The sequence below is a fragment of the Lentzea sp. NPDC058450 genome, assembly GCF_042721395.1.
Classification (GTDB): domain Bacteria; phylum Actinomycetota; class Actinomycetes; order Mycobacteriales; family Pseudonocardiaceae; genus Lentzea.
Genome location: NZ_JBHXLO010000027.1, coordinates 55727 through 110006, shown reverse-complemented (window position 1 = coordinate 110006; position 54280 = coordinate 55727). Strand labels below are relative to the sequence as shown.

Here is a 54280-nt window from a genome sequence, read left to right as displayed (position 1 = left end):
GCCCGTACGCCGACGACACCGGCGCGATGATCGTCTACGAGGCGGCGGACGAGGCCTCGCTGAAGGAGATCATCGCCGCCGACCCGTACACGCCCGCGAACGTCGCCGAGTGGCGCATCCGCGAGTGGAACGTCCTGCTGGGGTCCTGGCTCACCGACTAGCAGCCTGCCCGCCGGGCCCGACCAGGCCTGATGTGTCGCTCGCGGCCATCTGCCGGTCGGCGTCCGCGATCTCCGCGACCGCCTGGCGGTCCACGACCACCGGCGTGAACGCGCGGAAGTACTTCAGAGCGCCGACCCAGCCGGGGACGTGGACCGCCTTCGAGCGCTTCTCGATGCCCCTGACCACGGCTTTTCCGACGTTGCGGACCGGGTACTTCTTGCTCGCGAGCCCCGGCATGCCCTGGCGCAGCTTCCCGAACACCGGGTGCTCGTCGGCGCTGTTGACCATGTCCGTGGAGATCCACGAGAAGTACGCGGTGCCGACGCCGACGCCCAGGTGCCTGACCTCGGCGCGCAGGCTGTCCGCAAACGCTTCGCTGCCCGCCTTGGCCGCCGAGTAGGCCGCGTTGCCGGGGATGTGGACGATCGCCGCGAGCGACGACACGACCAGGCAGTAGCCGCGGCTCCTGATCAGGTGCGGCAGCGCCGTGCGGACCGTGCGCCACACGCCGAGCAGGTTGACCTCGATGACCCGTTCGAACGCCTTGGGGTCCATCGACCGCACGAACCCGGTGGCCGCGATGCCCGCGTTCGCCACCACGACGTCGATGCCGCCGAAGTGGGCCGCGGCCTCGTTCATCACGCGGTCGAGCGCGTCCCAGTCCGTGACATCGGCTTCCCACGCCTTGCCGCCGGTCTGCCGCGCCACCTCTTCGAGCCGGGCTTTCTCCAGCCCGACGAGCGCGAGGCGAGCCCCGCGCGCGGCCAGTTGCCTCGCCACCTCGGCGCCGATGCCCCTGGCCGCGCCGGTGATCAGTACCACCTTGCCCGTGACGTCCATGCCGTCACGGTAACGCAACCTACTCCTGGTAAGCTACTGGCAAGTTAAATTGCGCTGAGGCGGTCGACCTCGGCCTGGGAGAGCTCCAGCGAGAGCAGTGGCGTGAGGTCGCTGAGCTGCTCCAACGTGCGGGCGGACGCGATCGGCGCGGCGATCGTCGGCTGCTGGGCGAGCCACGCCAGCGCCACCGCGGCGACGGTCGTCGAGTGCGTCTCGGCCAGCTCGTCGAGGACTTCGAGGATCTGCAGGCCGTGCTCGTCGAGGTACTTCGACGCGGCACCGGCCCGTGCGCTCTGGACCTCGACGCCCGGCCGGTACTTGCCGGTCAGGAAGCCCTTCGCGAGCGACCAGTACGGCACGGTCGCGAGCCCGTGCTCGGCGACGACCTGCTGCAGGTCGCCCTCGTACTTGTCCCGGCTGACCAGGTTGTACTCGGGCTGCAACGCCACGAACTTCGCGAAGCCCTCGCGTTCCTGGATCTCCAACGCCTGCGCGAGCCGTTCCGCGGAGAAGTTGGACGCGGCGACGTAGCGCACCTTGCCGTCGCGGACGAGCTGGTCGTACGCGGCGAGCGTCTCCTCCAGCGGCGTGCCCAGGTCGTCGCGGTGGTTGTAGTAGAGGTCGATGTGGTCGATGCCGAGCCGCTTCAGCGACCGTTCGGCGGCGGTCAGCACGGTCTCGCGCTTCTGGTTGTCGAACCCGGCGAGCATGCCGACCTTCGTGGCGACCACGACGTCGTCGCGGTTGCCGCGCGCGGCCAGCCACCTGCCGATGATCGTCTCCGACTCGCCGCCGGAGTTGCCCTCGCCCCAGGCCGAGTACACGTCGGCGGTGTCGACGAAGTTCCCGCCCGCCGCGAGGTAGGCGTCGAGCACGGCGAACGACTGGTCCTCGTCGGCCGTCCACCCGAACACGTTGCCGCCCAGGCAAAGGCGTGAGACGGACAGGTCAGTGCTGCTCAAGATCGGCATACTGCGAACGGTAGTCCTTCACGAGAACGGGAGTTCGGATGTTGGGAACGTTCGGGGTCTGGGGTCACCACCAGGCGCTGGCCGCGCAGTTCGGCGAGCTCGAAGCGCTCGGGTTCGGCACGCTGTGGCTGGGCGGCTCACCCGGCCTGGACGCGGTCGAGCAGGCGCTGGCCGGCACGGAGTCGATCACGATCGCCACCGGCATCGTCAACGTCTGGCAGACCGAGCCGGAGGAGGTCGCCGCCGAGTTCCGCCGGTTGGACAGCGACAGGTTCCTGCTCGGCGTCGGCGTCGGGCACCGCCAGCTCGACCAGGCCTACGAGAAGCCGTACGACAAGCTCGTCGGCTACCTCGGCCGGCTCGACGTGCCCGCCGACAGGCTGGTGCTCGCCGCGCTCGGCCCGAAGGTGCTGAAGCTCGCCGCCGACCGGACCGCGGGCGCGCACCCGTACCTGGTGCCGGTGGAGCACACGGCCGAGGCGCGCGAGGCGTTGGGCGACAAGCTCCTCGCGCCCGAGGTGACCGTGGTCGTGGACGCGGACCCGGAGGCCGCGCGGGCGGTCGCGCGCGAGAAGCTGGCCATCTACTTCACGCTCACGAACTACGTGAACAACTGGAAGCGCTACGGGTTCTCCGACGAGGACGTGCAGGGGTCGGACCGGCTCATCGACGCGTTGGTCGCGCACGGCACCCCGGACCAGGTGGCCGAGAAGCTCCAGGCGCACGTCGCCGCCGGTGCCGACCACGTGGCCGTCCAGTCGCTGAACGGCCACTACGCGGAGCTCGCGTCGGCGCTCGGGCTCAAGCGCTGATCTGGACGCCCTTCCAGAACGCCACGTGGCCCTTGATCTGCTTCGCCGCGTCCTTCGGCTCGGCGTAGTACCAGGCCGCGTTGGTGTTCTCGGCGCCGTCGACCAGCAGCGAGTAGTAGTTGGCGTCGCCCTTCCACGGGCAGTGCGAGGTGTGGTCCGTCGGCTTGAGCAGGGCCGGGTCGACGGACTCGAGCGGGAAGTAGTGGTTGCCTTCGACCACGACGGTGTCGTCGCTCGAAGCGATGATCTTGCCGTTCCACTGCGCGGTTGCCATGCCTTCCACTATGCCCCTACTCACGGGTAGTGCAGACCGGCTGGTCAGCTGGTACTTGATCGATCACTCTGTGAGGGCGGCCACTGTTACGGCCCCGTGACACCGGCTCGTAGGATGCGGGCTGACACCCGTTCAGGGCGCCTGAGGAGGACCACCGATGCCCATCGCAACTCCCGAGGTCTACGCGGAGATGCTGGACCGGGCCAAGGCGAACGAGTTCGCCTACCCCGCCATCAACGTCACGTCGTCGGAGACGCTCAACGCGGCTCTGCGCGGCTTCGCCGAGGCTGAGAGCGACGGCATCATCCAGGTCTCGACCGGCGGTGCCGAGTTCGCCTCGGGCACCAAGGTCAAGGACATGGTGACCGGTGCCGTCGCGCTCGCCGAGTTCGCGCACGTCGTGGCCGCGAAGTACCCGGTGAACATCGCGCTGCACACCGACCACTGCCCGAAGGACAAGCTCGACGGGTACGTGCGTCCGCTGATCGCCATCAGCCAGGAGCGTGTCGACAAGGGCGGCAACCCGCTGTTCCAGTCGCACATGTGGGACGGCTCCGCCGTGCCGCTGGAGGAGAACCTCCAGATCGCGTCCGAGCTGCTCGACCTCTCCGCCAAGGCCAAGCTGGTCCTGGAGATCGAGGTCGGCGTCGTCGGTGGCGAGGAGGACGGCGTCGACAACGAGATCAACGACAAGCTCTACACGACGCCCGAGGACTACCTGAAGACGATCGAGGCCCTCGGCGCCGGCGAGAAGGGTCGCTACCTGCTCGCCGCGACCTTCGGCAACGTGCACGGCGTCTACAAGCCGGGCAACGTGAAGCTGCGTCCGGAGATCCTCAAGCAGGGCCAGGACGTCGTGGCGGAGAAGCTCGGCCTCGCGGCCGGCTCGAAGCCGTTCGACCTGGTCTTCCACGGCGGCTCCGGCTCGCTGCTCGAGGAGATCCACGAGGCCGTGTCGTACGGCGTCATCAAGATGAACATCGACACGGACACGCAGTACGCGTTCACCCGTCCGATCGCCGCGCACATGTTCGCGAACTACGACGGTGTGCTGAAGATCGACGGCGAGGTCGGCAACAAGAAGACCTACGACCCGCGCAGCTACCTCAAGGCCGCCGAGACGGCCATGGGCGCCCGCATCGCGCAGGCGTGCGAGCACCTCAAGTCGTCGGGCCGCATGATCGCGGGCTGATCTCCGGCTTGGTGAAAGGCCCCCGGCTTCGTGCCGGGGGCCTTTTTCGTGTCAGCGGAAGGCTTCGACGTGGCGCGCGGTCCAGTCGGCGAACGTGCGCGGGGCGCGGCCGAGCACCTTCTCGACGTCCGGGCTCACCGCCACCTCGTCCGGGGTGGGCGAGCCGATGATGTCCAGGGTGTCGTCGGCGAGCTCGCCGGGCATCAGCTGTTCCATGCCCGCCTTGGCCTCGGCGCGGGTGAGCTCGTGGAACCGCACGGGTTCGCCCAGCGCGTCCGCGATCACCTCCGCCTGCTGCCTCGGCGTGATCAGCTCCGGCCCGGTGAGCTCCAGGACGCCGTCGCGGTCGCTGAGCAGGGCGGTCGCCGCGACCTCGGCGATGTCCGCCGGGTCGATGATCGGCAGGCCGGTGTCCCCGAACGGCGCCGCGACGGTCCGTTGCGCGCGCACCGACTCGGCCCACCACAGAGCGTTGGACGCGAACCCGCCCGGCCGCAGCACCGCCCAGCTGAGGCCGGACTCGCGCAGCACGTCCTCAAGCGCGCGCAGCTCGACCCTCGTCGTGCCGAACGGCCTGGTCCGCACACCCAGCGACGACAGCAGCACCACCCGGCTCACCCCGTGCGCGGCGGCCCGTTCGATGAGGGCCGCGGGGCTGGCGCCGACGGCGTGCAGGTCGCCGGACAGCAGCAGGAACAACGCCTTCGCGCCGTTCAGGTCGAGGCTCTCCGGGTCGGAGAGGTCCGCCACCCGGTGCCGCACGCCGTCCGGCACCTCCGCCGCGTGCCGCGACACCGCCACCACCTGCTCGCCGGCCTCGGCGAGCGCCTTCGTGAGGGGTCGTCCGACGTTCCCGGTCGCCCCGGTCACCACGATCATGTCCAGCTCCTTCGTCGTTGTGCGGACGACGCTAGGAACCGGGCTTACTTTTCGTAAGGACGTACCTGGAGGTAAGCTCCAGACGTGGAGGTCGGAAAACAGTTCACGCTGGCCGGCGCGTCAGGGCGGTATGAGGTGTTTCACACCACCTGCCCCGCGCGCGAGATGGTCGACCACGTCACCAGCCGGTGGGGCATCTGGGTGCTGATCTCCCTGCAGACCAACGACCTCAGGTTCTTCGAGCTGCGCGAGAGCATCGTCGGCATCAGCGAGAAGATGCTGTCCCAGACGTTGCGCGGCCTCGTCGCCGACGGCCTGATCTGGCGCAGGGTCGAGCCGACGACCCCGCCCCAGGTCACCTACGGGTTGACCGAGTTCGGGCGGGACGTCGGCGAGCCGCTGGCCGACCTCTTCGGCCGGATCACCAGCAGGTTGTCAGCCCAGCTCGAGGCGTGACCCGAGCAGCTGCGGCCGGCGGATCAGCAGGTCTCCCGCCGTCCACAGCACCGCCAGCAGCACGGCCGTGACCGCCGCCGACGAGAACGAGATCGGCGGCCCCCACAGGTACTCCTGCTGGAACCAGATCCCGACGTACCCGACCGTCGTGACGGCGGCGGACCCGAGCACCGCCTTGGCGGGCGTCGGCAGGTCGAGCGCGTGCGCCGCGTCGATCGCCAGTCCGACCAGCACCAGGAACAACGGCACCGCGGACTTGGGGAAGTCGATCCCGGCCAGCATCGGCCAGATCAGGCACCGGTAGGCGACGTACCCGCCGGCGACCGCGGTGGCGGCCCACCTCCGGTCGATCGTCCGGCGCGCGACCACCAGCACCAGCGCCGCCGCGACCAGCCCCCACACCGGGTAGACCCAGTCCGCGATGGGCAACGCGAAGTGCACCACCGCCTCCCGTCCGACCGGCACGCCCAGCTGGTCGGCGGCGAACTGGAGCAGGATCGGCTCGGCCTCGGCGCGGCCGCTGTCGTAGGCCTGCAACGCGCGCACGCCGTACTCCTGGTGCTGGTTGGGGAACCAGACGTTCTCCAGGAAGAAGAACCACAGCGCGGCCAGCCCGAGGGTGTGTGCGCGGCCTTCGGAGAAGTACTTCATCCACCCGCGGATCGCGCCGGCGAGCATCACGGCCGTACCGAGGTACAACAGCGCGTGCGACCCGCTCCAGCTCGTGATGTCGAGCCCGTTGATGCGGTGGTTGATGATGTCGATCGGCAACGCGATGAGGAAGATCCCCGACCCCACCTGCATCAACCGGATCGTCCACCGGTCGCCGCCATACCCGGTGAACGTGTGGAACAGCGTGAGCGCCACCACGATGACCGTGCCGACCGTGTTGATCAGGTGCGGCGGCGCGAGATCGTCGCGCAACCACTTGAAGTGCCAGCTCACGTCCCACGACGACCCGATCAGCTTGAGCAGCAGACCGACCAGCCACCACCGGTACAGCAACCGCGTGAGCTCGGCGGGCGTCTCCCTGCCCGGGAGCCCGCGCGCCCAGTACTTCGTCCTGAAGTCCCTTGCCCCCTGGATCATCCGCACATCATGAGCACGGTCGCGGCGATCAGACAGGGCGAACGCCCCTGGTTTTACCCTGATGTTTCCAATTCGTGTGCACGATGGAGTGAACGAGGTTGAAGTTCCGTGCCTCGCCTCGGCAAGGTGCACGGCCATGAGCTCTTCTGACATCGACGACCGTTACAAGGCCACCCCGAAGCAGCGGATCATCGCCGGCGTACTCGTCACCGTGCTGATGCTGGCCGTCATCGCCGCCGTCGTGCGGATGTTCGTTTAAGCCTGGTTCGTCGCATGCGGCACGATGGGTCGCATGGTTGAGAACCTCCTCGGGCCCGAGCCGACCCGCCTTCCCGACCGTCCGGAGGCGCAGGCCGCCGCTGACGGTGGCACCGACCCCGCCAAGATCGTCCGGGCGTACCCCGACTTCTCCGAGGCCTGGGCGCTGCTGGCCGAGCGCGCTCTGCACGCCGGTGACCCCGTTGCTGCCTACGCTTACGCCCGCACCGGGTACCACCGCGGGCTGGACCAGTTGCGGCGGTCCGGGTGGAAGGGCTTTGGCCCTGTGCCGTGGGACCACCGGCCGAACCAGGGCTTCCTGCGGGCGCTTGCGGCGTTGGCGCTGGCCGCCCGGGAGATCGGGGAGGACGAAGAGTGGGAGCGCTGCTCCAAGTTCCTGGCTGATTCCGACCCGAAGGCGCCTGCGGCGCTGGGGCTCGCCTGATTTTCGATCTTGTCGGACCCTCTGCGTAGGTTGAGTTGCGGGGGGTCCTTGTGTCAGGGGGACGCCTGCGTCAGCGTGCGTTCCCCTGTTGCGTGCGGCGGGTTTCTGTTGCGTGCTTCCCCTGGGGCTCTGCCCCAGACCCCGGCAATCTGATCAGGGGGTAGCGCTGCCTGTGGGCTGATGGCACGCCTGTTTCGTAGGGCGGCTGCCTGTTGGTTTGTTGGTTGCGTTGGCGGTGGGGTCCCATCACGAGTCGAGCCAAGAGCGGGCCACACCTGGACGGGTCTGTCAAACAGACGAAGAGCGTGTCTGTTTGACAGACCCGTCCAGGTGCAGCAAGAGCTGTGGCGCGACTCGTGATGGGACCCCACCGCCGGGCCTTCTTGGCTCAAAGCGAAAAGCAAAAGCCAAGAGCCTCGGCTTCGCCGTCGGGTCGGCTCGCCTTCGGCTTCGCGGTGATCAGGCCGACCCGTGCCACGCGCTCAGGCAACTCTCCTCTCGTATCCCCTCACGGGCACCCGACCTCCCAGCGGTCGAAATGCCGTGATCGTCCTGAATGGCGCGTTCCCGCCTGTGATGTTGCTTCCTCCCGCTTCCCCGGCGGCTCCGCAGGTTGTGACCGGTCGCCGTTGCCTCAAGACTTGGCGGCGGCACAGTCGAGCGAACGCAGGGGTGACGTCGTGGGCGCGGTCAGAGAAGCGGTCGGCCGGGGGTTCGGCCGGTGGCGCGCGGCCGCGTTGCCGATCGTCCAGTGCGGACTGTCGGCCGGGATCGCCTGGCTCGTGGCGACGATGGTCATCGGCCACCCGCACCCGTTCTTCGCCCCGATCGCCGCGGTCGTCTGCCTCGGTGTCTCGCTCGGGCAACGGCTTCGCCGCGTCGGCGAGTTGGTCGTCGGCGTCTCGGTCGGCGTCGGGGTGGGGGACGCGCTGATCAGCTGGATCGGTAGCGGACCTTGGCAGATCGCGTTGGTGGTGGCGCTCGCGATGTCCGCGGCCGTGTTGCTGGACGGCGGGTCGGTGATCGCGCTCCAGGCTGGCAGCAGCGCGGTGCTGGTGGCTACGCTCCTGCCGCCCAGCGCCGGTGGCGGGTTCGACCGCATGATCGACGCGCTGACCGGCGGGCTGGTGGGGCTCGCGGTGGCCGCGTTGATCCCGGCGAACCCGGTGACGGTGGCGCAGCGGCAGCTCAAGACGCTGACCGCGACGCTCAGCGGGGCGCTCAAGAACATCGCCGCGGCGCTGGAGGAGAAGGACGCGGTCAAGGCCGCGGGTGTGCTGGCCGAGCTGCGGACCAGCCAGACCACCATCGACGACTACAAGTCCGCGCTGCAGACCGGCAGCGAGATCGCGAAGATCGCGCCCATCCGGTGGCGGTCGAAGGACGAGCTCAAGCGGTACCAGACGGCGGCCGGGCCGGTGGACTACGCGATCCGCAACACCAGGGTGCTGGCGCGCAGGACGATGGCCGCGCTCAAGGCCGACGAGAAGATCCCGGACGGCGTGCCCGAGGTGCTGGTGGAGTACGCGAAGGCCGTGGAGTGCCTCAAGGGAGAGCTGGAGAAGGGCAAAGAGCCGAAGCAGACGAGGGAGGCCGTGCGGGACGCCGCGCGGAATCTCACCGCGCGGCGCCTCGGCGGGGACGGGTTCTCGTCCAAGGTCGTGCTGGCCCAGATCCGCAGCGTCGCCGTGGACCTGTTGCAGGCGACCGGGTTGAGCCGGAGCGAGGCGATGGAGGCGTTGCCGCCGCTCAGCCCTCCGGCCGATGCAGGAGCCCGTGCAGAAGAGAGTGCACCTGCTCGTGATCACGAGGGTCGTTCAGGACGCACGAACCGCCCGTGATCGCGTACCACTCCTCCGCGCCCTCGTAGCGGACCAGCGCGCGGAGCTTTCCGTCCTCGGAGAGTTCCGTGCACAGTTCGAGGTCTCCGGTGACGACGCCGACCTCGTCGGTCATCACGCCACCGGGGCCTGCCACGAAGAGCGTGGAGAGGGACGCCATCAGCACCTTCCGAGCATGCCCGTCAGTTCGGTCTTCTCCGCCGAGTTCACGCTGAGGCTCCAGCGGTACTTGGTGTGTACCCACATCTTGGCGTAGGTGCACCAGTAGGACGTCAGCGGAGGCTTCCACGTCGCGGGCGTCTGGTCGCCCTTCGCCTGGTTGACGTTGTCGGTGACCGCGATCAGCTGCGGGCCTGACATGTCGTTCGCGAACGACTGGCGCTGCGCGGTGGTCCAGGAGGCCGCTCCCGACCGCCAGGCGGCGGCCAGGGGCACGATGTGGTCGATGTCCACGTCGGAGGCCGCCGACCAGGTCGCGCCGTCGTACGGCGAGAACCAGCGGCCCGAGGTGGCGGCGCACGCGGAGTCCGTTACGACGTTCGTGCCGTCGCGCTTCAGAACGGCCTCACGGGTGTTGCAAGTACCCGACTGGGTGATCCAGTGCGGGAACTTGTCACGCGAATAGCCCGTCATCGAGCCGTCCGCCCGAACGGTGAGTCCGGCTAATTCCGACTTGGCCGTGGCGGTGCTGGGGATGTTCGGTGGTGTCGCCAGTGCAGGGGTAACAAAACCAAAGGTCAGTGCCACTGCGGCAACTGAAACTCCAATGATTCGGTTAACTTTTGACATCGTCCCGACCTTCCTTGTTGGAAAGTGATCGGGACCTACCCTCAGTCACATTCTGAAATTGCGCAATGCCTTCGAGTGACCCTCAAGTGAATGAAAGGCGGACTACTAGAGCCCTCGCACGAGCCTCAAGTCCTCGGTGTGCCGGTACCAGGTCCACTTGTCCATCGGCCGCGGGTGCTTCACGCCGTCCAGGGTCACCGTCGTGGGCAGGCAGCCGAGCTGGAACGCGCGGGGCCGGCTCACCCGGACCTTCGACCCGATCAGCCGCTTGTTGACGATCCGGATCTGCAGCCCGAGGCCGCCGTCGGGGTCGGGCGTGCACTCCACCCGGGACGCCTGCCCGCGCAGTACGTTGTCCGCGTCGCTGTAACCAACGCCACGCACCGGCGACAACACGCCGAGACCCATCAACACTCCGCCGACGTCGTCGCGGACGAGCGGAACGGGATCCACGTCACCGTTCAGGGCGACGTCCAGCGCCCGTCCCTGGTCGGTCGAAAGCCCCCAAAGCGCGGCAACGGACGAATCGGCGACGGGTACGTACCCGAGTGCCACCGAGCCGAGCTTCTCCTTGCGCAGCAACCGCAACGCGACCGCGGCGAGGTCCGCGTCGGTGCCCACCACGACGAGTCGTGAGGCGTCCAGATGTTGATCAACGTGGTCCTTGCCGGGGCGGGCTGGGACGGCCACCACGTCGTCACGTTGAGCGATCATTGGCGACTGCGTGTTTCCGCAGGCCAACACGATTCCGCGCACGGTCATCTCCTGGTCTACCCTCACTTACCGGCATTCGCTCGAACCAGTCCAAGTGCTTGGAGTTTCACATGCCGGCCGTCGTGCTGATCGGTGCCCAGTGGGGCGATGAGGGCAAGGGCAAGGCCACCGACATCCTCGGTGAGCGTGTCCAGTGGATCGTTCGCTACCAGGGCGGCAACAACGCGGGTCACACCGTCGTCCTCCCGGACGGTCAGAAGTTCGCCCTGCACCTCATCCCGTCCGGCATCCTCACGCCCGGCGTGAAGAACGTGATCGGCAACGGTGTCGTGGTCGACCCCGGCGTGCTGCTCACGGAGCTCGCGGGCCTGGAGGAGAAGGGCGTCGACACCAGCGGTCTGCTGATCTCGTCGGACGCGCACTTGATCATGCCGTACCACGTGGCCATCGACAAGGTGACCGAGCGCTACCTGGGCAAGGCGAAGATCGGCACGACCGGTCGCGGCATCGGCCCCGCCTACCAGGACAAGCTCGCCCGCGTCGGCGTCCGGGTGCAGGACCTGCTGGACGAGAAGATCCTCCGGCAGAAGGTCGAGGCCGCGCTGGACTTCAAGAACCAGGTGCTGGTCAAGGTCTACAACCGCAAGGCGCTCGACCCCGAGCAGGTCGTCGACCAGGTGCTCGAGCACGGCCAGCACTTCGTCCACCGCATCGCGGACACCCGCCTGCTGCTCAACCAGGCGCTGGACCGCGACGAGATCGTCGTGCTGGAGGGCTCGCAGGGCACCCTGCTCGACGTCGACCACGGCACCTACCCGTTCGTCACGTCGTCGAACCCCACGAGTGGTGGCGCGACCGTCGGTTCCGGTGTCGGCCCGACCCGCATCAGCACCGTGATCGGCATCCTGAAGGCGTACACGACCCGCGTCGGCTCCGGTCCGTTCCCGACCGAGCTCAACGACGACATGGGCGAGTACCTGCGCAAGCAGGGCGGCGAGTTCGGCGTCACGACCGGCCGCAGCCGCCGCACCGGCTGGTTCGACGCCGTGATCGCCCGGTACGCGAGCCGCGTCAACGGCATCACCGACTACTTCCTCACCAAGCTCGACGTGCTCTCCGGCCTCGAGAAGGTGCCGGTCTGCGTCGCGTACGAAGTGGACGGTCGCCGCACCGACGAGATGCCGATGACGCAGACCGACGTGCACCACGCCGTCCCGGTCTACGAGGAGCTGCCCGGCTGGTTCGAGGACATCTCGCACTGCCGTTCGTTCGACGAGCTGCCCGCGAACGCCAAGGCGTACGTCGAGTACCTCGAGAGCATCATCGGCGCGCGCGTCTCGGCGATCGGCGTCGGCCCCGGCCGCGACCAGACGATCGTCCGCCACGACGTGCTCAGCTGAGAGCCCGTTTCTGGGCCTCGACCAGCGCGGTCTGCGTGGCCTCCAACTGGTCGAGGCCCTTGATGAACTCACCCGCCATCGTGCCGTCGTCGGGGCCCCTGTCGCGGAACACGACGAGGCACGAGCGGGTGCCGTTCTCCAGCGCCCGCAGCCCTTCGGTCCACGACGTGGCGATCTTCGGGTCCGGCGGCAGCGGGAACGGCTCGCGCAGCACCGGCCCGAGCGCCTCGCACCCGGCCGCGATCGCCGCCGGGTCCGCGGCCCGCACGCCGACGAACACCTGGTCCTGCGCCCTCACCACGGCCATCATCCGGTCCCAGCCGCCGCCGTAGATCCACGTGTTCACGGCCTCGTCGGTGTCGACCTTCGTCTCGGTCGGCGTCGGCGGCACCAACGACACGGCCTCCTCCTCCGGTCGCGGCCACCACAGCGACACCGCCACGCCCAGGACCGCGATCGCGACCGCCCAGAACGGCCGTGAGCGCTCGTAACCCCGCTGGAGGCCCCAGCCACCCGCGGCGAGGGCCGCGATCGTCCCCAGGACCGGCAGGAGGTGGTGCGGCCGCGCCGCGAGGGCGCTGTCCACTTCGGACCCGTCGAGGTGCGTCAGCCAGATCGCCGCCGTCCCGGTCAGCGCGATCAGCCACGCCGCCAGCAGCGCGCCCACCCGGTCCAGCCGGGCCGCCGGCACCACGACCGCCACCACGGCCACGACCGCGCCGAGCTGCCAGGCCGTGGCCACGAGAGGCGTGCCGACCGGGCCGAGCAGCACCACGACCGCGGCCGCGAGCAGACCGCCGATCCCACCGGCCAGCGCGGCGACCCTCGGGAACTCGCCGCGCAGCACCAGCGGCACGAGCCACAGCAGCGCCAGCGCGACCACCGTCGGCACCGGGTTGAGGTTCAGCACGAACGGGACCACCGCGACCTTGACCACCGGCTCGTCGACCAGGTTCATGATCGGCACGATGTTGTTGCGCCACAACGCCTCGGCGATGCGGATCTCGGCGGTCCAGGACAGCAGCGAGTAGGCGGCCACCGGCAGCGACAGCGCGAGGAGCCAAGCGTGCCAACGGGTGCGCACGAGCGTCGCGCAGTACCCGGCCCAGACCGTCACGAGCACGGTGGTGCCCACCAGCGCGAGCGCGGCGATGACGCTGTGGAGGCTGATGGGGACCGCGTTCTGCACGTCCAGCCGGTCGCCGAGCAGGATGCCGAGGCCGAGGGCGAGTCCGGGAAGCGCGAACGTGCCCCGGCGCGGCCCGAAAGCCGCTCCCCGCCACGCCACGAGCCCGATGAGCACGCCGATCGCCAGCGCCCAGACGATCCGCATCACCAGGTGCGACCCGTTGCCCTCGTGGTACCAGGCCAGGTCCTGCAGTCCCGCCAGCACGTGCCGCCACGCGAGGTGCACCGCCGCCGCGCTGCCGAGCGTCTCCCAGAAACCCGGCCGCAGCAACGACTCCGGGTTCCGCATGACGGACAGCCGGCGAGCGGGTGACGGGTGGTGGCCGAGCCAGCGGCGCAGCCGTCCCGGGTGCGGCAGCAGCCGGTACGGGTCGGGGTCGCCCGTCCAGCGCACGACCAGCGCGTCGGCGTGCTTCTCCCGGGCCCGCAGCACCGCGACGCGGGCGGCGAACACCAGCACCACCAGCGCGGCCAGCTGCGCCAGCACCGTCCACGAGTAGGTGCCGTTCGGCAGCTGGAACGCCCGCCACACCTGCTGGAACAGCGTGAGCACGTACGGCACCAGCACCGCGACGACGTAGGCGCGCCAGATCGCGAGCGTCGCGTAGGTGATCGTGACGTCGTTGCGGACGTGCGCGAGCTCGTGCAGCACGATCGCGCGGAACTGCTCGGGTTCGATGCGGCGCAACGCCATCATGCCGACGTTGAGGGCGACGTACTTGCGCCGGTGCGTGCCGAACGCGACGCCACCAGCGCGCATGTTCGTGCGGTCCAGCAGGAACGTCGGCGCCTTGGCGAGCCCGGCCTCCGCGACCAGCTCCGCGAGCGGCTCGACCAGTTCGTCCGGCACGGGCACCAGGTTCCGCCGGTAGCGCAGCCACGCCGGGCGCAGCGCGTAGATCAGCAGCGCGACCGCGGACAACACCACCAGCCCTCCGGCGAGCCACACCGCGCGGCCGCCCAGGGACGCCGCCATGCAGGCCCGGTAACCGTCCCATTTGGACTCGTCGGGATCGACCTCGATCGTCGAGGTGAGGTACAGCCCCGACTGCACCTGGCACCGGGAGCTGTCGTGCAGGCTGGGCGTCGTCCACACGTCCGCGTACACGCCGAAGATCAGCAGCGTCGTCGCGGCCGCCAGCAGCACCAACGACACGAACCGCACAGTGGTGCCCGAAGGCACCCTCGGTCTGTCCCCCTCCGAAGCCATACCCCGCATGGTGATCGTCTCGGCCCCGCCTTGTCACTCAGCCGTTGGCAGGAAAATGTCCGTGCGGGGATCATCTCGTGTTGCGATGTATTTTCACGATTTGGGCGTCGTTGACTCGTCTCGTGGGCTCGCCTGTACTTCCGCCCATGACCTTGTCCATTGCAGGAGTGGCCGCGCGGCCGAAATCCGCGCCGCCTGTTCAGGCGCGGAAGTTCAAGCTGCCACTGCGGTGGATCAGCCCGGTGGCGCTGGTTCTGCTGTGGCAACTGGCCAGCTCAACGGGTGTGCTGTCACCCGACAAACTCGCTTCCCCGCTCACCGTCGCCGAATCCGCCGGTGAGCTGATCGCCGACGGCCAATTGGGTGAAGCGTTCGCGGTGTCCATCACGCGCGTTCTATTCGGGTTTCTCATCGGCGGTTTGGCGGGTGTCGTTCTGGGGCTCGCTTCCGGCCTTTCCCGGTGGGGCGAGACATTGCTCGACCCGCCGGTGCAGATGCTGCGGACGTTGCCGCACCTCGGCCTGATCCCGTTGTTCATCCTGTGGTTCGGCATCGGTGAGGAGCCCAAGCTCGCGCTGGTCGCGGCCGGTGTCGCGTTCCCGCTCTACCTCAACCTGCACGCGGGCATCCGGCAGACCGATCCGGGCCTGGTCGAGGCGGCCCGCGTGCTCGGGTACAGCCGGGTTGAACGGGTCGTGCACGTCGTGCTGCCGTCCGCCGTGCCGCAAACCCTGGTGGGACTGCGGATCGCGTTCGGCACCGCCTGGCTGTCGCTGATCGTCGCCGAGCAGATCAACGCCGACGCCGGCCTCGGCTTCCTGATCAACAACGCCCGTGAGTTCCTCCGCACCGACGTCGTGGTCGTCGGCCTCGTGGTCTACGCGCTGCTCGGCCTGACGACCGACGCCCTGGTGCGGCTGCTGGAGAGGAGGGTTCTGCGATGGCGAGCGCGGTGAGTGTTCGTGGGTTGCACAAGGCTTTCGGCGCGCGGACGGTGCTGGACGGCATCGACCTGGAGGTGCGGCCGGGCGAGTTCGTGGCGCTGCTGGGACGCAGCGGCTGCGGCAAGTCGACGTTGCTGCGCATCCTCGCCGGCCTCGACCGGGACGTCGACGGCACCGCTGAGGTTCCCGGCACCGTGTCGATCGCCTTCCAGCAGCCGCGGTTGCTGCCGTGGCGCAAGGTCTGGCGCAACATCTCGCTGGGTCTGCACAAGCCGGACGGCCGGGCGATCGCCTTGAAGGCGCTGGAAGAGGTGCGGCTCACCGATCACGCCGACGCGTGGCCGCTGACGTTGTCCGGCGGTGAGGCGCAACGGGTCTCGCTCGCCCGCGCGCTGGTCCGCGAGCCCGACGTGCTGCTGCTGGACGAACCGTTCGGCGCGCTCGACGCGTTGACCAGGCTCGCCATGCACCACCTCGTGGAAGACCTGTGGACGCGGCACCGGCCCGCCGTCCTGCTCGTCACGCACGACGTCGACGAGGCGTTGCTGCTGGCCGACCGGATCCTCGTGCTCGACGAGGGCCGGATCGTCGCCACGCACCACGTCGACCTGCCCCGCCCGCGCCGCCGGGCCTCCGTCGTGGAGCAACGCGCCCGCGTGCTCGCTGATCTGGGAGTCGAAGTTGAAGAAGCCGCCTAACAGAAGCTGGCTCACCCTGCTCGCCGCGATCCTCTTCACCACCGGCTGCTCGACGGCGACCCAGTCCCAGGACACCCCGGCCGCCGACGTCGTGCTGAAGGTCGGCGACCAGAAGGGCGGCGCCAAGTCCGTGCTGACGGCCGCCGGTCTGCTCAACGACTTCCCGTACAAGATCGAGTGGTCGACGTTCACCTCCGGCCCGCCGCTGCTCGAGGCCGCGTCCGCCGGTGCGATCGACGTCGGCGCGGTCGGCAACACGCCGCCGATCTTCGCCGCCGCCGCGAACGCCAAGATCGCCGCGGTCGGCGTCTCCAAGGGCGAGGTGGAGGCCGACGCGATCCTGGTGCCGGAGAACTCGCCGTTGCGGTCGGTCGCCGACCTCAGGGGCAAGAACATCGCTGTGGCGAAGGGAAGTTCGGCGCACGGCCAGGTGCTGCTGACGTTGCGCTCGGCCGGGCTCACCACCAAGGACGTCACGCTCAACTTCCTCCAGCCCGCCGACGCGTACGGCGCGTTCACCCAGGGCAAGGTCGACGCCTGGGCGGTCTGGGACCCCTACACCGCGCAGGCGCAGCAGGAGGCCAAGGCCCGAGTTCTCGTCACCGGCGAGGGCAAGTCCAACGGCTACGGCTTCCAGGTCGCCGGCAAGAAGGCGTTGGAGGACAAGGGGAAGAACCCGGCGTTGAAGGAGTACCTGATCCGGTACTACAAGGCGCAGAAGTGGGCCGACACGCATCGCGAGGAGTGGGCGAAGGCGTGGTCCGCCGAGACGGGCCTGAAGTACGAGGTCGCGCTCGCCGCCGTGCAACGCAACGGCGACACCGTGGTGAAGCTGGACGACACGGTGATCAAGTCCGAGCAGGAGCTGGCGGACGCGTTCACCGAGGACAAGACGCTGCCGGGCAAGGTCGACTTCGCGAAGTTCGTGGACACGCGGTTCCAGGGAGATCTCGCATGAGCATCACACTGCACTGGTTCCTGCCGACATCAGGTGACGGCCGCACGGTCGTGGAGCACTTCCACGCCAACCGCGCGCCCGCTGCCGGCGCCCGCCGGGAGCCGGACATCGACTACCTGGCGCAGATCGCGCGGACGGCCGAGCAGGTCGGGTTCACCGGTGTGCTCACGCCGACCGGCACGTGGTGCGAGGACGCGTGGCTGACCACGGCCGCGTTGATCGCGCAGACCAAGACGCTGAAGTTCCTGGTGGCGTTCCGGCCCGGCGTGCTCTCGCCGACGCTGGCCGCGCAGATGGCCTCGACCTACCAGCGGATCTCGCGCGGCCGGCTGCTGCTGAACGTCGTCACCGGCGGCGACTCCGTTGAGCAGCAACGGTTCGGCGACTGGCTCGACAAGGACCAGCGGTACGCGCGCACCGACGAGTTCCTCCAGGTCGTGCGCGGCATCTGGACGGGCAAGCCGTTCACGTTCCACGGCGACCACTACCAGGTGCAGGACGCCACGTTGCTGGGTGCGCCGGACCCGGTGCCGCCGATCTACTTCGGTGGCTCCTCCGACGCCGCCCTCCCGGTGGCGGCGGCCCGTGCGGACGTCTACCTGACCTGGGGCGAACCCCCTGCGGACGTGGCGGAGAAGATCGCGCGGGTGCGGGCGTTGACGGACCGGCCGATCCGGTTCGGCATCCGGCTGCACACGATCAGCCGCGACACGTCGGCGGAGGCGTGGGCGGCGGCCGCGAAGCTGCTGGACGCCTTGGACCCCGCGGTGGTCGCGCAGGCACAGGCCCAGCTGGGTGCGTCGGAGTCCGTTGGCCAGCAACGGATGCTGGCGCTGCACGGCGGTGACCTCAGCCGGGGCGTGCGCGGCCTGGAGATCCACCCGAACCTGTGGGCGGGCGTCGGGCTGGTGCGCGGTGGTGCGGGAACGGCTTTGGTCGGGTCCCACGAAGAAGTCGCGGACCTGATCGAGGAGTACCACTCCGTCGGGATCGAGGAGTTCGTGCTCTCCGGCTACCCGCACCTCGAAGAGGCGTACTGGTTCGGTGAGGGCGTGCGGCCCCTGCTGAAGCAACGCGGGTTGCTCGACAAGGACCGCACGCTTCAGCTGGCTAGCGCTTGACCTTGGCCTCGACGGCCGTGTCGGGGTTGTCCGCGAACACGCCGTCGATGCCCTGCTTGAAGAACAGGTCGTACTCCTCGAAGGCCCGGCCGTACGCGGCCGGGTCGGTCGAGGAGCGGAAGTCCGCGGGGAGGAACGAGTTCTCGTTGCGGAACGTCCAGGAGTGCACCGTCAGGCCGACCTTGTGGGCGTCCTTCACGACGGTGGTCGGCGCCTTCAGGAACCCGTTGGCGTCGCGCGGGATGATGATGTCCTTGGTGAGGCCGACGCCGTCCGCATACGACCGCACCTCGCGCAGCCCGGCCGGGGTGACCAGGTCGGCGTAGGTGCGCTTGTCCCCGGCGACCGTGAAGTCGTACGGCTGGCCGGACCCGTTGACGAGCTGCACGATCGGCACCCGCAGCGAGCGGTTGAGCTCCTTGAGGTTCGCGACCTCGAACGACTGCACGTACACCTTGGCGCTGCTTCGGTTGAGGCCGTTGCGGTTCAGCACGTCGACGAGCTTCGGCTCCAGCGCGAGACCGATCGACTGGAAGTACGTCGGGTGCTTGGTCTCCGGGTAGATGCCGATCTCGCGGTGCAGTTCGCGCGACAGCCGCTTGGAGAGGTCGATGACCTCCTGCAGCGTCGGGATCTCGAACCGGCCGTCGTAGAGGGTGTTGCGCGGGCGGATCGCGGGGATGCGTTCCTTGGCGCGCAACGTCTTCAGCTCGGCGAGCGTGAAGTCCTCGGTGAACCAGCCGGTGACCGCGACGCCGTCGATCGTCTTGGTCTTCCTGCGGTCGGCGAACTGCGTCTTGTCGGCGACGTTCGTGGTGCCGCCGATCTCGTTCTCGTGCCGCGCGACCAGCTTGCCGTCCTTGGTGGGCACCAGGTCGGGCTCGATGAAGTCGGCGCCCATGCGCGCGGCGAGCTCGTACGCGGCGAGCGTGTGCTCCGGCCGGTACGCCGAAGCGCCGCGGTGCCCGATGACGATCGGGCCCTTGTCGTCGTGTGCCGAGGCGGAGGGCAGGGACGCCACCACCGCACCCGCGAACACGAGGACCACGGCGGCTAGACCTCTGCGTCGCATAGTTCGACCTCCCATTTCGTGTTGAGAGCGCACCCAAGCATCGCAACACGAAATGCAGGTGAACGGTTACTCACGGGAGAGTGCGGCTTCCTCCAGGTCCAGTTCCCGCATGACGCGGAACAGCACCTCGTCGTCGATCTCCCCGGCGTCGCGGGCCTTGACGAACTCGTCACGTTCGGCGGTCAGCATCACCCGCCGCAGCCTGCGGTACGCGGCCGCCGGGTTCTCCTCGTCCTGCCGCCCCAGCCGTTCCCACGCGGCGTTGCCCCGGTGCTCGGCGAGCGCGTGCAGCTGGTCGCGCACGTGGTCGGGGACGTCGTCGACCTCCTCGTCGAGCCGCGTCACCGCCGCCTGCGCCGCCCGGTGCTGCACCTGCGCCTCCGCCAGCGCGTCCTGGCGTGCGTCGTCACCCGCGAAACCGATCTTGTTGATCAGCCACGGCAGGGTCATGCCCTGCAGCAGCAGGGTCGCGACCGTGACCACGAACGCGCAGAACAGGATGATGCTCCTGCCGGGCATCTCCGGCGGGATCGCGGCGGCCGCGGCAAGCGTCACCACCCCGCGCATGCCGGTCCAGGCGATCACCGTCACCTGGCCGAGGTGCGGTTCGCGTTCCTTGCCGCGCAGGCGTTTCGACAGGTACCACGGCACGTACGTGGCCGGGTACATCCAGACGAACCGCGCGAGGATCGCGGCGAGCAGCACGGCGCCCGCCCCGAGCAGCAGGCCGGTGTCCAGGTCCACGTCGGCGATGATCGTCGACACCTGCAGCCCGATGAGCGCGAAGACGAACGCCTCCAGCAGCACGTCCAGCGCCTTCCACAGGGCCGCGTCCTGCAACCGCGTCGAGTACCGGCCGCGCGGCGAGTGGTGGCCGACGTACAGGCCGGCCACGACGACCGCGAGCACGCCGGAGAACTGGATGTCGAACGCGTGCAGGCCCTCTTCCGCGAGCAGGTAGGCGCCGAACGGCACCAGCAGGCCCAGCGCGCTCTCCAGCACACCCTCGCAGAGCCGTTTGCGCAGGTACCTGACCACCACGCCGACGACGAGACCGACGGCGATGCCACCGGCCGTGATGTAGAGGAACATCCAGATGCTCGCGACCGGGTGCATGGCCGTGCCCACCGCGGCCGCCACCGCGACCTTGAACGCCGTGAGCGCCGTGGCGTCGTTGATCAGGCTCTCGCCGACCAGCAACGTCATCGCGCGCCGTTGCAGGCCGAGCTTGCGTCCGATCGCGACGGCCGCGACGGCGTCCGGTGGCGCCACCACGGCGCCGAGCACGAGCGCAGCCGCGAACGGCATGTCCGGGAACACCAGCTTGGCCACGACACCGACGACCAGCGTCGTGAACAGCACGAGCCCGACCGCGAGCAGCCCGATCGGCCTCAGGTTCGCGCGGATGTTGAGGTACGAGCTGTCCAGCGCGGCGCTGTAGAGCAGCGGCGGCAGCACCACCAGCAGGATGAGGTGCGGGTCGAGCTCGAACTCCGGCACGCCCGGTATGAACGAGACGACGAGACCGACGGCGACCAGCACCAGCGGTGCCGACCAGTTGAGCCGGCGCGCGATCGCCGTGACGATCAGCGCCCCGAGGAGCAGCAGCAGAAGTTCAGGCCCGTGCATGCTGCACATTCTGCGTGTTCCGGCCGGTCCCGCAGTCTTTGCAGTTCCTTTGGATTGATCCTCTGGGGCTGTGATCGGCCCCACAGTACGGTCGATCCGTGGCCAACCCGGACCTCGCCCGCATCGTCGCGGAGCACGACGAGGAGATGCCGTCGCGATCGCTCTCACCGCGGTGGGAGCGGGCGCTGTGGATCGCCGGCCTGCTGATCGCACTCCTGGTGCTCAAGCAGGTGTTCTTCCCGTTCGCCAAGGGAAGCCAGTACTACCTGATCATCTTCCTGGCGGTGACGCTGCCGCTGGTGTTCCTCGCGTACGGCCGCGGGCACACGCCGCCCTGGTGGGACTGGGTGCTGGCCGGGCTGGCGTTCGTCGTGGGCGCGTACCCGCTGTTCGGCGGCTATGACGAGTTCCTCAACCGGCAGGGCCAGCTCACGACGCTGGACGTGGTGGCCGGATCGGTGCTGCTGGTGCTGATCCTGGAGGCCTGCCGGCGCACGACCGGGTGGGTGCTTCCGGTGGTGTGCCTGGGGTTCATCGCCTACGCCTACTACGGCGGGTTCCTGCCGCCGTCGTGGTCGATCTCGCACTCCGGCGTGGACTTCCCGCAGATCATCAACGGCTTCTTCAACGACGGCAGCGGGTTCTACGGCACGCCGTTGGACGTGGCCGCGACCTACATCGTGCTGTTCACGATCTACGGCGCGGTGCTGAACGCCTCGGGCGCCGGGAAGTTCTTCGTGGACATCAGCTTCGCGGCGTTCCGCAAGTCGCGGACGGCTCCCGGTCGTACGGCCGCCACCGCCGGGTTCCTGCTCGGCACGGTCTCCGGTTCGGGCACGGCGACGACCGTGTCGCTGGGCGCCGTGACGTGGCCGATGCTGCAGAAGGCCGGATATCCCAAGGAGAACGCGGGCGGGCTGCTCGCGGCGTCCGGCATCGGCGCGATCCTGTCACCGCCGACCCTGGGCGCGGCGGCGTTCATCATCGCCGAGTACCTCGAGGTCTCCTACCTGTCGGTGCTGGTCTGGGCGATCATCCCGACGTTGCTCTACTACCTGGGCATCGCGCTGGCGGTCGAGGCCGACGCGCGGCGGTTCGGGGCGAAGCCGGTCGACGTGGACGTGCCGAGGTTCTGGGACGTGCTGAAGCTCGGCTGGTACCACTTCCTGTCGCTCGGGATCATCATCGTGTTCCTGGCGCTGGACATCCCCGTCTACAAGGCCGTCGTGTACGCGACGGGCGTGGCCGCGCTGTTCGCGTTGATCAACCACCGGCGGGAGTGGCCGCGGCTGATCGCGGACGCGCTGTCGGTGGGCGTGCGGTCGGCGTTCCCGGTGATCGCGGTGTGCGCGGCGGCCGGCGTGGTGACGTCGACGATCACCAAGACCGGGCTGGGGCAAGCGCTTGCGGGGTCGCTGGTGGACCTCGCGTCCGTGGTCAGTTCGGAACCCGTCGTGGTGCTGATGCTGACGGCGGTGCTGGCGGCCGTGGCGGTGTCGGTGCTCGGCCTGGCCGTGCCGGTGACGGCGTCGTTCATCATCTCGTGGGTCGTCATCGGGCCGGCGTTGATCACGCTGGGCGTCGAGCCGGCCGAGACGGCGATGTTCATCTTCTACTACGCGGTGTTGTCCGAAGTGACACCGCCGACTGCCCTCGCGGCCGTCGCCGCCGCGGCGCTGACCGGCGGCGACGTGATGAAGACCATGTGGCAGACGTGGAAGTACACGCTGCCCGCGTTCCTCGTTCCGCTGGCGTTCGTGCTGACCGACGCCGGTTCGGCGCTGTTGCTGCGCGGGCCGTTGCTCGACTCCGCGTGGGCGTTCGGAGCGTCCGCGCTGGGGGTCGCGGCCCTGGCCGTGCTGACCGGCGGCTGGATGTTCGGTCCCGCGCGCTGGCCGGAACGCGTGCTGTGCGCGCCGGCCGCCTTGTTCCTGCTGTACCTGCAGCCGTTGACGATCGCCATCGGGGCCGGGTTCCTCGTGGTGGCCGCGGCGGTCCACCTGGTGACCCGTGGGAGGGTTCGTGATGCTGCGTAAGTACGCGATCGGCGCGATCGCTTTGGCGCTCGTGGTTTCCGGGTGTGGTGGAAAGCGCACGCCCACCACGCCGGACGCGTCCTCCGGTGGCGCGTCGTGCGAGGCGTCGGACGGCCGGATCACGATCGCGACCGGCAACTCCGGTGGCGTGTACTTCGTGGTCGGCGGCGGCCTGGCGAAGCTGATCTCCGACAACTCGAAGCTGAAGGCGTCGGCGGCGGAGACGGGTGCGTCCGTTCAGAACATTCAGCAACTCGTGTCGGGCACTTACGACATCGCGTTCTCACTTGCCGACACCGCCGCGGACGCCGTGAACGGCACCGGGGCGTTCAACGGGCAGAAGCAGAAGGTCTCGGCGCTGTCGCGGATCTACCCGAACTACACGCAGGTCGTGGTGCGGGCCGACTCAGGGATTAACTCGATCGCGGACATGAAGGGCAAGCGGATCTCGACCGGGTCGCCGAAGTCCGGCACCGAGGTGATCGCGGGACGGCTGCTGAAGACGGCGGGTCTCAACATCGATTCCGACGTGCAGGCGCAGCGGCTCGACCTGACGAAGACCGCGGACGGCATGAAGGACGGCAGCATCGACGGTCTCATTTGGTCGGGAGGCCTGCCGACGCCGCAGATCACGGACATCACCACGTCCATGAAGGACCGGGTGAAGTTCATCGACATCACGCCGTTGCTGCCGGAGATGAAGAAGATCTCCCCGGTGTACGACACGGCGCCGATCCCCGCGGCGACCTACGGACTGGCTGAAGTTCCCACGATCGTGGTGCCGAACCTGCTCCTCGTCCGGGACGACTTCGCGGCCAACAACGCTTGCGCCGTAACGAAGCTGATCTTCGACAAGAAGGCTGACCTGGAGAAGGTGCACCCGGCCGTGAAGGACATCGTCCGGGACAAGGCCGCGGCCTCCGACCCCGTCCCGCTGCACCCTGGGGCGAAGCAGGCGCTGGGCTGAACTACGCTGGGTCATCGTGCGCGTCCTGGTCATCGGGTCTGGAGCCCGTGAGCATGCCCTTGTCCTCGCGTTGTCGCGCGACCCGCAACTGACTGCCTTGGCGTGCGCGCCGGGCAACGCAGGCATAGCCGGGCACGCCGAGATCTACGGCGTGGACGTGTCCGACGCGGGAGCCGTCGCCGGCCTCGCGAAGGAGTGGAAGGCCGACCTCGTCGTCGTCGGCCCCGAGCAGCCTCTGGTGGCCGGGGCCGCCGACGCGATCCGCGAGCTCGGCATCCCGTGCTTCGGTCCGTCGAAGGCCGCCGCCTGCATCGAGGGGTCCAAGGCGTTCGCCAAGGACGTCATGAACGCGGCGGGCGTGCCGACCGCGCACAGCGAGGTCGTGGACAACCCGGCCCGCCTGGACGCCGCTCTCGGGCGCTTCGGGCCGACGTGGGTCGTGAAGGACGACGGTCTCGCCGCCGGCAAGGGCGTGGTCGTCACGTCCGACCTGGCCGCGGCCCGTGCGCACGCGATGACGTTGCTCGACGGCGGCCACCCGGTGCTGCTGGAGTCGTTCCTCGACGGTCCCGAGGTCTCGCTGTTCTGCGTCACCGACGGCGTGTCCGTGGTGCCGCTGATCCCCGCGCAGGACTTCAAGCGCGTGGGCGACGGCGACGCGGGCCCGAACACCGGCGGCATGGGTGCCTACGCGCCGCTGCCGTGGGCGCCCGAGGGCCTCGTGTCGGAGATCGTGTCGCGTTGTGTGCAGCCCGTGGTCGACGAGCTGCGCGCCCGCGAGACCCCGTTCGTCGGTCTGCTGTACGCCGGTCTGGCGCTGACGTCGTCCGGCGTGCAGGTGATCGAGTTCAACTGCCGCTTCGGCGACCCGGAGACCCAGTCGGTCCTCGCCCTGCTGAAGTCGCCGATCTCCTCCTTGTTCCTGGCGGCTGCCAACGGAACCCTGGGGGATCTCGCGCCTCTGGAGTGGGAGAACGGCTACGCCGTGACGGTCGTGGTCGCGGCCGAGGGCTACCCGAACCGCCCGCGCACCGGCGACGTGATCACCGGCGCCGAGTCCGAGGGCGTCCTGCACGCGGGCACCCGCCGCCGCGAGGACGGCGCCGTGGTCTCCGCGGGCGGCCGCGTGCTGTCCGTCGTGGGCACCGGCAAGTCGCTGGCGAAGGCCCGCGAGCGCGCCTACAAGCGCGTCGCGGACATCCACCTCACCGGCTCGCACCATCGTTCGGACATCGCGCTGAAGGCAGTGGACGGAAAGATCACCCTGCCGTGAGCCTGCTGGGGTGCGTGCTCGGCGGTGCCGTGGGCGACGGGTTGGGAGCGCCGATCGAGTTCTCGTCGATCGACACCATCCGCCGCCAGCACGGCCCCGCCGGCGTGGTCGACCTCCCGTCGCTGGAGATCACCGACGACACCCAGATGGTGCTCTTCACGCTCGAAGGCCTGCTGCTGGCACGTTCGTTCGACGTGGACCCGCTGCTGACCGTGCGGGCCGCCTACGCGCGCTGGCTGCACACGCAGGGCGGCCCACTCGTCGCCTCCGACGGCTGGCTGATGGCGGACCGGCGCCTGCACTCCCGCCGCGCCCCCGGCCACACCTGCATCACGGCGTTGAAGCACGACGAGAAGAACAACTCCAAGGGCTGCGGCGGCGTGATGCGCGCCGCCCCCGTCGCCGTCTGGTCCACCGACGTCCGCGAGGTCTTCGAGTTGGCCGTGGGCACGGCCAAGATGACCCACCACCACCCCAGCGGCTACCTGTCGGCAGGGGCTTTGGCGGTGATCGTCCAAGCCCTGCTGGCCGGCGCGGACGTGCCCTCAGCGGTGTCGGTGGCGCGGTCCGAACTGATCCGCTGGGACGGCCACGAGGAACAGACCTCGTTGCTGGACAAGGTGATGACCCTCGGCCCGCTGTCGCCCGAGGAGATCGAATCCCAGCTGGGCGGCGGCTGGGTGGGCGAGGAGGCCCTGGCCATCGGCCTGCACGCAGCCCTCGTGGGCGACGACTTCGCCTCCGCCGTGCGACTAGCCGTCAACCACTCGGGCGACAGCGACTCGACGGGTTCGATCTGCGGCAACATCCTGGGAGCCCGCGACGGCGTGACCGTCATCCCGGACTCCTGGCTGGCCGTCCTGGAACTGCGAGACGTGATCGAACGCCTGTCCCTCAGCTGGTGACCGGAATCCACAACTCGGCCCGCGCCTGATCCCCGTCGATCTGCGTGCGCAACATCTGCGGCCCCTCCGCACTCTCGTAACTGTTGGACGGGAACCACTGCGTGTAGATGTCCCGCCACATGTACTGAATGGTCTCGGGATAGGGCCCCTCGGACGTGAACACGGCCCAGGTCCCCTTTCCGACCTGGAGCGTCTCCATGTCCTCGGGCGCCTCCTGACTCGTCACGACCCCCTGGAAGTAGTCGAGCATCGAGCCCTCCTCGACCCCTTCCTGGTTGGACGTGAGCGCCAGCATCCCGCCGGGCTCCCCGTCGCTGAGCTCCTTCATCCTGTTGAGCGTCGGCATTCCGATGCCCTTGACGAACTCCACGATCGCCGGGTTCATCCCCAGGTGCACCAACGGCACCCGAGTCCCCCTCCCGACGACCTGGAACGCGTCCTTCTCCACAACCCGGTACTCCATGCTCGAACTCCCCTCGACAACCAGCCGGAACGTGAGAATCTGCTGCGACCGCAACGCCTTCTTGGCCTGCCGGGCCTCCTGAGGCCCAACCCCGTGCATGGCCTTGAAAGCACGAGCAAAGGCCTCGTTGGACCCATACCCCCACCGGACGGCGACATCGAGCAACGACATCTGTCCACTCAGGACGTCGTTAGCCGCCTTCGTGAGCTTCCGCCGCCGCACGTACTCGCTGATCGGAATCCCGGCCAACGCACTGAACATGCGCCGGAAGTGGTACTCACCGGTCCCCGCGATCCGCGCGAGCACCCGGACGTCGACCTCACCTTCGAGGTCGTCCTCGATGCGCGCCATGGCCTCGTTGAGTCGCTCCAACACGTCCCCAAAGCTATGGGCTTTCGGAGCCCGGCACCCGACAACCTGTGCCCCTATCCGATCGCCTTCTTCACCTCGTCGGCGAGGGTCTGGGCGACGGGCGTGAACTGCCTGACGTACGCCGAGGTCTCGTCCGGCGCCCAGTCGCCGTAGCCGGTCAGCCGCACCTGCGTGCGTCCTGCGAGGAAGGAGATGGTCGGCGAGTCGCCTTCCTTGAAGCCGCACGCGGCGAAGTCACCGATCTTCTCGTCGCTCATCACCGCGTCACCCGTGATGGCGCGCGACGGCGAGTCCGGGTTGCAGTCCTGCGCGTCCTTGAGCGCCATGTCGGCGTCGCGGTACGTCTTGAGGCGGATCTTCAAAGCCTTGCCCTGACCGCGTTTCCCGGGATCGAACCACTCCGGCGACAGGCGCCTGCACTCCTGCTGGTTCGAGTAGAAGTACCGCACCTCGTTCTTGTCGTTCTGGAAGCGGTCGAAGGTCTCCTTCTCGTAGTAGTCGGCCTCGACCACACCGGAGTCCCGGCCACCCGTGATCTCCTGGAACCGCTCGCCGCTCAGCACGTCGCAGGCGTTCGGCACGCCCTCGTACCGCCCGGTGTGCACGTGCGTCGTGCTGCCCTGCGGCCCCTTCGCGAGGTTCGCGGCCACACCTTCCAGCAACCGCACGAACGTCGCCTCGGGGTCGGTGATCTCCTTGACGTTGCTCATCCGCGACGCACCCAGCACCGCCTCGACCTGGCCGTCCGCACTGACCATCCGAGCATCGAAACTGTCCGCGCTGAGCCCGGGCCGAACAGCGGCCTTGAGCCCGGCGACCGTCATCTTCGTGCCTTCCCCAACCCCGATCGACCCCACGTGGTTGAACGGCGCCTGGCGCAACGAGAGCGTGAACCGCTCGAGCCCACCCTCGGCCATCGACTCGTACAAGCACGTCGAGATGGCGTCGATCTCGCCCTTCACCGTCGCGTCGACGCCAGCCACGGACCGCGGCAGGTACCGCTGGCTGTGCCACCCGTGCGCGGCGTCCCGAAACCCGACCTCCTCGATCAACGTGCCGGGCATGACGGTGCAGGCGTCGATCACCGCCACCCCGCCGTAGTCCACCGCCTGAGGCACGAGCTTCTGCGCGATCACACTCGTGTCAGCCGCCCCGGGCTCCACGGCAACGGGCTTGCTCCCACCACTGACCAAGATCGCAGCGGTGACACCCCCGCCCACCAGAAGAAGCACCACCAAGACCACAGCAATGATCAATCCGGTGCGCCGTTTCTTCGGCGGCTGAAACGGATAAGGCTGCTGATACGCGTGCGGCTGCTGCCCGTACGGCCCGTGCACTCATTCCCCCAGGTGATCCCGCGTGTTCGTCCCCCAAGTCGCGGAAGCTACCGGAATCACCACACCCCGCCAGTGGAAACGGGACGGAGAGTGACGTGGAACCAACGAGGGGTGGTCTTCGTCCAACCACAGGTACGTCTTACGCAGGCGTTGGTAGCCTGCGAAGCGGGACCGAACCGTTACCAACCGTACGGGGGTAGGACGTCGTGACACAGGAGAGCGCGGGGGCGGATGCCGCTCTCAGTGCCGTCGCGGGTGTGGCCGGGGGCGCGATCGGGGCCGCGGTCAGCGCGTTCCACTCGGCCTCGGCCTTCTTGGACGGGCTGACGTCGGGTCCGTCCAGCCAGAACTTCCACGTCAACAAGGACAACGTCCTCAAAGCAGGCGTGATCATCCAAGATCAAGCCGCAGTGCTCGCCAGGGCGCTCAAAAAAGCCGAGCTTCATCTCGACGTCGATGTGAACAGCAAAGACTCCGGCCTTGTCAGCGCGAACATCGCGGGCCTGTGGAACAGTCGCCTCACGATGGGCGAAGACTCGTACGTGGGCCGTATCAGGCAGTACGTCGAAAGCTTGAGCAAATTGTCGGACCAGCTCAGGGAATCGGCCAAGCAGTACGGCTTCACCGAGGAAGAGATCACCACGACGTTCGGACCGATGAAGTGACCAAGGCGATTTTCAAGATCTTCGCTGCGGCGGCCGTTCTTGCGGCGACCGCAGCATGCACGTCCAACGGTGTCGGGGGCACGCCGAGCCCGACGTCCGGCGGGTCTCCGACGTCGAACTCTTCGTCTTCCGAGGTCGAGGTGCCCAAGCGCCCGTCCGACCTGAAGGTCAACGGCATCGATCCGTGCAAGCTGATCACGGCTGCGCAGATGGACGACCTCAAGGTTGCCGAGGCCGTTCCCGACCAGATCGAGGTTTCGGATCTGGGCAAGCAGCCCGGCTGCTTCTACGAAAACGGCACCAAGTACGGCTACACGGTGGTGGGGCTGACGAACAGGGACATCCGGGGCTGGCTGGACGGAGGCGGGAACACCACGTCGAAGTTGCTGGACGTCGCGGGGTTCGGTGCCGCCCAAATCGTTCTCACCGGCACTGAAGGCGTGAACTGCGCGGTCGCCGTTGACGTTTCCGATGGTCAGGCTTTGTACGTGAACTATTCGCCGACCACGCAAAAGGGCGAGTCTCAGGAACAGATGTGCGCTAACGCGAAGAAGGCGGCGACTCTCGCGGTCGAGACTCTCAAGACTTTGAAGTGAGGGGGAGCCATGTCGGGCAACTATCAAATCACGGACTTCAACTTCGACGGCTGGTCCAACCAGCAGCTCGCGGAAGAGGTTCAGAAGCTCAACAACGGTGATCTCGCTCGCAAGTTCGCGTCGGCTTCCGATGTCCTCCGCGACCTCGCCGGCAGCCTGGAGGACGTTGACAACGAGCTGCGCAACCAGCTGAAGGTCCTCGGCATCGACTGGGGTGGCGCTGCCGGTGAGAAGGGCCAGGAAGTCACCAAGGTCTCCGCTGAGGGCATCGGCGACGCAGGCCAGGCGTCTCAGGGCAATTCGGACGCTATCGCGCGCCAGAGCGAGAGCACCACGGCCGCGCGCAACAACTCGCCGGAGTCCCAGACGCTGCGCGGCGACACCGAGCAGAACTTCGGTGACAAGGTCGGCGGCTTCTTCGGCGTCGAGACCGACCACGCCAAGGAGGTCGCGGCCACCAACGCTGCTCGTCAGCAGGCCATCGACAGCCTGAACGGGTACACCTCCACCAGCCAGGGCGCGCTGGACTCGTTCCGCACGCCCAACCCCCCGCCGGACATCGTGGTGGCCAGCTCGGCCGTCGCCCCGTCCGTCGGGGCCCAGGTCGGCGTGCCTGCGGGAGGCACTCCCGGCATCGCCGGCGGCCCCGGCTTCACGGGCACCCCGGGCTTCACGGGCTCGCCCGGCGTTCCCGGCGCGCCCACCCCGAACATCCCCGGCAACAGCACGGGCGTCCTTCCCGGCGGCGGCACGCAGACCCCGGTCGCGGCCGGCCTCGGCCTGCCCAAGCCGATCGGCACCCCGCCGATCGGCCTCGCCGCCGCGGCGACCGGTGCGGCCGCTCTCGCCGGCGGTACGGCCGGTGCGCGCGGTGCCCAGGTCGTCGGTGGTGGACGCGGGCCCAGCCAGGCTCCCAAGACGGCCATCGCGCCCACCGGTCCGAAGGGTGCGCCCAGCACCATCGGCGCTGGTGGCGGCAAGGGTGGCGGTGCTGGTGGCGCCGGCGGTACCGGTGTTGCGGGCAAGGGGCCCGGTGGTGGCGCCATGACGCCCGGTGGTGCCAGTGGTGTTGGGCCTGAGGGGACTCGGGCCGGTGCTGCCGGTGCCGGCAAGGCCGGTGTCGGCGGTAAGGGTGCCGGGTCGCTCATGTCGCCTGCCGCCAGTGCTGCCAAGGGCGAGGGTGAGGAGGACGGCGAGCACGTGCGCAAGTACGGCGTCGACTCCGACGAGATGTTCGGTGATGACCGCATGGTGGTTCAGTCCGTCATCGGCGAAGACCCGAAGGACAAGTAGATCCCTTTGAGCTCACCAGGTTCTGTGGTTCTGTCCACAGTGGAGTTCGCCGTGGTCTGGGAGGCGCAACGCCTCCCGGCCGCGCACGTCGCGCTGGACACGCGGATCCCCTCCATCACCCACACCGAGAAGTCCGAGGTGGTGAAGCGGGCCTGGGAGTCGTTGGAGGCGCGCGGGCTCGCTCACAACGGGCGGGTCGTGCCGGAGCTCGCGGACGGGTTCGCGTTGCTGGCCAACCACCAGGTGGCCATCGACCTGTGGATCTGGGCCGACCGGCAGATCAGCGGGCTCGCCGCGGCGATCGGTGACGAGGCGATCCTGGCGGTGCAGGACCGCGATGAGATGTGGTTGATCGAGGCGCGCGGCACGGCACTCGCCGAGGCCGCCGTGTCGGTCGCCGGCGAGATGCCCGCCGGGTTCGGGCGGTCGATCAGCATGCCTTACGACGAGCTGGTGTCCGCTGCCAAGAACGTCGGGCTCGACGCGCAACGGATGATCACCTCGCTGGAACGGCAAGGGATGCGGCTCGGTGACGCGCAGGAGCTCGCCGGCATGCTCGACGGCATGTCGACGCGCGGGCAGTTCGGCGTGCAGCGCAACGGGCATCGGGCCGCCCGCGTCGTTTCGTTCCACGACACGCACAACGGGCGGTACCTGCGTCAGCTCAAGCCGAGCAGCGACGGCCGTCAGTGGTGCACGATCACGCCCGTCGACAACCACCGGCTCGCCGGGTCGATCTGGGAGCTCCTGCAAGAAGTCTGATCACGGAACCCTCGTCGATGCCCGCCCGTCGAACTCGACGGGCGGGCATCGTCGTCTCGAAAGAGCGAATCGCCGCACCGCCCGGCGCAATTCGTTCTAAGGTCAGCGAGCAGACGTTGAGGGGGTAGGCGCGCATGGCTGCGAGCAAGTTCAACACGGAAGCCATGGAACAGTGCCGAACGACCGTGAGCAGTCAGGCCGGACAATTCGGCGCGATCGGTGACGGCTTTTCCGGCCAGTACGGCAATCCGGACATTTTCGGGAAACTCGGCTCTTCCGGTGCGATCTCGGGCGCGGTGTCCGCAATGGACCAGGCGGGCGCGCAGGAGTTCGAGGCGGCCGAGAAGGTGCTGCGCAAGGTCGAAGGCGCGCTCGACGCGATTCAGACCAACGTCGCGAATGTCGAGGAAGCCAACAAGAACTCCATGAAGGCGGTGTGACGTGAGCGCGATGGACGAAGTCGCGGCGTTGCCCGGCGGTGCGGAACTGGCCGCGCTCGCGGACAAGATCGAGACCGCGCAACCCCAGGCCGTCCGCGACATCGCGAACCGCTGGAAGCAGGCGGCCGGCAAGTGCGGCGACCAGACCGGCGTACTGCAACGCTCCGTGGCGCAGCTCGACGGAGGCTGGGAAGGCAGGTCCGCCGACGGCTTCGTCGCCTACATGGGCAACGTCACGAAGTGCGGCACCTCGATGACCGAAGCGCTCACCAACGCCGCGACCGACCTGGAGGCGGCCGCGAGCGCGCTGGAGACCGCCAAGACGTCGATGAGCCGCATCTGCGAGAACCTCCTGAGCCGCGCCAGGCAGGCCCGCCAGCAGCTCCACGGCCAGCCGCAGGAGGACGTCGACAGCGTCATCCGCAGCTACTGCGCCGAGGCCCTGAGCGACGCCGGCCCCGTGATCTCCCAGGCGGAAACCGCCGTCAACACCGCGGCCGGCACGCTCAAGGGCCGCCCGTCTGGCCTGACCCCGAAGTTCTCGACGCTGGAGGACCCGAACACCCAGACGTTCGTCCCGTCCCCCGGCAAGCCCGTCGACTGGGCCCCGACCGCCCCGCCCGACGACTCCACCAAGGCGTCCTCCACCACCTCACCCCCGCCCGCGCCGTCGAACAACGGCGGTGGTGGAGGAGGCGGTGGCGGCGGGGCGTCCGGTGGTGGAGGCGGCGGCGGTGGAGGAGGCGGTGGCGAGGGCGGCGGCATGGGCGGCCTCGGCTCCAGCGGCGGCCCGCCCTCGGGCAGCCCGCCTCCCGGCAACGTCGAGGAATGGATCCGCGAGGCCATCAAAATCCTCCAGGCCAACGGAATCCCGGTCACCGACGAGAACATCGACGAGATCTGGAAGATCATCGAGAAGGAGTCGAGCGGCAACCCGCACGCCATCAACCTCTGGGATTCCAACGCTCAGGCGGGAACGCCCTCCAAGGGCCTGATGCAGTGCATCGACTCGACCTTCAACGCCCACAAGCTGCCCGGCCACGACGACATCTGGAATCCGATCGACAACATCATCGCCGGCGTCCGCTACACCTTCTCGCGCTACGGAGGCTTCGAAGGCCACCCCGGCCTGAAGGCGATGTCCCAGGGCGGCGGCTACCAAGGGTACTAACGCCCACGATCGGGTGAGCTTCGTCCTGAAACCCGGCCATCTCCGTCAGGTATGTCGTGACGGAAATAGGCCGGGTTTCAGTTGTCCACACCCACACGGGTAGTGGATGTCCCATAACACTGTTGCAGTTTCTCCCGCATATGCGGAAGCGCGGGGGGCGGACCGGAGATGCAGGGCGGACGAGGCGTGGCTGAGGGGCGAGCGGACGGCCACAGGGGGACGGAAGGGGCGTGACGGGCGAGGGCCGGGCGACCAGCCGGCGCGACAGGACGGGCCCGCGGGTGCGCACGCGAGTGCGGGCCCGTACGACGGTGGGGGAGCTAGCCTGACGGCATGCTGACCGTGGCTGCCCGCGCCGACGTCCCGCCCTTCCACGTCATGGACGTGCTGTCTGCCGCCGCGCAGCGGCAGCGGACGCACGGCGACGTGATCTCGCTGGCGGCCGGCCAGCCGTCGAGCCCTGCGCCGCGGCCCGTGCGGGATGCGGCGGTGCGCGCGTTGGGGGAGCACGCGCTCGGGTACACCGAGCAGTTGGGGATTCCTGAGCTGCGGCAGGCGATTGCCGGGCATTACGAGCGGCAGTACGGGCTTGAGGTCGCCGCGGACGACGTGGTGGTGACGACCGGGTCGTCGGGGGCGTTCACGTTGGCGTTCCTGGCCGCGTTCGACGCCGGGGACCGGGTGGCGTTGGCGCGGCCCGGGTATCCGGCTTACCGGAACATCCTGAAGGCGTTGGGGTGTGAGGTCGTCGAGTTGCCCTGTGGGCCGGAGACCCGGTTTCAGCCGACGGTCGAGATGCTCGATCCCGGGCTCAAGGGCGTGATCGTCGCCAGCCCGGCGAATCCCACCGGGACGGTCGCGGACGTCGAGCCCATCGCGAAGTGGTGCGAGGGCAACGGGGTTCAGCTGATCAGTGACGAGATCTACCACGGGATCAGCTACGGGGAGCCGTTGCGGTGTGCCTGGGAGACGAGCCGGGAGGCGATCGTCGTCAACTCGTTCTCCAAGGCCTTCGCGATGACCGGGTGGCGGCTCGGGTGGATGTTGCTGCCCGAGCGGTTGCGGCGGGCCGTGGACTGTCTGACCGGCAACTTCACGTTGTGCCCGCCCGCGTTGGCGCAGTACGCGGCGGTTGAGGCGTTTCACGCGGATTCGTACGCGGAGACGGCCGGGCATCTTGAGCGGTATCGGGTCAACCGGGACCTGCTGGTCGCGGGGCTCACGGACCTGGGGATCGGGAAGCTGGCGCCTGCCGACGGGGCGTTCTACGTGTACGCGGACGTTCGGCACCTGACGGACGACTCGATGGGGTTCTGCCGGAAGTTGTTGGCGGACACCGGGGTCGCGATCGTGCCCGGGATCGACTTCGACCCCGTGGACGGGCACCACTTCGTGCGGATGTCGTTCGCCGGGGCCACGCAGGACGTCGAGGAGGCGCTGCGGCGGTTGAAGGCCTGGCTCTGAGGCCGAACGAGGCCGAACGAGGCCGAACGTGGCCGGCGAGAACCGAGAAAGCCGAACGCAACAAAATCGCGGCGCCGGACGTTCACGAAGCTAGAGGGAGGTCCTATGTGGGCGATCATCGGGTGGCTGGTGGCGATCTGGATCGTGCTGGCCGTGGTGGGGGCTGTCGTGAAAGGCCTTTTCTGGCTCGCTGTGATTGGAGGACTACTCCTCGCAGGCACCGCGGCTTACGGTGCGATCAAATCCAGGCGATGACTCTGGATAAATGACCGGGCACCGCTCACCATGGGGCGGTGTTGTTGGCGAACGAGGCCCGCCTCGAGCGGTGGGAACGAAAGGTCGAGTGGCCGTTGACGGCACTCGCCGTGGTGTTTCTCGCCGCCTACGCGTGGCAGGTTCTGGACGACCACGGGGCCATGCACTTCGTCCTCGAAGTGGTGTTGTGGCTGATCTGGGCGGTGTTCGCGGCCGACTTCGCGACCAGGATGACGCTGGCGCAGAACAAGCTGAAATTCCTCAGGACACATCTTTTCGATCTTGCCGCGGTCGTCCTGCCGATGGTTCGGCAGCTCAGAGTGCTGCGGTTGATCACGGTCATCACGTTGTTGAACAAGAAGTTCCAGGACAAGATCCGGCAGCGCGTCAGCATTTATGTCGCGTGCGTGACGGCAATCGTCGCGTTTTGTGCGAGCCTCGCCGTGCTCGACGCGGAACGGCATGCCGAAAACGCCAGCATCACCACGTTCGGCGACGCGCTGTGGTGGACGCTGACCACCATGTCGACGGTCGGGTACGGCGACCGCTACCCCGTCACGGGTGAGGGGCGGCTGGTCGCCGGGTTGCTCATGGTCGGCGGGATCGCGCTGCTCGGTGTCATCACCGGAACGATCGCGAGCTGGCTCGTCGAGAAGCTGCGCGGCGTCGAGAACGCCGAGCTGGAAGCGGCCAACGAGCTCAGGAACCTACGCGCGGAGATCGCCGAACTCCGCAAGGAGCTCAACACGCGCAGCGGCGGCTGACGTCCACAACCGCGCGTCCCAGCCTGCCAGCAGCGCACCATCCACATTGGACTGACGGTCGTCGAAGAAGAGCACGTCCGACGAGCCGATCAACGACGACGTGTGCGCCCAGATCGAAGCGTCCGGCTTGGCCATCGCGAGATCGCCCGAGAACACCAGGTGCCGGAAGTGCCCGGCCCACGGCGCCGAGGAAGCCAGCCGGGCGAACGTCACGGGAGCGTTCGACAGCAACGCCAGCGGCACGCCCAGCGCGGCCAGGTCCTCGATCAGCGCGACTGTCTCGAGAACCGGATCGTCCAGCCACCCGGCGTTGTCGAGCGCGGTCAGCTCCCGCACCTCGTCCGCCGAGAACGACAGCCCCAGCGAAGACCCGATCAACGCCCAATAGGAGGCATCCGACCCGCCGCGGTCGTAGGCGTCCCGATCCCAGTACGCCGCCTCGAACGCCTCCAGCGACACCCCGAGCCGAGCGGCGAGAGCGGGCAGCGCCGGGTTCCGCCGGCTGATCACCTCGCCGAAGTCGAACACGATCCAGCGCATCAGACGTTCTCCCGGACCCGGCGGAGCACCTCGGCGATGTCGGACGAGTCCACGTCGCCGTGCGTCACGAACCGGACCTTGCCCGACATCGGACTCGCGAGAATCCCGACCTCGCGCAACGACAGCAGCGTCTTGTCCAGGTCCGGCACGGCCGCCAGCACGATGTTCGTCGCAGGCGTCTCCACGTCCCATCCCAGCGCGCCAAGCCCGGTGGCCAGCGCGGCAGCACCCGCGTGATCAGCGGAAAGACGCGAGATCCGGTCCAGCGCGACGAGCCCGGCCGCGGCGAGAACGCCACCCTGCCGCACCCCGCCACCCAGCATCTTCCGCACCCGCCGAGCCTCGACGACGAAAGCAGCGGACCCGGCCACCACGGACCCGACCGGCGCCCCGAGCCCCTTCGACAGGCAGACCTGAACGGTGTCCACCCCGCCGACCAGGGCCGAAGGCGGCACCCCCAGCGCCACGGCCGCGTTCCACAACCGAGCCCCGTCCAGGTGCACGGCCAGCCCGCGAGACCGGGCCGCGGCGACCAGCGCAGCGTGATCATCAACCGAGGTGACCGTGCCGCCGGCGGCGTTGTGCGTGTTCTCCAAGCACAACAACGTCGTCCGCAGCCCGTAGTAGGGCGACTCCCCACCGGCGGCCGCGACCACGGCGGCGGGCGTCACGGAGACCAACGCGTGCGGCATCCCACCGGCCAGCCACGCCGCGGTGCCCAGCTCGGCGTCCAGCACGTGCGCACCCAACGGCGCCAGGAACCGATCCCCGCGCGACAAGTGCAGGTACAAAGCGATGAGGTTGCCCATCGAGCCAGAGGGAACCCAGAGGGCGGCCTCGACGCCGAGCAACGCGGCGACCCGCTCCTCCAGAGCGGCCATCGTCGGGTCGTGGTCCAGGACGTCGTCGCCGACCTCGGCCGCCGCCATCGCCCGGCGCATCGCGTCGTCGGGCTGGGTGACGGTGTCCGAGCGCAGGTCAATGGGCTTCACAACCCCGATCACATCACATCAGGTGAACGACCGAGGGGGTGATGTAGCTCTCGCCGATGGTTCGTGCAACCGTTGGGCACCCTGGTTCCGTCCTGTCAGTGCAACTCGATGAACGAGCGGAGAGCAGTCCGCGTGGATCAGCGCGACGAGCAGGAGTTCGCGGAGTACTTCGTGGCTCGCCGTGAGGCTGTGCGCCGAACGGCATACCTGCTGTGCGGCGACTGGCACCGCGCTGACGACTTCGCGCAGACGGCGTTCGTGGCACTGCACAGGAGGTGGCGGAAGATCAGGGACAAGCAGGCTCTGGACGCCTACGTCCGCCGCAGCGTCGTGCGCGCGGTGATCGACGAGTCCCGCCGGCCGTGGCGGCGCGAGAAGTTCACCGACGACATGCCCGAGTCGCCGACGACGGACAACGAGATCGGCGAGACGGTCGCGACCCGCGAGGCGTTGCTCAAGGGCCTGCGCAGAGTCCCGCCGAGGCAACGGGCGGTGCTCGTGCTGAGGTTCCTGGAGGGCCTCGACGTCACGGCCACGGCCGAGGCGCTGAAGTGCTCGGAAGGAACTGTGAAGAGTCAGACCGCGCGTGGACTGGCGGCGCTGAGGGAAGCTCTGGGCGACGCCATCGACGACCTGCGACCGGCGTCGTGACCAGCGAGAGGAGGACGTAGATGGACGAGCAGAAGCTCGCGGACCTGTTCCGCGACGCCGCACACGACGCGCCACCGGCGTCCTTCGACGTCGGCGACATCCGCACGGGCTCGCGCAGGGCCACCCAGCGCAGGCGCAACTCGATCGCCGCAGGCACGGCCTTCGTCGTGGTGCTCGGCTTCGGCGGTGTCATCGCCACGAACAGTTGGGTGACCAACGACGCGAACACCTTGAACAGCGCGGGTTCTGGGCAAGACCGGAACGAGCAGGCAGAATCGCCGGTGGCTCCGCAAATGGCGAACCCGCCGACGACGAACTTCTCCAGCAAGGACTCATCCACGCAGGGAGACGGGTCCACGCTGGGAAGCACCGGCCTTGGTGCCGGTGACAGCACAGTGCAGGGCTGTGCAGGTGTGGACCGAGAGCTCGCCGACGCCCTCGCCGTCGAGCTTTCGGTTCCGCCGGAGGGCGCGGAGCCGCCCACGCTGACCTGCTCTCCCGACTCGCGTTCGGCCGCGTTCAAGATCGACGGGCTCACGATCACCGCGATCGTCACGCCGCAGCCGTTCGAGGCGCCGGACGGGGCGGCGAAGCAGCAGACCGCCAAGGGCCAGGACCTCTACGTGTTCACGCAGGGCGACGGGCAGCTGAAAGGGCAGGCCAAGAGGTTCGCCGACGCACTGGCACCCAAGTTCTGACCGAACGCCCAGTACCCTGGCTCGACTATGACGGCAGCAACTCCCAAGGGTGAGCGCAGGCGGCAGGCGCTCGTGGAGGCCGCGTCCGGCCTGTTCGCGGAGGGCGGGTTCGACGCGATCAGGCACCGCGCGGTCGCCGAACGCGCCGGCCTGCCGCTCGCGTCGACCACGTACTACTTCGACTCCCTCGACGAACTGATCACCGCGGCCGTCGAGCACCACGGCCGCAGCGAGCTCGCGTGCTTCCGGGAACGGCTCTCGTCGATCTCCGAGCAGATGTCCGACGACCTCCTCGTGGAGTTCATGCTCGACCTGCTCGTCGGCGAGGACGCGACCGACATCGAGGCCGTGCTGCTGCGCTACGAACGCCTTGTCGCGACCGGCCGGCGGCCGTACCTGCGGCCGTTGATGCGCGTGCTGTCGACCGAACTGCGGGTGCTCGTCGCGGACGTGTTCGCGCGCTCGGGCCGTGAGGTGGACAGCGAACGGGTCGAGGAGCTGATCGCGCTGGTCGACGGCTCGGTGGTCAACTCGTTCATCGAGCTCAAGTCCGATCCGAGGGGCGTCGCGGGCAGGATGCTCCGTTCGGCCCTTTCGCGTCACGAGTGATGCAACCCCGCGTTCCTCCGATGCGTTCCCCTGGTTGAGGACGCGAGAGGGGAACGCATGCGCAAGGCCGACGAACAGGGCTTTCGCGAATTCGCGGCAGCCAATGCCGCGTCTTTGCGACGTACTGCGTACCTCTTCTGTGGCGACTGGCACACAGCCGAGGACCTCATGCAGTCGAGCCTCATGAAGATGTACCTCGCCTGGAAGCGGATCAAGGACCTCGACAACCTGATCGCCTACGCCCGCAAGGTGCTGCTGCGCACCTGGCTGGACGAGAAGCGCAGGCCGTGGAGGAGAGCCGAGCAGCGCGACGGAGAGCTACCCGACGCCGCCGACGCCACCGTGGACCCGGACACCACCAGTGCGAAGTTGTGGGCGCGTGAGCTGGTGCACACCGCGTTGCTCCAGGTCCCGCCGAGGCAACGAGCGGTGCTCGTGCTGCGTTACTTCGAAGACCTCTCGGTCGCCGAGGTGGCGGTGGCCATGGGGTGCACCGAGGGAACGGTCAAGAGCCAGACGGCGCGCGGTCTCGCCACCCTGCGCACCATCGTGGAGAAGCTCGACAGCAGTTCGGGGAGGGTCGCGTCGTGAGTGAGCAGGAGATCCGCGAGGGAATGCTGCTGGCCGTCTGGGACGAGCCGCCGCTCGACTTCGACCCCGACACCCTGATCAGGCGGGTGGAGCAGAAAAAAAGTCGCCGACGAGCACTGGTCGCTGTGGGCGTGGCTACGGCGATGATCGCCGTGGTGTCGTTCTCGCTGCCCGGCCTGCTGACCCGCGGCGACCAGGACGTGCAGCTCGCCACGGACGCCCCGGCGAGCGCGTCGACGGCCCCGTCCGAGCACCCCGCCCGCAAGGCTTCGCGCATCGGTGACCAGCTGGTGGGGTCCCTCGGGTCCCGGATGAGGAACTTCAAGGACCTCTACGCCTCGTTCACCCCTGGCCGGAACCCGTACCCGCCCAACCCGACGCAGGCTCCGCCGGAGTGGAGCGAAAAGGTCAGCGACTACTCGGGTTTCGTGTACTTCTACGACGACCTCGGTCCGACCGCGCTGCGCGTGATGGTCTCCACCTCCAGCTTCAGCACGACCTCCTTCTGCAGCGGGGCCTCCTACTGCAAGGAGACGCCGCAGCCCGACGGTTCGGTCGTCACCGAGGCGGAGTACCTGCAGGGATCTCCTGACGTCCAGGCGGCCGAGGTCGCGCGCAAGTTCGAGAGCGGCCTGGTCGTGCGCATCGGCTCCTACGCCTACAACCCGTCCAACAACCTGGGCCCGCGGCAGACCGTGCCGGTGCGCGTGGGGGTGCTCACAGACCTGGTCACGGAGCCCGGCATCCGCTGGGAGTAGCCGCCGGGTGCACTAACCTTCAGGGCGTGACGAAGCCCCGCATCGCCAACGTCCTCGCAGGTCGGTACGCCTCCACGTCGCTCGCGACGCTCTGGTCCGCCGAGCACAAGATCGTGCTGGAGCGCCAGCTCTGGCTCGCCGTGCTCAAGGCTCAGGCGGCCGCGGGCATCGACGTCCCGGCCACGGCGGTCGCGGACTACGAGCGCGTGCTGGAGCAGGTCGACCTGGAGTCGATCGCGGCGCGCGAGCGGGTCACCCGGCACGACGTGAAGGCGCGGATCGAGGAGTTCAACGCGCTCGCGGGCCACGAGCAGGTCCACAAGGGAATGACCTCGCGCGACCTGACCGAGAACGTCGAGCAGCTGCAGGTGCTGCGGTCGCTGGAGCTGATCCGCTCCAAGGTCGCCGCCGTCCTCGGCCGGCTCGCGCGCCTCGCCGCCGAACACGGCGACCTGGTGATGGCCGGCCGGTCGCACAACGTCGCCGCGCAGGCCACGACGCTCGGCAAGCGGTTCGCGACGGGCGCCGACGAGCTGCTGGTCGCGTTCTCCCGCCTCGACGAGCTGATCGCGCGCTACCCGTTGCGCGGCATCAAGGGCCCGGTCGGCACCGCCCAGGACATGCTCGACCTGCTCGGCACGCCGGAGAAGCTGGCGGAGCTGGAGCGCACGGTCGCGGGCCACCTCGGCTTCGAGCGCGTGCTCACGTCCGTCGGTCAGGTCTACCCGCGCTCGCTCGACTTCGACGTCGTCTCGACGCTCGTGCAGCTCGCCGCCGCGCCGTCGTCGGTCGCGAAGACCATCCGGCTGATGGCGGGCCACGAGCTCGTCACCGAGGGCTTCAAGCCCGGCCAGGTGGGCTCCAGCGCGATGCCGCACAAGATGAACACCCGGTCGTGCGAGCGCGTGAACGGCTTCGCGGTGATCCTGCGCGGCTACCTGTCGATGGTCGGCGAGCTGGCGGGCGACCAGTGGAACGAGGGCGACGTGTCGTGCTCGGTGGTCCGCCGGGTCGCGCTGCCCGACGCGTTCTTCGCGTTCGACGGGCTGCTGGAGACGTTCCTGACGGTGCTGGACGAGTTCGGCGCCTACCCGGCCGTCGTCGCCCGTGAGCTGGACCGCTACCTGCCGTTCCTCGGCACGACGAAGGTGCTGATGGCGGCCGTTCGCGCGGGTGTGGGCCGGGAGACCGCGCACGAGGCCATCAAGGAGAACGCGGTGGCCGTCGCGCTGGCGATGCGCGAGCAGGGCCTCGCGGAGAACGACCTGCTGGACCGCCTCGGCGCGGACGACCGCCTGCCGCTCGACAAGGCCGCCCTGGAAGCGTTGCTGGCCGACCGCCTGTCGTTCACCGGCGTGGCGTCGGCGCAGGTCGCGGCCATCGTCGAGCAGGTCGCCGCGGTCGTCGACAAGTACCCGGCCTACGAGCCAGAGCCGATCCTGTGATCGTTTCCTCGCTGGTCGTCTACCCGGTCAAGGGATGTGGCGGGTACTCCGTCACGTCCCGCGCCGTGGAGCCCACGGGGCTGCGCGGCGACCGGATGATGATGCTGGTCGACGAGGACGGCGTCTTCCTGTCGCAGCGCAAGGTGCCGGAGATGGCGGCGATTCGTCCCTTTCTGACGGACGACGCGCTGCTCCACGGCGGATCGGCGTTCCCGATCATCACCGACGGGCCGCGCGTGCCGGTCGTCGTGCACACCTGGCACGGGTCCGGAGTGGACCAGGGCGACGAGGCCGCGGAGTCGTTCTCCCACGCCCTGAAGCGATCCGTGCGGCTCGTGCGCACTCCACCGGACATCCACCGCGAGACGACGGGCGAGACCACCGGCGTCGTCGGCTACGCGGACGGCAACGCGCTGCTGGTGCTCTCGCTGTCCTCATTGGACGGGTTGAACGAGCGCATCCTGGAACGCGGCGGCGACCCGGTGCCGATGGATCGCTTCCGCCCCAACGTGGTCGTGTCCGGCTGGCCGGAACCGCACACGGAGGACCGGGTGCGGCGCGCGGCGATCGGGGACGTGGAACTGGCCTACGCCAAGGACTGCGTGCGGTGCGCGGTGCCGATGGTCGACCAGGACACGGGGCTGAAGTCCGGCCCGGAGCCGATTCGCACGCTGGCGACCTACCGGCGCGACCCCGACGGCGGGGTCACGTTCGGGATGAAGGCGCAGGTCGCGCGCACCGGCACGATCTCGGTGGGCGACAAGGTCGACGTGCTGGAGTGGCGGGCCTAGGCCGTTCGCAGGCTAGGCCTTCTGCCAGCGCAACCGGTCGCCGCGCTGAGGATCCTTGCGGCACACCAGGTTCTCGCCGAGCAGGCCGATGCCCTTCGCGTTCTCGGGATCGCAGCGCGCGCCCTCGTTGACCAGCAACCCCTGCTGCGGGGGCGGTTCCGGGGTCGTCGTCTGCTGCGCGGGCGGCGGGGCCTGGACCGGCGGCGGCTTCTGCGAGGTCTTCGGCGTGGTCGTCGCCGAGGAGGAGGGCGATGACGACGATGTCTTGACCGTGATGTCGGCGACGTCGGGGGTCGGCACGATGCTCACGGCCTGGGGCACGCTGGAGTTCAGCGAGCCACCTGAGGCGGGAGACGAAATGGGGCTGGAGTCGAAGCTCCACCCGGCCACACCCAGCACGATCAGCAGAGCAGCACTGGCCAAAGCTGGGATCCACAAGGCCTTTCTTGTGAGCACGGGTGCACCTTAAGCTTCTTTTGCCTTGATCTGTAGATGTGAGGGCCTGTTCGTGCATTCAGGAACAAGGCCCGTACGCTCGGGGCCGTGCCTACGCTCGCTGACTACCAGCACGTCGCCCGCGGCAAGGTTCGCGATCTGTACGACGTGGACGACGAGCTGCTGCTGTTCGTCGCGTCCGACCGCATCTCCGCGTACGACCACGTCCTGAGCTCGGAGATCCCCGACAAGGGGCGCGTGCTCACCGCGATGAGCGTGTTCTGGTTCGAGCGGCTCGCCCCGAACCACCTGGTGGCGTTCGACGACCCGCGCATCCCCGCCGAGGTCCGAGGCCGTGCGCTGCTGGTGCGCAAGCTGCGGATGGTCGACGTCGAGTGCGTGGCGCGCGGGTACCTGACGGGCTCCGGCATGGCCGACTACACGGCGACCGGCGCGGTCTGCGGAATCGAGCTGCCGGCCGGCCTGGTCGAGGCGTCCGAACTGGACCCGCCGATCTTCACGCCCGCGTCGAAGGCCGAGATCGGCGCGCACGACGAGAACGTGTCGTACGACGTCGTGGCTCAGAAGCACGGCGACGAGCTCGCGTCGAAGCTGCGTGACCGCACGATCGAGCTGTACAGCGAGGCGCGCGCGTACGCGTTGACGCGGGGCCTGATCCTGGCCGACACGAAGTTCGAGTTCGGCCTGGACGCCTCGGGTGAGCTGATCCTCGCGGACGAGGTCTTCACGCCGGACTCGTCGCGCTACTGGCCGGCCGAGGGCTACGAGCCCGGTCGCGTGCAGCCGTCGTTCGACAAGCAGTTCGTGCGCGACTGGCTGACGTCCGAGGCCTCCGGCTGGGACCGCAAGTCGGACGTGCCGCCGCCTCCGCTGCCCGCAGACGTCGTCGAAGCGACCCGTGCGCGCTACATCGAGGCCTACGAACGCCTTACTGGCCGGTCTTTCGCTGACTGGCTCGCCTGAGTTAGCGCTGCTTTCACGCGGATGTCACCACGGCGTGGCGCACTCATCAGGTGCACTCACAGCTCGTGGTCTCTCTGTCCGGCATCGGTCCGCAGACACTCGACCGATGCGCTGATCTCGCCGCGGGTCTCGACCCGCGGCGCGTGCCGTTGTCGCTGCTCGTAGTACCTCGCGAGCTCGGCAGGGCGCAGGAATGGGTGCGGCAGCGGGCCGCGCTGGGCGATGCGGTCGTGCTGCACGGCCTCGGTCAACGGCGGCTGCCGGCCTACGAGGCCGGGCTGCTGCTGACGGGGGCTCGGTTGCAGCTGGACGCGCTGGGGCTCGACGCCGACACGTTCGCGCCACGGCGGTGCGTGGCGTCGCCCGGGACGTTGCTCGCGCTGGCCAAGCACAGGTTCCAGCGGTGCGCCGACTCGACCGCCGTCCGCGAGGTCGGCAGCGGGCTCGCGACGCTGGGCCGCCTGCACGCGCTGACCGAACGCAGCAGCTTCGGTGAGCTGCGCACGTTGGCGCTGGTCTACGCGACGGCCCGGTCCGCGCGCCGCGGCGGGCTGACCAGGATCACCGTCGACGCCCGTGACCTGCACCGGCCCGGTGCGCGCCAGGCCGTGCTCGACGCCGTGGACATCGCTCTCGCCCACGACGCCGCGCCGACCACCTACGTCAGACTGCCGTCGCCTCGCCAGGCGTCAGCGGCCTGACCTCGGTGCCCTCCGGCTTGAGGTTCGTGATCATGCCGTAGACGAACTCGGGCATGGCCAGCAGCTTCTCGTGGATGGGCACCGCGACGCGGGGGCGGACCGTGCGCAGGAAGTCCACCGTCTCGCTGAGGCGCATCCACGGGGCCATGGTCGGCAGTCCGAGCACGTCGATGTCCTCGTCCGGCACGAACAGGGCGTCGCCGGGGTGGTAGAACGCGCCGTCGTTGAACACGTAGCCGGCGTTCGCGATCACGGGGATGTCCTCGTGGATCACCGCGTGCGTGCCGTTGACGACCTTGACGCTGATGTCGCCGACCTTGAAGGTGTCACCCGGCCGGGCGACCGTCGGGTTCTCGACCTTGGGCGCGCTGCCCTCGTCGACGATGAGCTGCGCCTGCGGGTTGGCCTTCAGCAGCGCGGGCAGCCGGTTCTCGTCGAGGTGGTCGAGGTGCTGGTGCGTGACCAGCACGGCGTCCAGGTCGGTGACGTCCTCGAACCCCGAGGAGAACGCACCTGGATCGATCAGCACGCGGGTGGTTCCCGAGTCGAGAAGCACGCAGGAATGACCGAAATGGACAAGTTGCATCGAATCCTCCATTACCGACGTTCGGCGGGCTGACACGGTCAGGTGACGTCGGAAGTATCAAAAGGCATGAGGAAAACCCTGCAACTCCTCACGGCACTGGCTCTCGCCCTGCCGATGACGTCCATCGTCCCTGCTACCACCACCTCTACACCTGCTCAGGCTGCTTCGCCGCAGACGCAGGAAATCGGAACTGAGGAGAACGTCTCAGTCCGCGTGGGTGGCGCGAATCGTTCGACGACCGTCGAACGACCGGGCTCCGGATACGTGAAGCTGCATTTCACCGACCTGCGAATCCTGCCGGGTGACGTGCTCACGGTGTCGAATCCTGACGGCACCGAGAAGTACACCTACACGAGAGATCTGAAGGCCTCGCTCACCGCCACCGTCGACGCGTCCGGGTTCTGGGCGATGTCGATCACCGGTTCGACGGCCGTGGTCTCGGTGACGAACCCGCTGTCGCGCGTGCGGATCGACAAGCTGACGCGCGGCTACACCGAGGCGGAGATGTCGTCCCAGCCGTCCGTGCAGAGCATCTGCGGCACGAACGACTACAAGGACGCCGTCTGCTACCAGTCCAGCAACCCGACCGAGTGGGGCAAGACCGCGTCCGTGGCGAAGCTGCTGCGCAACGGCAGTTCGCTGTGCACGGCGTGGCGCGTCGGCCCCAACAACCGCATGCTGACCAACGAACACTGCTTCACCAGCACCTCCGGCATCGAGGTGTGGTTCAACTACCAGTGCCCGACCTGCGGCGGCACGGCCTCGGCCACCGTCACGAAGGTGCTGGCGGCATCGGTGCTGAAGTACAGCGCACCGCTCGACTACACCCTCTTCACGGTGAACAACTTCGCGGCCATCAGCTCGTTCGGCTACCTCGAACTGGACGCGCGCGTCCCGGCCGTGGGCGAGGAGATGTACATCGTCGGCCACCCGGCCGGAAAGCTGAAGAAGTTGTCGCTGCGCGACAACAACAACGGCGGCGGCTACTGCGTCGTGCGTGCCGTACGCGTGAACGGCAGCTCGTCGCAGTCCGACATCAGCTACATGTGCGACACCGAAGGCGGCTCGTCCGGCTCACCCGTGCTGTCGAGGCGCACGCACAAGGTGATCGGACTCCACCACTTCGGCGGCTGCCCGAACCAGGGCGTGCGCATCGACCTCGTCGCCGCGCAGATCAACTCACTGCTGTGAGGATCTCCAGCTCCTCCTCGTGAGTGAGCCCGGCCTTCCGGGCCCGGTCCAACCCGAGGCCGCGTTCGTACTCCAGCGAGTCGAGCGCGGTCTCGGCCAGCGGCCTGGTGCGCAGGCCGTTGGCCAGCGCGTTGCTGACGTCCCGGCCGACCATCTTGGCCCACGCGGCCGGCAACCACAGCGGCAACGACCGGGGCCCGGCCCACGGGCTGATCTTCAGCTCCTTGAGCACGGCCTCCTTGACCGGCACCAACTGCGTCCCAGGCGGCGCCGTCGCCCCCGCGATCTCCCCGATCGCCATCTGGAACGGCATGACGGGCCCGGTCGAGTCGTAGGTCCCGGTGACCCGCTCCTCGGCCGCGAACACGATCCACTGAGCCAAATCCCGCGCATCGATGTGCTGGAACCCGAGGTCAGGGCTGTCCGGCACGACCACCCGGCCACCACGGGCCATCCGCGCGGGCCAGTACCCGAACCGGTCGCTGGGGTCGTCGGGCCCGGTGATCAACCCGGCCCGCACGATGAACTCACGCCCGGCCATCGCCTCCCGCACCGCGATCTCGCTGGCCACCTTGATGCCGCCGTACCGCTCGGACGTGAACTCCTCGTCCGGATCGTCCTCGAGGGCCGGGAGGAGCTCGTCACTGCCCGTCCCATGATCCGCGTAGACCGAAATGCTGGACACGAACGTCCAGTGCGGCGTCGTCCCCCCGAACGCGGCGATGGCGTCCCGAACCCAGTTCACTGAGTACTTCGACACGTCGACGACGGCGTCGAACTGCTCACCGGCCAGCTTCTCGAACGCGCCGGGCCGATCCCGGTCGACCTGGACGAGCGTGGCCCCCTCCGGCACGCCGCCGGAGGCACCGCGGGCAGCGCAGAACACTTCGTGGCCGCGGCGGACGGCCTCCGCCGTGACGGCCTTGCTGAGGAACACGGTTCCGCCGAGCACGAGGATCTTCATGATCCCCAGCATCCGTCCGATCGGCCTCGGCTGCCAGTGGTCTCGCTTTCGGCGAAATAGCTCGTTGGAATAGGTCCACTTCGGAGTCGTTCGGACCCGATCGGTTGGAGTTCGTGAACTGGTGTTCGACACTTGCCGATGAACGTCTCGTGAGTGTGCACGCCTTTGTCGACGAGTCTCGGCGCAACGACACGTATCTGCTGGCGGTAGCCCTGATCGACCCCGGCCAACTGACCAAGCTGCGCAAGTTGTTGATGGGGCTGCGCATGCCGAACCAGCGCGAGCTGCACTTCAAGAAGGAGACTCCGGCTCGCCGCAAGCAGATCCTGTCGACCTTGGGATCGGCAGTGGTCCAGGTCGACGTCTATCTCGCGTGCTGCCGCAAGGGCGAAGAGCGGGCGCGGCAGACCTGTGTCGCGCGGTTGACCGACGACGTGCTGAAGGTCGGCGTCACTCGGCTGGTGTTCGACAGCCGTGAGGTCCGTGACGACCACGACCTGCTGACCATCAGGACTACCCTCGGCAAGTCCTCGTGGGGCACGGGCTTGTTCTACGAGCACCTGCCCAGCGAGAACGATCCGCTGCTGTGGATCCCGGACATCGTCGCGTGGTGCTACGGCGCCGGCGGTGACTGGTTGCGTCGCGTGCAGCCGTTGATGGGCAACGTGATCGACACGAGGAAGCCCTAGAAAGCGCGAAGCACGGCGGCCGACCGTCCGGACGGGCACCGTGCTCACTTCTCCGGCTTACGGGCCGAAGCTGACACCAGATTACCAAACCGTCGGTCCGAGGCAAGGTCGTTCACCCGGAAGTGGAGCGGTGACGATGTGCCCCCGAACACGTGTCGGGAGGATGAACTCCCAGGTCAGGTAGGCTCCCGAGGTACCGCCAGCCCCTCTCCGATCACCCAGGAGCAGTCTGTCGTGGCCCGAGTCGTCGTCGACGTCATGCCGAAGCCCGAAATCCTCGACCCCCAAGGCCAGGCGGTGGCGAACGCGCTGCCTCGTCTCGGCTTCGACGGTGTCACCGCCGTCCGCCAGGGCAAGCACTTCGAGCTGGAGGTCGCCGACGACGTCGACGACGCCACGCTCGCCAAGATCGCCGAGACCTTCCTCGCCAACCCCGTGATCGAGGACTGGACCGTGCGCAGGGTCGAGGCATGAGGGTCGGTGTCATCACCTTCCCCGGCACACTCGACGACGTAGATGCGCAACGCGCAGTCCGTTACGCAGACGGGGAAGCGGTCAACCTCTGGCACGCGGACCGGGACCTGAAAAACGTCGACGCCGTGATCGTGCCCGGCGGGTTCAGCTACGGCGACTACCTGCGGTGCGGTGCCATCGCGCGGTTCGCGCCCGTCATGCAGGAAGTGGTCGAGGCCGCGAACAAGGGGATGCCGGTTCTGGGCATCTGCAACGGCTTCCAGATCCTCGCCGAGGCCCATCTGCTGCCCGGCGCGCTGACTCGCAACGAAAAACTGCACTTCGTGTGCCGCGACCAGTGGCTGAAAGTCGAGAACAACGCCACCAGCTGGACCACCAGGTACGACCGGAACGCCGAGATCCTCGTGCCCTTGAAGTCCGGTGAGGGCAGCTACCAGGCGGACGAGGACACCCTCAAAGAGCTCGAGGACAACGACCGGATCGTCTTCCGGTACGTCGGGGAGAACCCCAACGGCAGCCGGAACGACATCGCCGGCATCTCGAACGCCAGGGGCAACGTCGTCGGCCTCATGCCGCACCCCGAGCACGCCGTCGACGCGCTGACCGGGCCCACGGACGACGGCCTCGGCATGTTCCTGTCCCTGCTCGACACGGTGGTGAACGCGTGATCGACACCGTCAAGAACGCCGAGGCGACGCCCGACCAGGAACAGCCCTACAAGGAGCTGGGCCTCAAGGACGACGAGTACGCGCGCATCAAGGAGATCCTCCACCGCAGGCCGACGGACGCCGAACTGGCCATGTACTCGGTCATGTGGAGCGAACACTGCTCGTACAAGTCGTCCAAGGTGCACCTGAAGTACTTCGGTGAGACCACCACGGACGAGATGCGCGGCAAGATGCTCGCGGGCATCGGCGAGAACGCCGGCGTGGTCGACGTCGGCGACGGCTGGGCCGTCACGTTCAAGGTCGAGAGCCACAACCACCCGTCGTACGTCGAGCCCTACCAGGGCGCCGCGACGGGCGTGGGCGGCATCGTCCGGGACATCCTCGCCATGGGCGCGCGCCCACTCGCCGTCATGGACCCGCTGCGGTTCGGCAGGCCGGACGCCGAGGACACCAAGCGCGTGCTGCCCGGCATCGTCGCGGGGGTCGGCGGGTACGGGAACTGCCTCGGGCTGCCGAACATCGGCGGCGAGGTCGTGTTCGACGAGTCGTACCAGGGGAACCCGCTGGTCAACGCCCTCTGCGTCGGGGCGATGCGCAAAGAGGACCTGCACCTCGCGCACGCGTCAGGCACCGGCAACAAGGTCATCCTCTACGGCGCGCGCACCGGCCTCGACGGCATCGGCGGGGTCAGCGTGCTGGCGAGCGAGACGTTCGACGACACGGCGGGCAAGCGCAAGAAGCTGCCGAGTGTCCAGGTCGGCGACCCGTTCACGGAGAAGATGCTGATCGAGTGCTCGCTGGAGCTCTTCGAGAAGGACCTCGTCGTCGGCATCCAGGACCTCGGTGGCGCCGGTCTGTCCTGCGCGACGAGTGAACTGGCGAGTGCGGGCGACGGCGGCATGCACGTCTACCTCGATCGCGTGCCGCTGCGGGCCGAGAACATGACCCCGGCCGAGATCCTCAGCAGCGAGTCGCAGGAACGCATGTGCGCGGTCGTCGAGCCGGGCAACGTCGAGGCGTTCCTGCGGGTCTGCGCGAAGTGGGACGTCATCGCCACCGAGATCGGCGAGGTCACCGAAGGCGACCGCCTGGTCATCACCTACCACGACGAGGTCGTCGTGGACGTGCCTCCGCGCACGGTCGCGCACGAGGGCCCGGTCTACGAACGGCCGATCGCGCGCCCCGCCGACCAGGACGAGCTCCAGGCGAACACGCCGGACAGCCTGCCGAGGCCGGAAAACGTCCTGGAACTCATCAAGATCATGGCGGCCAGCCCCAACCTGGCCTCCAAGAAGTGGGTCACCCAGCAGTACGACCGGTACGTCCGCGGCGGCACGGTCCTCGCCCAGCCGAGCGACAGCGGCATGATCCGCATCGACGAGGAGACCGGCCGCGGCGTCTCGCTCTCCACCGACTGCAACGGCCGCTACACCAAGCTCGACCCGTACGAGGGCGCGAAGCTGGCGCTCGCCGAGGCCTACCGCAACGTCGCCACCACCGGCGCCACGCCCGTCGCCGTCACCAACTGCCTCAACTTCGGCTCGCCGGAGGACCCAGCGGTCATGTGGCAGTTCGAGCAGGCCGTGAAGGGTCTCGCGGACGGCTGCGCGGAGCTCGGCATCCCCGTGACCGGCGGCAACGTCAGCTTCTACAACCAGACCGGCACGACGGCGATCCTGCCGACGCCGGTCGTGGGCGTGCTCGGCGTGATCGACGACGTGCGCCGCCGCATCCCCACCGGGATCGGGGCGGAGGCCGGCGAGACGCTGCTGCTGCTCGGCGAGACCAAGGCCGAGTTCGGCGGCTCGGAGTGGGCCCACCACGTCCACGGTCACCTGGGCGGACTGCCGCCGAAGGTCGACCTGCAGCGGGAGAAGCTGCTCGCCCAGGTCCTCGTCGCGGGCTCGCGGGACGGCATGGTCAGCGCCGCGCACGACCTGGCCGAGGGCGGTCTCGCCCAGGCGCTGGTCGAGACGTGCCTGATCGGCGAGGTCGGCGCGCGGGTGTTCCTGCAGGGCGACCTGTTCACCGAGCTGTTCAGCGAGTCCGCCGGACGCGTGCTGGTCGCCGTGCCGCGCACGGAGGAGCAGCGCTTCGTCGACATGTGCACCGCGCGCCGCCTGCCGTGGCGCAAGGTCGGTGTCGTCGACCCGGAGTCGAACGCCCTGGAGATCCAGAGCCTGGGCGAACTCGCGCTGGACGAGCTGCGCGAGGCCTGGGAGGGCACGCTCCCGGCCCTCTTCGACTAGCGAAACGGGCCCCGCCACGTCAGGCGGGGCCCGTTTCAGCTCGAAGCGATCCGTTGCAGCTGCTCGAACCGGCCGTTGAACAGGTTCTGGTCGCCCGGGAAGAGCCCGGCCGCCTGCCACTGCCAGATCGTGTGGAAGTCGAAGCCCACCGGCAACGCGCCGAGCTTCGAGTTGTAGTGCGCCACCCACAACGGGTTGTCGTCACCGAACTTGTACGAGCCGCCGACGCACTTGTTCCACCAGCTCGTGGACGTGTAGATCGCCGGATGACGTTTCGTGCGCGCGTAGACCGTGTCGCTGAACGCCCGCACCCACGTGGTCATGGCGCCCTGGCTCATGTTGTAGCAAGTGTCGCCGTACGGGTTGTACTCCATGTCCAGCGCGGGCGGCAGCGTCTTCCCGTCCGGTGACCAGCCGCCGCCGTTGTCGACGAAGAAGTTCGCCTGCGCCTCGCCGCTCGCCCGGTCCGGCAGCGCGAAGTGGTACGCGCCGCGGATCATGCCGACGTTCAGGGAACCGTTGTACTGCTGGGTGAACTTCGGGTTCCGGTAGGTGGTGCCCTCGGTCGCCTTGACGTAGGTGAACCGCGCGCCTTTGTCCCAGGAGGACTTCCAGTCGACGTCACCTTGGTGGCTGCTGACGTCCATGCCGGGAACTTTGCCCTCGGTGGGCGGGGAATCGTCCGAACGAAGGTCGCCCGTGCCTTCGTGCTTGAGGATCTGGGAGCCCGCAGTGTGGTCCGCGGAGCCCTCGGGCAAGGGCGCCGCGGACGCGGGTGCCGGCGAGAGGCCGGCGACGATCGCCACGATGCTGATCAAGGTCCGCATGGAGTAGATCGTCCGACCATTTGTCCTAATTAGCCACCAGGGTCACCCGTCCAGGCGGGACAGTTCCTCGGCGGACAACTCCAGGTGGGTGGCCGCGGCCGAATCCAGGATGCTGGCCGGGCGAGAAGCACCCGGAATGGGGACTACCACTTCCGACTTCGCGAGCATCCACGCGAGACAGACCTGGTGAGCGCTCACGCCGTGGGTCTCACCGACCTCCTGGAACGGACCGCCCAACGACCCCGCCTTGCCGATCCCTCCGAACGGGCTCCACGGCAGGAACGCGATGCCGAGCTTCGCGCACAGCTCCAGTTCGGGTTCGCTCGATCGGAACACCGGCGAGAACTGGTTCTGCACCGCCGCGAGCCGCCCGCCGAGGATGTCGTTGGCCAGCACGATCTCGTCCGGGTTGAAGTTCGAGACACCGGCGTAGCGGATCTTGCCGCTGTCCAGGATCTCCTTCAGCGCGCCGACCGACTCGGCGATCGGCGTCTTCGGGTCCGGCCGGTGGAACTGGTACAGGAAGATCTGGTCGACGCCGAGCCGCCGCAACGACCCGTCGACCGCCTTGCGCAGGTACTCGGGCCGCCCGTCGAGCTCCCAGCCACTACCGGACACGCGCGTGTGCCCGCCCTTGGTCGCCACGAACACCTCTTCGGAACGGCCGCGCAGCCCTTCGGCGATGAGCTCCTCGTTGTGCCCGAAGTCCGAGTCGTCGAGCGAGTAGGCGTCGGCGGTGTCGATGAACGTCACGCCCGCGTCGAGCGCGGCGTGGATGGTCTCGATCGCCTGCGAGCGCTCCGGCCTCCCCTGCACGGAGATGGGCATGCCGCCCAGGCCGATGGCGCTGACTTCCACTTCTCCGATGCGACGCTTCTGCATGTACTCCACTCTGGACCCTCCGGATTAAGCTGTCCAACGCAGAGAAGTGATCTCATTGAGCACTCAGGGTGATGAATCGTGGAACTCAGGCAGCTGGAGTACTTCCTGGCCATAGCCGAAGACCTGCACTTCACGAAGGCCGCGCGCCGGATGCACGTCGCCCAGTCGGGCCTCTCGGCGTCGATCCGGGCGCTGGAGGTCGAACTCGGCGCGCCGCTGTTCCTGCGCACCACCCGCCAGGTCGAGCTGACCCAGGCCGGCCGCGCCCTGCTGCCGGAGGCGCGACGGGCGCTGGCCAGCATCTCCTCCGCCAAGGACGCCGTCGCCGCCGTCCAGGGCCTGCTGCGCGGCACGCTGTCCGTCGGCAGCCTCCAGTGCCTGCACGTCGTGCACCTGCCCGCGGTGCTGGCGCGCTTCCACGAGCTTCACCCGGGAGTGGAGATCAGGATGCGCCAGTCCGGCAACGCCGACCTGGTCGAGGAGGTCCGCGCGGGCAGGCTCGACCTCGCGTTCGTCACCCGCCAGCCGAAGATCGCCGACGACCTGCGGGTGTCCGCTCTGGCCGGTGAACCGCTGGTGCTCGCCTGCGCGCCGGGCAGCCCGTTCGCGGGCAGGGAGTCCGTGGCGCTGGCCGAACTGACCGGTCAGTCCTTCGTGGACTTCAACCCCGACTGGGGCACGCGCGACCAGGTCGACCGCACGCTCGCCGAGGCCGGGATCGACCGGCACGTCGCCGTCGAGGTCAACGACGTGCACTCACTTCTTGACTTCGTGGCCTTCGGGCTCGGCGTCGCCCTCGTCCCGCAGTCGTTCGCCCTCAAGACTGATCGAGCGCACTTCGTCGGCCTGC

General features: G+C 68.7%; 60 protein-coding genes (2 of these 60 cut by a window edge). 40 read left to right on the top strand and 20 right to left on the bottom strand.

All coding sequences use genetic code 11. The annotated features are described in order from the left end of the window. On the top strand, positions 1-161 hold the 3' portion of the coding sequence (locus tag ACFWNN_RS33400) for a YciI family protein (RefSeq protein WP_382443923.1). Its footprint begins 121 nt before the window's first position; 161 of the gene's 282 nt are visible here — the last part of the coding sequence; its start codon lies off the left edge, out of view; the stop codon is at positions 159-161. On the opposite strand, the gene ACFWNN_RS33395 is transcribed toward ACFWNN_RS33400, so the two are convergent. Then, complete coding sequence (locus ACFWNN_RS33395) at positions 151-1002, bottom strand: SDR family oxidoreductase (protein WP_382443922.1); 852 nt, start codon at positions 1000-1002, stop codon at positions 151-153. The genes ACFWNN_RS33400 and ACFWNN_RS33395 overlap by 11 nt on opposite strands. A 44-nt stretch (positions 1003-1046) precedes the next feature. After that, on the bottom strand, positions 1047-1973 hold the full coding sequence (locus tag ACFWNN_RS33390) for an aldo/keto reductase (protein ID WP_382443921.1): 927 nt from the start codon (positions 1971-1973) through the stop codon (positions 1047-1049). Positions 1974-2011: 38 nt separating this feature from the next. Between ACFWNN_RS33390 and ACFWNN_RS33385 the strand changes: the two genes are divergently transcribed. Beyond that, a complete protein-coding gene (locus tag ACFWNN_RS33385; protein ID WP_382443920.1) occupies positions 2012-2785 on the top strand; it encodes a TIGR03620 family F420-dependent LLM class oxidoreductase in 774 nt (257 codons plus the stop codon). On the opposite strand, the gene ACFWNN_RS33380 is transcribed toward ACFWNN_RS33385, so the two are convergent. Further along, a complete protein-coding gene (locus ACFWNN_RS33380; RefSeq protein WP_382443919.1) occupies positions 2775-3059 on the bottom strand; it encodes a DUF427 domain-containing protein in 285 nt (94 codons plus the stop codon). The two genes, ACFWNN_RS33385 and ACFWNN_RS33380, sit on opposite strands and share 11 nt — an antisense overlap. Positions 3060-3216: 157 nt before the next feature. On the opposite strand from ACFWNN_RS33380, the gene fbaA reads away from it, so the two are divergent. Next, complete coding sequence (gene fbaA, locus ACFWNN_RS33375; protein ID WP_382443918.1) at positions 3217-4251, top strand: class II fructose-bisphosphate aldolase; 1035 nt, start codon at positions 3217-3219, stop codon at positions 4249-4251. A gap of 51 nt (positions 4252-4302) precedes the next feature. On the opposite strand, the gene ACFWNN_RS33370 is transcribed toward fbaA, so the two are convergent. Next, the gene (locus ACFWNN_RS33370; RefSeq protein WP_382443917.1) at positions 4303-5130 is read right to left on the bottom strand and encodes an SDR family oxidoreductase; all 828 of its coding nucleotides are present in this window, start codon (positions 5128-5130) and stop codon (positions 4303-4305) included. 84 nt (positions 5131-5214) lie between these two features. On the opposite strand from ACFWNN_RS33370, the gene ACFWNN_RS33365 reads away from it, so the two are divergent. Then, a complete protein-coding gene (locus ACFWNN_RS33365) occupies positions 5215-5586 on the top strand; it encodes a winged helix-turn-helix transcriptional regulator (RefSeq protein WP_382443916.1) in 372 nt (123 codons plus the stop codon). Here the strand turns inward: ACFWNN_RS33365 and ACFWNN_RS33360 are convergent. Then, complete coding sequence (locus tag ACFWNN_RS33360) at positions 5566-6675, bottom strand: hypothetical protein (protein ID WP_382443915.1); 1110 nt, start codon at positions 6673-6675, stop codon at positions 5566-5568. The two genes, ACFWNN_RS33365 and ACFWNN_RS33360, sit on opposite strands and share 21 nt — an antisense overlap. Before the next feature lie 136 nt (positions 6676-6811). Here ACFWNN_RS33360 and ACFWNN_RS33355 point away from each other — a divergent pair, with 136 nt between their 5' ends. The 3 genes from ACFWNN_RS33355 (at position 6812) to ACFWNN_RS33345 (ending at position 9219) form a co-directional block, all read left to right on the top strand. After that, a complete protein-coding gene (locus ACFWNN_RS33355) occupies positions 6812-6934 on the top strand; it encodes a hypothetical protein (protein ID WP_382443914.1) in 123 nt (40 codons plus the stop codon). 33 nt (positions 6935-6967) lie between these two features. Beyond that, positions 6968-7378: a DUF3151 domain-containing protein gene (locus ACFWNN_RS33350; RefSeq protein WP_382443913.1), complete on the top strand. Its 411-nt coding sequence runs from the start codon at positions 6968-6970 to the stop codon at positions 7376-7378. 680 nt (positions 7379-8058) lie between these two features. Beyond that, a complete protein-coding gene (locus ACFWNN_RS33345) occupies positions 8059-9219 on the top strand; it encodes an aromatic acid exporter family protein (protein WP_382443912.1) in 1161 nt (386 codons plus the stop codon). On the opposite strand, the gene ACFWNN_RS33340 is transcribed toward ACFWNN_RS33345, so the two are convergent. From ACFWNN_RS33340 to ACFWNN_RS33330, 3 genes are all read right to left on the bottom strand, one after another. Then, positions 9128-9379 carry a hypothetical protein gene (locus ACFWNN_RS33340; RefSeq protein WP_382443961.1) on the bottom strand — a complete coding sequence of 84 codons (252 nt, stop codon included), beginning with the start codon at positions 9377-9379 and terminating at the stop codon, positions 9128-9130. The two genes, ACFWNN_RS33345 and ACFWNN_RS33340, sit on opposite strands and share 92 nt — an antisense overlap. Further along, a complete protein-coding gene (locus ACFWNN_RS33335; RefSeq protein WP_382443911.1) occupies positions 9379-10008 on the bottom strand; it encodes an HNH endonuclease family protein in 630 nt (209 codons plus the stop codon). The genes ACFWNN_RS33340 and ACFWNN_RS33335 overlap by 1 nt, the downstream gene beginning before the upstream one ends. Positions 10009-10113: 105 nt before the next feature. Beyond that, positions 10114-10722, bottom strand: a complete 609-nt coding sequence (locus ACFWNN_RS33330; RefSeq protein ID WP_382443910.1) for a hypothetical protein — start codon at positions 10720-10722, stop codon at positions 10114-10116. A 110-nt stretch (positions 10723-10832) separates the two neighbouring features. Between ACFWNN_RS33330 and ACFWNN_RS33325 the strand changes: the two genes are divergently transcribed. Next, complete coding sequence (locus tag ACFWNN_RS33325) at positions 10833-12122, top strand: adenylosuccinate synthase (protein WP_382443909.1); 1290 nt, start codon at positions 10833-10835, stop codon at positions 12120-12122. Here ACFWNN_RS33325 and ACFWNN_RS33320 read toward each other — a convergent pair. Beyond that, entirely contained in the window at positions 12115-14520 is a 2406-nt protein-coding gene (locus ACFWNN_RS33320) for a M48 family metalloprotease (protein WP_382443908.1), read from the bottom strand. The two genes, ACFWNN_RS33325 and ACFWNN_RS33320, sit on opposite strands and share 8 nt — an antisense overlap. 146 nt (positions 14521-14666) lie before the next feature. Here ACFWNN_RS33320 and ACFWNN_RS33315 point away from each other — a divergent pair, with 146 nt between their 5' ends. The 4 genes from ACFWNN_RS33315 to ACFWNN_RS33300 are packed head-to-tail and all read left to right on the top strand — an operon-like array spanning position 14667 to position 18241. Continuing rightward, complete coding sequence (locus tag ACFWNN_RS33315) at positions 14667-15476, top strand: ABC transporter permease (protein ID WP_382443907.1); 810 nt, start codon at positions 14667-14669, stop codon at positions 15474-15476. After that, positions 15461-16162: an ABC transporter ATP-binding protein gene (locus tag ACFWNN_RS33310; RefSeq protein WP_382443906.1), complete on the top strand. Its 702-nt coding sequence runs from the start codon at positions 15461-15463 to the stop codon at positions 16160-16162. Before ACFWNN_RS33315 ends, ACFWNN_RS33310 begins: the two co-directional genes overlap by 16 nt. Continuing rightward, positions 16146-17120 carry an ABC transporter substrate-binding protein gene (locus tag ACFWNN_RS33305; protein WP_382443905.1) on the top strand — a complete coding sequence of 325 codons (975 nt, stop codon included), beginning with the start codon at positions 16146-16148 and terminating at the stop codon, positions 17118-17120. The genes ACFWNN_RS33310 and ACFWNN_RS33305 overlap by 17 nt, the downstream gene beginning before the upstream one ends. After that, entirely contained in the window at positions 17117-18241 is a 1125-nt protein-coding gene (locus ACFWNN_RS33300; RefSeq protein ID WP_382443904.1) for an LLM class flavin-dependent oxidoreductase, read from the top strand. Before ACFWNN_RS33305 ends, ACFWNN_RS33300 begins: the two co-directional genes overlap by 4 nt. Here the strand turns inward: ACFWNN_RS33300 and ACFWNN_RS33295 are convergent. Further along, positions 18231-19313 (bottom strand): glycerophosphodiester phosphodiesterase, encoded by a 1083-nt coding sequence (locus ACFWNN_RS33295; RefSeq protein ID WP_382443903.1) that lies wholly within the window; start codon positions 19311-19313, stop codon positions 18231-18233. The two genes, ACFWNN_RS33300 and ACFWNN_RS33295, sit on opposite strands and share 11 nt — an antisense overlap. Before the next feature lie 66 nt (positions 19314-19379). Further along, on the bottom strand, positions 19380-20942 hold the full coding sequence (locus ACFWNN_RS33290) for a Na+/H+ antiporter (RefSeq protein ID WP_382443902.1): 1563 nt from the start codon (positions 20940-20942) through the stop codon (positions 19380-19382). A 146-nt stretch (positions 20943-21088) separates the two neighbouring features. Here ACFWNN_RS33290 and ACFWNN_RS33285 point away from each other — a divergent pair, with 146 nt between their 5' ends. From ACFWNN_RS33285 to ACFWNN_RS33270, 4 genes are read left to right on the top strand one after another with little or no spacing between them, the layout of a single operon-like run. Then, positions 21089-22978, top strand: a complete 1890-nt coding sequence (locus ACFWNN_RS33285; RefSeq protein WP_382443960.1) for a TRAP transporter permease — start codon at positions 21089-21091, stop codon at positions 22976-22978. Next, positions 22968-23945, top strand: coding sequence for a TAXI family TRAP transporter solute-binding subunit (locus ACFWNN_RS33280; protein ID WP_382443959.1), 978 nt, complete (start codon positions 22968-22970; stop codon positions 23943-23945). The genes ACFWNN_RS33285 and ACFWNN_RS33280 overlap by 11 nt, the downstream gene beginning before the upstream one ends. A gap of 16 nt (positions 23946-23961) precedes the next feature. Then, positions 23962-25218 (top strand): phosphoribosylamine--glycine ligase, encoded by a 1257-nt coding sequence (gene purD / locus ACFWNN_RS33275; protein ID WP_382443901.1) that lies wholly within the window; start codon positions 23962-23964, stop codon positions 25216-25218. Further along, positions 25215-26123 (top strand): ADP-ribosylglycohydrolase family protein, encoded by a 909-nt coding sequence (locus ACFWNN_RS33270; RefSeq protein ID WP_382443900.1) that lies wholly within the window; start codon positions 25215-25217, stop codon positions 26121-26123. Before purD ends, ACFWNN_RS33270 begins: the two co-directional genes overlap by 4 nt. Here the strand turns inward: ACFWNN_RS33270 and ACFWNN_RS33265 are convergent. Together ACFWNN_RS33265 and ACFWNN_RS33260 are read right to left on the bottom strand one after the other, a co-directional pair. Further along, the gene (locus ACFWNN_RS33265; RefSeq protein WP_382443899.1) at positions 26113-26961 is read right to left on the bottom strand and encodes a GyrI-like domain-containing protein; all 849 of its coding nucleotides are present in this window, start codon (positions 26959-26961) and stop codon (positions 26113-26115) included. The two genes, ACFWNN_RS33270 and ACFWNN_RS33265, sit on opposite strands and share 11 nt — an antisense overlap. Positions 26962-27011: 50 nt before the next feature. After that, entirely contained in the window at positions 27012-28094 is a 1083-nt protein-coding gene (locus ACFWNN_RS33260; protein WP_382443898.1) for a hypothetical protein, read from the bottom strand. Between the two features lie 407 nt (positions 28095-28501). On the opposite strand from ACFWNN_RS33260, the gene ACFWNN_RS33255 reads away from it, so the two are divergent. The 9 genes from ACFWNN_RS33255 (at position 28502) to ACFWNN_RS33215 (ending at position 35705) form a co-directional block, all read left to right on the top strand. Further along, positions 28502-28960 carry a hypothetical protein gene (locus ACFWNN_RS33255; protein ID WP_382443897.1) on the top strand — a complete coding sequence of 153 codons (459 nt, stop codon included), beginning with the start codon at positions 28502-28504 and terminating at the stop codon, positions 28958-28960. Beyond that, entirely contained in the window at positions 28957-29556 is a 600-nt protein-coding gene (locus ACFWNN_RS33250) for a DUF3558 domain-containing protein (protein WP_382443896.1), read from the top strand. The genes ACFWNN_RS33255 and ACFWNN_RS33250 overlap by 4 nt, the downstream gene beginning before the upstream one ends. A gap of 9 nt (positions 29557-29565) precedes the next feature. After that, entirely contained in the window at positions 29566-30849 is a 1284-nt protein-coding gene (locus ACFWNN_RS33245; protein ID WP_382443895.1) for a hypothetical protein, read from the top strand. A 24-nt stretch (positions 30850-30873) separates the two neighbouring features. Continuing rightward, positions 30874-31611 (top strand): ESX secretion-associated protein EspG, encoded by a 738-nt coding sequence (locus tag ACFWNN_RS33240; RefSeq protein WP_382443894.1) that lies wholly within the window; start codon positions 30874-30876, stop codon positions 31609-31611. Between the two features lie 134 nt (positions 31612-31745). Continuing rightward, complete coding sequence (locus ACFWNN_RS33235; RefSeq protein ID WP_382443893.1) at positions 31746-32051, top strand: hypothetical protein; 306 nt, start codon at positions 31746-31748, stop codon at positions 32049-32051. Positions 32052-32061: 10 nt separating this feature from the next. Beyond that, on the top strand, positions 32062-33222 hold the full coding sequence (locus tag ACFWNN_RS33230) for a transglycosylase SLT domain-containing protein (protein ID WP_382443892.1): 1161 nt from the start codon (positions 32062-32064) through the stop codon (positions 33220-33222). Positions 33223-33555: 333 nt separating this feature from the next. After that, positions 33556-34686 (top strand): pyridoxal phosphate-dependent aminotransferase, encoded by a 1131-nt coding sequence (locus ACFWNN_RS33225; protein ID WP_382443891.1) that lies wholly within the window; start codon positions 33556-33558, stop codon positions 34684-34686. A gap of 105 nt (positions 34687-34791) precedes the next feature. Next, entirely contained in the window at positions 34792-34941 is a 150-nt protein-coding gene (locus ACFWNN_RS33220; protein WP_030465871.1) for a hypothetical protein, read from the top strand. 38 nt (positions 34942-34979) lie between these two features. Next, entirely contained in the window at positions 34980-35705 is a 726-nt protein-coding gene (locus ACFWNN_RS33215) for a potassium channel family protein (protein ID WP_382443890.1), read from the top strand. Here the strand turns inward: ACFWNN_RS33215 and ACFWNN_RS33210 are convergent. Both ACFWNN_RS33210 and ACFWNN_RS33205 read right to left on the bottom strand, forming a co-directional pair. Further along, the gene (locus ACFWNN_RS33210) at positions 35649-36245 is read right to left on the bottom strand and encodes an HAD-IA family hydrolase (protein ID WP_382443889.1); all 597 of its coding nucleotides are present in this window, start codon (positions 36243-36245) and stop codon (positions 35649-35651) included. The two genes, ACFWNN_RS33215 and ACFWNN_RS33210, sit on opposite strands and share 57 nt — an antisense overlap. After that, positions 36245-37246, bottom strand: a complete 1002-nt coding sequence (locus ACFWNN_RS33205) for a GntG family PLP-dependent aldolase (RefSeq protein WP_382443958.1) — start codon at positions 37244-37246, stop codon at positions 36245-36247. Before ACFWNN_RS33205 ends, ACFWNN_RS33210 begins: the two co-directional genes overlap by 1 nt. Before the next feature lie 123 nt (positions 37247-37369). On the opposite strand from ACFWNN_RS33205, the gene ACFWNN_RS33200 reads away from it, so the two are divergent. Genes ACFWNN_RS33200 through ACFWNN_RS33170 form a run of 7 tightly spaced genes read left to right on the top strand, consistent with a single transcriptional unit; the run spans position 37370 to position 42780 of the window. Beyond that, entirely contained in the window at positions 37370-37888 is a 519-nt protein-coding gene (locus ACFWNN_RS33200; RefSeq protein ID WP_382443888.1) for a SigE family RNA polymerase sigma factor, read from the top strand. 20 nt (positions 37889-37908) lie between these two features. Then, the gene (locus tag ACFWNN_RS33195; RefSeq protein WP_382443887.1) at positions 37909-38586 is read left to right on the top strand and encodes a hypothetical protein; all 678 of its coding nucleotides are present in this window, start codon (positions 37909-37911) and stop codon (positions 38584-38586) included. A gap of 27 nt (positions 38587-38613) precedes the next feature. Beyond that, a complete protein-coding gene (locus ACFWNN_RS33190; protein ID WP_382443886.1) occupies positions 38614-39195 on the top strand; it encodes a TetR/AcrR family transcriptional regulator in 582 nt (193 codons plus the stop codon). Positions 39196-39252: 57 nt separating this feature from the next. Continuing rightward, positions 39253-39786, top strand: a complete 534-nt coding sequence (locus ACFWNN_RS33185) for a SigE family RNA polymerase sigma factor (RefSeq protein ID WP_266035830.1) — start codon at positions 39253-39255, stop codon at positions 39784-39786. Further along, on the top strand, positions 39783-40544 hold the full coding sequence (locus ACFWNN_RS33180) for a hypothetical protein (protein WP_382443885.1): 762 nt from the start codon (positions 39783-39785) through the stop codon (positions 40542-40544). The genes ACFWNN_RS33185 and ACFWNN_RS33180 overlap by 4 nt, the downstream gene beginning before the upstream one ends. 26 nt (positions 40545-40570) lie before the next feature. Next, positions 40571-41989: an adenylosuccinate lyase gene (gene purB / locus ACFWNN_RS33175; protein WP_382443884.1), complete on the top strand. Its 1419-nt coding sequence runs from the start codon at positions 40571-40573 to the stop codon at positions 41987-41989. Continuing rightward, positions 41986-42780 carry an MOSC domain-containing protein gene (locus ACFWNN_RS33170; RefSeq protein WP_382443883.1) on the top strand — a complete coding sequence of 265 codons (795 nt, stop codon included), beginning with the start codon at positions 41986-41988 and terminating at the stop codon, positions 42778-42780. The genes purB and ACFWNN_RS33170 overlap by 4 nt, the downstream gene beginning before the upstream one ends. Positions 42781-42792: 12 nt before the next feature. On the opposite strand, the gene ACFWNN_RS33165 is transcribed toward ACFWNN_RS33170, so the two are convergent. Continuing rightward, positions 42793-43236 (bottom strand): hypothetical protein, encoded by a 444-nt coding sequence (locus ACFWNN_RS33165; protein WP_382443882.1) that lies wholly within the window; start codon positions 43234-43236, stop codon positions 42793-42795. Positions 43237-43323: 87 nt separating this feature from the next. On the opposite strand from ACFWNN_RS33165, the gene ACFWNN_RS33160 reads away from it, so the two are divergent. Together ACFWNN_RS33160 and ACFWNN_RS33155 are read left to right on the top strand one after the other, a co-directional pair. Next, positions 43324-44199, top strand: a complete 876-nt coding sequence (locus tag ACFWNN_RS33160) for a phosphoribosylaminoimidazolesuccinocarboxamide synthase (RefSeq protein WP_382443881.1) — start codon at positions 43324-43326, stop codon at positions 44197-44199. 65 nt (positions 44200-44264) lie between these two features. Then, positions 44265-44900, top strand: coding sequence for a DUF2334 domain-containing protein (locus ACFWNN_RS33155; RefSeq protein WP_382443880.1), 636 nt, complete (start codon positions 44265-44267; stop codon positions 44898-44900). Here the strand turns inward: ACFWNN_RS33155 and ACFWNN_RS33150 are convergent. Continuing rightward, a complete protein-coding gene (locus ACFWNN_RS33150; RefSeq protein WP_382443879.1) occupies positions 44863-45486 on the bottom strand; it encodes an MBL fold metallo-hydrolase in 624 nt (207 codons plus the stop codon). The two genes, ACFWNN_RS33155 and ACFWNN_RS33150, sit on opposite strands and share 38 nt — an antisense overlap. 264 nt (positions 45487-45750) lie before the next feature. Here ACFWNN_RS33150 and ACFWNN_RS33145 point away from each other — a divergent pair, with 264 nt between their 5' ends. Then, a complete protein-coding gene (locus ACFWNN_RS33145) occupies positions 45751-46677 on the top strand; it encodes a trypsin-like serine peptidase (protein ID WP_382443878.1) in 927 nt (308 codons plus the stop codon). Here ACFWNN_RS33145 and ACFWNN_RS33140 read toward each other — a convergent pair. Further along, positions 46661-47641, bottom strand: coding sequence for an NAD-dependent epimerase/dehydratase family protein (locus ACFWNN_RS33140; RefSeq protein WP_382443877.1), 981 nt, complete (start codon positions 47639-47641; stop codon positions 46661-46663). The genes ACFWNN_RS33145 and ACFWNN_RS33140 overlap by 17 nt on opposite strands. 113 nt (positions 47642-47754) lie before the next feature. Between ACFWNN_RS33140 and ACFWNN_RS33135 the strand changes: the two genes are divergently transcribed. The 4 genes from ACFWNN_RS33135 to purL all read left to right on the top strand — a co-directional run bounded on the left by ACFWNN_RS33135 (position 47755) and on the right by purL (position 51721). After that, positions 47755-48330: a hypothetical protein gene (locus tag ACFWNN_RS33135; protein WP_382443957.1), complete on the top strand. Its 576-nt coding sequence runs from the start codon at positions 47755-47757 to the stop codon at positions 48328-48330. Between the two features lie 234 nt (positions 48331-48564). Further along, positions 48565-48804, top strand: a complete 240-nt coding sequence (purS, locus tag ACFWNN_RS33130) for a phosphoribosylformylglycinamidine synthase subunit PurS (protein WP_030477798.1) — start codon at positions 48565-48567, stop codon at positions 48802-48804. Beyond that, positions 48801-49472 carry a phosphoribosylformylglycinamidine synthase subunit PurQ gene (purQ, locus tag ACFWNN_RS33125; protein WP_382443876.1) on the top strand — a complete coding sequence of 224 codons (672 nt, stop codon included), beginning with the start codon at positions 48801-48803 and terminating at the stop codon, positions 49470-49472. Before purS ends, purQ begins: the two co-directional genes overlap by 4 nt. Continuing rightward, positions 49469-51721, top strand: a complete 2253-nt coding sequence (gene purL / locus ACFWNN_RS33120) for a phosphoribosylformylglycinamidine synthase subunit PurL (RefSeq protein ID WP_382443875.1) — start codon at positions 49469-49471, stop codon at positions 51719-51721. Before purQ ends, purL begins: the two co-directional genes overlap by 4 nt. 35 nt (positions 51722-51756) lie before the next feature. On the opposite strand, the gene ACFWNN_RS33115 is transcribed toward purL, so the two are convergent. Both ACFWNN_RS33115 and ACFWNN_RS33110 read right to left on the bottom strand, forming a co-directional pair. Beyond that, positions 51757-52548 carry a lysozyme gene (locus tag ACFWNN_RS33115; protein ID WP_382443874.1) on the bottom strand — a complete coding sequence of 264 codons (792 nt, stop codon included), beginning with the start codon at positions 52546-52548 and terminating at the stop codon, positions 51757-51759. Positions 52549-52590: 42 nt separating this feature from the next. Beyond that, positions 52591-53430 carry an aldo/keto reductase gene (locus tag ACFWNN_RS33110; RefSeq protein WP_382443873.1) on the bottom strand — a complete coding sequence of 280 codons (840 nt, stop codon included), beginning with the start codon at positions 53428-53430 and terminating at the stop codon, positions 52591-52593. Between the two features lie 78 nt (positions 53431-53508). Here ACFWNN_RS33110 and ACFWNN_RS33105 point away from each other — a divergent pair, with 78 nt between their 5' ends. Continuing rightward, positions 53509-54280, top strand: the 5' portion of a protein-coding gene (locus ACFWNN_RS33105) for a LysR family transcriptional regulator (RefSeq protein WP_382443872.1). The gene runs 122 nt beyond the window's last position; 772 of the gene's 894 nt are visible here — the first part of the coding sequence; it begins with the start codon at positions 53509-53511; the stop codon falls past the right edge of the window.

Excerpts from the sequence above, each read along its gene's own strand:
- ACFWNN_RS33210 (WP_382443889.1), bottom strand. The coding sequence starts at position 36,245 with ATGCGCTGGATCGTGTTCGACTTCGGCGAGGTGATCAGCCGGCGGAAC.
- ACFWNN_RS33380 (WP_382443919.1), bottom strand. The coding sequence starts at position 3,059 with ATGGCAACCGCGCAGTGGAACGGCAAGATCATCGCTTCGAGCGACGAC.
- ACFWNN_RS33395 (WP_382443922.1), bottom strand. The coding sequence starts at position 1,002 with ATGGACGTCACGGGCAAGGTGGTACTGATCACCGGCGCGGCCAGGGGC.
- ACFWNN_RS33310 (WP_382443906.1), top strand. The coding sequence starts at position 15,461 with ATGGCGAGCGCGGTGAGTGTTCGTGGGTTGCACAAGGCTTTCGGCGCG.
- ACFWNN_RS33245 (WP_382443895.1), top strand. The coding sequence starts at position 29,566 with ATGTCGGGCAACTATCAAATCACGGACTTCAACTTCGACGGCTGGTCC.
- ACFWNN_RS33325 (WP_382443909.1), top strand. The coding sequence starts at position 10,833 with ATGCCGGCCGTCGTGCTGATCGGTGCCCAGTGGGGCGATGAGGGCAAG.
- ACFWNN_RS33300 (WP_382443904.1), top strand. The coding sequence starts at position 17,117 with ATGAGCATCACACTGCACTGGTTCCTGCCGACATCAGGTGACGGCCGC.
- ACFWNN_RS33140 (WP_382443877.1), bottom strand. The coding sequence starts at position 47,641 with ATGAAGATCCTCGTGCTCGGCGGAACCGTGTTCCTCAGCAAGGCCGTC.
- ACFWNN_RS33295 (WP_382443903.1), bottom strand. The coding sequence starts at position 19,313 with ATGCGACGCAGAGGTCTAGCCGCCGTGGTCCTCGTGTTCGCGGGTGCG.
- ACFWNN_RS33385 (WP_382443920.1), top strand. The coding sequence starts at position 2,012 with ATGTTGGGAACGTTCGGGGTCTGGGGTCACCACCAGGCGCTGGCCGCG.
- ACFWNN_RS33195 (WP_382443887.1), top strand. The coding sequence starts at position 37,909 with ATGGACGAGCAGAAGCTCGCGGACCTGTTCCGCGACGCCGCACACGAC.
- ACFWNN_RS33185 (WP_266035830.1), top strand. The coding sequence starts at position 39,253 with ATGCGCAAGGCCGACGAACAGGGCTTTCGCGAATTCGCGGCAGCCAAT.
- ACFWNN_RS33280 (WP_382443959.1), top strand. The coding sequence starts at position 22,968 with ATGCTGCGTAAGTACGCGATCGGCGCGATCGCTTTGGCGCTCGTGGTT.
- ACFWNN_RS33150 (WP_382443879.1), bottom strand. The coding sequence starts at position 45,486 with ATGCAACTTGTCCATTTCGGTCATTCCTGCGTGCTTCTCGACTCGGGA.
- ACFWNN_RS33220 (WP_030465871.1), top strand. The coding sequence starts at position 34,792 with ATGTGGGCGATCATCGGGTGGCTGGTGGCGATCTGGATCGTGCTGGCC.
- ACFWNN_RS33370 (WP_382443917.1), bottom strand. The coding sequence starts at position 5,130 with ATGATCGTGGTGACCGGGGCGACCGGGAACGTCGGACGACCCCTCACG.
- ACFWNN_RS33335 (WP_382443911.1), bottom strand. The coding sequence starts at position 10,008 with ATGTCAAAAGTTAACCGAATCATTGGAGTTTCAGTTGCCGCAGTGGCA.
- ACFWNN_RS33360 (WP_382443915.1), bottom strand. The coding sequence starts at position 6,675 with ATGATCCAGGGGGCAAGGGACTTCAGGACGAAGTACTGGGCGCGCGGG.
- ACFWNN_RS33110 (WP_382443873.1), bottom strand. The coding sequence starts at position 53,430 with ATGCAGAAGCGTCGCATCGGAGAAGTGGAAGTCAGCGCCATCGGCCTG.
- ACFWNN_RS33230 (WP_382443892.1), top strand. The coding sequence starts at position 32,062 with ATGGACGAAGTCGCGGCGTTGCCCGGCGGTGCGGAACTGGCCGCGCTC.
- ACFWNN_RS33235 (WP_382443893.1), top strand. The coding sequence starts at position 31,746 with ATGGCTGCGAGCAAGTTCAACACGGAAGCCATGGAACAGTGCCGAACG.
- ACFWNN_RS33225 (WP_382443891.1), top strand. The coding sequence starts at position 33,556 with ATGCTGACCGTGGCTGCCCGCGCCGACGTCCCGCCCTTCCACGTCATG.
- ACFWNN_RS33285 (WP_382443960.1), top strand. The coding sequence starts at position 21,089 with ATGCCGTCGCGATCGCTCTCACCGCGGTGGGAGCGGGCGCTGTGGATC.
- fbaA (WP_382443918.1), top strand. The coding sequence starts at position 3,217 with ATGCCCATCGCAACTCCCGAGGTCTACGCGGAGATGCTGGACCGGGCC.
- ACFWNN_RS33355 (WP_382443914.1), top strand. The coding sequence starts at position 6,812 with ATGAGCTCTTCTGACATCGACGACCGTTACAAGGCCACCCCGAAGCAG.
- ACFWNN_RS33350 (WP_382443913.1), top strand. The coding sequence starts at position 6,968 with ATGGTTGAGAACCTCCTCGGGCCCGAGCCGACCCGCCTTCCCGACCGT.
- ACFWNN_RS33290 (WP_382443902.1), bottom strand. The coding sequence starts at position 20,942 with ATGCACGGGCCTGAACTTCTGCTGCTGCTCCTCGGGGCGCTGATCGTC.
- ACFWNN_RS33115 (WP_382443874.1), bottom strand. The coding sequence starts at position 52,548 with ATGCGGACCTTGATCAGCATCGTGGCGATCGTCGCCGGCCTCTCGCCG.
- ACFWNN_RS33390 (WP_382443921.1), bottom strand. The coding sequence starts at position 1,973 with ATGCCGATCTTGAGCAGCACTGACCTGTCCGTCTCACGCCTTTGCCTG.
- ACFWNN_RS33190 (WP_382443886.1), top strand. The coding sequence starts at position 38,614 with ATGACGGCAGCAACTCCCAAGGGTGAGCGCAGGCGGCAGGCGCTCGTG.
- ACFWNN_RS33320 (WP_382443908.1), bottom strand. The coding sequence starts at position 14,520 with ATGGCTTCGGAGGGGGACAGACCGAGGGTGCCTTCGGGCACCACTGTG.
- ACFWNN_RS33330 (WP_382443910.1), bottom strand. The coding sequence starts at position 10,722 with ATGATCGCTCAACGTGACGACGTGGTGGCCGTCCCAGCCCGCCCCGGC.
- ACFWNN_RS33315 (WP_382443907.1), top strand. The coding sequence starts at position 14,667 with ATGACCTTGTCCATTGCAGGAGTGGCCGCGCGGCCGAAATCCGCGCCG.
- purQ (WP_382443876.1), top strand. The coding sequence starts at position 48,801 with ATGAGGGTCGGTGTCATCACCTTCCCCGGCACACTCGACGACGTAGAT.
- ACFWNN_RS33340 (WP_382443961.1), bottom strand. The coding sequence starts at position 9,379 with ATGGCGTCCCTCTCCACGCTCTTCGTGGCAGGCCCCGGTGGCGTGATG.